Genomic DNA, 52,802 nt, shown 5'->3' on the forward strand with positions numbered 1-52,802 from the left:
CACCTTTCGAGGGATGGGGCGGCAATTCCTGCCGCCCGTTAATTTATGTTTATCAATGATCTAACGGAAATCTCGCGACGACGCGGGCGCCTGGCTTGCACGCTTAGCCGTACTCGTATACAAGCATGCAAGACGGGAATCGGATTTGGGAGGACGCATCCGGTCATGCTCGAAAGAAGCTCAACCACCATTTCGGTGCTGGCGCCGAACGATCTCGTCGTTCGGTCCGGGGACAGGCTTGTCGAGCCGGGTCCGGGCGAGGTCTCGATCCGCGTCCGCCGCGCCGGCATCTGCGGTTCCGACATCCACATCCTGCACGGCTCGAACCCGTTCGCCGTCTATCCGCGCATCATCGGCCATGAGTTCGCCGGCACGATCGAGGCGCTCGGCGAGGGCGTGTCGGGCTTGGCGATCGGCGATCCCGTCGTGGCCGACCCCGTTGTCGCCTGCGGCCATTGCTATCCCTGCCGCATCGGGCGGTCGAACGTCTGCGCGCATCTCCAGGTGATCGGCGTGCATCGCGACGGCGGGTTCCGTTCGGTCGCCGTCGTGCCGGCCGCGAATGCCGTCAAGGTCTCGTCCGCGATCGGTCTCGATGTCGCCGCTCTCGCCGAGCCGCTCGCGGTTGCCGCCAACGTCCTCTCCCGGACGGCCGCCACCGCCGAGGACGTGATCCTCGTCTACGGCGCGGGCACCGTCGGCGTGACCGTGCTTCAGGTCGCCAAGATGCGCGGCGCGCGCTGCATCGTCGTCGATATCGACGGGGACCGGCTGGAGCGCGCCAAGACCTTCGGCGCCGACCTCGTCATCAATTCGCGCGAGCGCTCCGTCCCCGAGGCCGTCGCCGGCGAGCTGGACGGCCTCGGCCCGTCCGTCGTCATCGACGGCGCCGGCGTTCCGGCGCTTCTGGAAGAGGCCTGCCGCGTCGCCGCACCCGCCGGCCGCATCGGCCTGCTCGGCTTCTCGCCGGGGCCCTGCAATGTCAGCCAGCAGGAGATCGTGCGCAAGGAGCTGACCCTCGTCGGCTCGCGCCTCAACCGGCGGTTCATTCCCGAGGTCATCGGCTGGCTGGAAAGCGGCGCTCTGAAGCCCGAGGCCATGATCACGCAGACCTTTGCCGCGACCGACGCGAAGGCGGCCTTCGCCTTCGTGGAGGAGCATCCCGAGCAAGTTCTGAAGGTGCAGCTCGCCTTCGACGCCTGATCCTTCCCCGGAAGGATGAGATGAAGTCCGGCCCCGCGGGGCCCGGCTTCCCCTGATTGTTCGAGACGGCGACGAAGCCGGACCCGGGGTCGCCGAAGGCGCGGCCGCCGGACCCTTGCCCGCGCCCGCCGCTCGGCACCGGAAACGAGACGCCGCGGTGAAGACCCGGCTCTCTCGCAAGACCGCTTCGGCCGGGCCGGAGCGCAACGTTCACTTTGTCATCGTCACTTTGGGAGGAAGATCATGTCCATCAAGCGCACGGTTCTCGGAATTCTCGGCGGCCTCGCCATCGCCGTATCCATGGCGACGCCGACGCTCGCCGAAAACGGCGCGGTCCTGCAGGACGTCCTGTCGCGCGGCACGCTTCGCGTCGCCGTTCTCGGCAGCCTGCCGCCCTACAGCAAGGTCGGCCCGAGCGGCGAGCCCGAGGGCTACGACATCGAGATCGCCAAGAAGCTGGCGGCGGCGCTGAAGGTCGAGCCGGAATTCGTCATCACCGACATTCCGAGCCGCGTGACCTCGCTGCAGACCGGCAAGGTCGACGTCGCCATCGCCGATTTCACGCGCAACGTGGAGCGCTCCACCTCGGTAGGCTTCTCCAACCCCTACGTCGTGACGAACATGCGTCTCCTTCTGCCGCAGGAGAGCCCGCACCAGACGATCGAGGCGGCGAACGAGGCGGGCATCCGCGTCGCCATCTCCCGCGGCGGCACGGCCGAGCGCGCGGTTCCCGCCCGCATGCCCAATGCCCAGATCGTTCGCTTCAACACGCAGGCCGACGAGCTGAGCGCGCTCCTGTCCGGCCAGGTGGATGCCATCGCCGAGGACGAGTTCTACAACCAGAAGGCCATTGCCGATAATGCCGGCAAGCTGCGCCAGGCCGAGGGCTCGCTCGCCCGCGCCGAGATCGCCATCGGCGTTCCGGCCGGCGACGCCGACTGGCTGCGCGTCGTCAACCTCTTCGTCGATCAGCTGAACGCCAGCGGCGACAACGCCAAGCTCTTCCAGGAGTGGTTCGGCATCGAGCAGCCCTCGCTCCAGGCCCGCTACTAACCCGTTCCTCCCGCGATCAGACCGCACGGGCGGCTGCGGCCGCCCCTGCTCTCCGGAGGATCGGTCTCATGTATACGTTCCAGTTTCGCAGCATCTACGAATACATTCCCCTTCTTTGGGAAGCCGCGCGGATCACGCTGTCCCTGTCGGTGACGGCGATCGTCCTCAGTCTCGCTCTCGGCTGCATTCTGGCCGTGATGCGTCGCAGCGCGAACCCCTTCGCTCGCGGGATCTCGCTGGCCTATATCGAGGTGATGCGGAACACGCCGCTCCTCGTGATCCTCTACCTCGTCTATTTCGGCCTTCCCGCGACGGGGCTGCGCCTGTCGTCCTACACCGCTGCCTTGATCGGGCTGACGCTGAACAGCGCGGGATACATGGCCGAGATCGTGCGCTCCGGCCTCGTGGCCGTCGCCAAGGGACAGTTCGAATCGGCGCGCGCCCAAGGGTTCACGCCGGTCCAGCTCTACCGGCACATCGTGATGCCGCAGGTGTTCCGCACGATCTACATCTCGCTCGGAAACCAGTTCATCTCCGTGATCCTCGCCTCCTCGCTCGCATCGACCATCGCGGTGGAGGACGTGGCGTCCTGGATGCAGACCACCGGTTCCATTTCCTTCCGCTTCTTCGAGACGTTCCTGATCGCCGCCCTCGTCTATCTGGTCCTCTGCCAGATCGTGAACCTCCTGCGGCTGGGTGTCGGGTACTGGCTCTTCGCAGATCAAAGGGCCCGTCGATGATCGAGACCTGGCTTCCCTATCTACCGCTCTTCCTCAAGGCGGCGGGCCTCACCATCTGGCTGTCCTGGCTCGCCCTGATGATCGGCGCGGTCGCCGGCACGCTGGTCGCCTTCGGCCGCATGTCCAAGTGGTGGCCCTTGCGCCTCCTGTCGCTCGTCTTCACCGAACTCTTCCGGTCGATCCCGATCCTGATCGTCCTCTTCTTCGCCTATTTCGGCCTGCCGCTCGTCGCCGGCTTCGACGTCTCGACTTTCCTCGCCGCGACGCTCGCCCTCTCTCTCCATGCCACCGCGACGATGTCGGAGGTCATTCGGGCCGGCATCGCCAGCGTCGGCAAGGGCCAGTGGGAATCGGCCAGGGCCTCCGGCATGACCTATGCCCAGACCATGCGCCACGTGGTCGGCCCCCAGGCCCTCCAGGTGATCCTGCCGCCCTCGGTCGGCGTCTACATCACGACCATCAAGGAATCCTCGCTCGCCTCGATCATCGGCTATGTCGAACTGACCAAGACGGGCCTTCTCATCCGCGAAAGTGAAGGCGGCGGCTTCGTGCCTCTCCTGATCCTCGCGTTCCTCTACTTCCTCATCAATTACGGCATCTCGCTCGTGGGGGCCTATTTCGAGCGGCGCACCAGCGTCTCGACGAAGCTGATGATTGCAGGAGCAGGTCAATGACCCAGCCGATCCTCCAGTTCGACAAGATCACCAAGCGCTACGGCCAGCGAACGATCTTCAACGAGATTTCCCTGGACGTGCGCCCCGGCGAGATCATCTGCTTCATCGGCCCGTCCGGCACCGGCAAGTCCACCCTGCTGCGCTGCGTCAACGGCCTGGAGAGCATCCAGGGCGGCGAGATCCGGTTCGAGAACAAGCCGGTCCTGGCCGCCGACCGGAGCATCATCGACGTGCGCCGGCGCATCGGGATGATCTTCCAGAGCTTCAATCTCTATCCGCACATGACGGCGCTGGAGAACGTGGTCCTGGCCTCGGTCGTCGTCCACAAGGAGAAGCGCAAGGTGGCGGAGGAGCGGGCCCGCGCCCTCTTCGAGAAGGTCCGCCTGACCCATCGCATCAACGCCTATCCGGCCGAGCTGTCCGGCGGCGAGCAGCAGCGCGTGGCGATCGCCCGCGCCCTCTGCGCCGAGCCGCACATCCTCCTCTTCGACGAGCCGACCTCGGCCCTCGACCCGGAGACCGTCGGCGAGGTTCTGACCGTCATGCGCGATCTGGCGCAGGAGGGGCGCACCATGCTCCTCGTCACGCACGAGATTCGCTTTGCGGCGGATGTCGGAACGCGCATGATCTTCATGGACGGCGGCAAGATCGTCGAGGACGCCCCGCCTCGCGAGATGATCGCCAACCCCAAGAGCGAGCGGGCACGCCAGTTCCTCAGCACGATCACCGCCGGAGCGCACTGACCGTCATGTCCATGCCGACGCCCCTCAGCCAGACCAGAATGGGCGTGAAGGAGCTTCACGATTCGCTCTACATGCGAATTCTGACGGGCAAGCTGAGGCCGGGGGCGGTGCTCTCGGAAAGCCGGGTGGCCAAGGAGGCCGGCGTCAGCCGGACGCCGGTGCGGCAGGTCTTCCAGAAGCTCGCGGATGCGGGCTTCCTGATCATCATTCCGCAGGTCGGAACCTATGTCGCGCCGATCTCGATGGGCTCGGTGCGCGACGCCCAGTTCGTCCGGGAAAGCCTGGAATGCAGCGCGGTGGCACGGGCGGCCTCCTCGACGCGCAGCGACAAGGAACAGCTTCTCCATCCTCTTCTGGAGGAGCAGCAGCGGTTGATCAGGAGGAAGGACCATGTCGGCTTCTTCCTCTCCGACGAGACGATGCATCGGCGGCTGATGGAGATCGCCGGTCATCCCCATGTCTGGGACGTGATCGCGTCGGCCAAGGTCTCGCTCGACCGGCTCCGCTACATTTCCCTGGAGCGCTCGGTCTGGCTGGACATGATCTTCCGCCAGCACGAGGACCTCGTGGGGCGGGTCGTCGGCGGCGATCCGACCGGCGCGGTCGAGGTGATGCAGGCCCATCTGCGCACCGCCTTCGCCGCGGTCGACCAGATCGCGGCCGACAATGCCGACTTCTTCGTGGAAGCGCCGGACGCCGACATCGCGCCCTGAAGGCCGCGGATCGAGCACCGAGCCGGATACCCTTATCGAAAAGGATCGAGAGCATGAGACATGCGTGGCGCTGGTTCGGCCCCGTCGACAAAGTGAGCGTTCTCGACGCCGCCCAGGCCGGTGCCGAGGCGATCGTCAGCTCCCTGCATCACGTGCCGACCGGCACGGCATGGACCGCCGACGAGATCGCCAGGCGGCAGGACGAGGTGAGGGCCGGCGGGCTGGAATGGGAGCTGGTCGAGAGCATCCCGATCTCCGAGGAGATCAAGACCATGACCGGCGACTGGAAGGCCCATGTCGAGGCCTGGAAGGAAAGCCTGCGGCAGCTGGCCGGCGCCGGCATCCACACGGTCTGCTACAATTTCATGCCCGTGCTCGACTGGACGCGCACCGACCTGCGCTGGTCCACCCCGCGCAAGGCCAAGACGATGCGCTTCGACTTTCCCGATTTCGTCGCCTTCGACCTCTTCCTGCTCGAGCGGGCGAACGCGGCGGCGGACTATCCGGCAGAGCTCGTTGAGGAGGCCGAGCGCCGCTTCCGGGACATGATGGACGATAAGAAGGCCGCCCTGTCGCGCAATGTCGGCTTCGGCCTGCCCGGTTCCGCCGACGGCTACACGATCGACAGCCTGCGGGCCGCCCTGTCGCGCTACGCCGCGATCGACGCCGACCGCCTGCGCTCGCATCTCTTCGCTTTCCTCAACGAGGTTGTGCCGGTGGCCGAAAGCCTCGACATGCGGCTCTGCGCGCATGGCGACGATCCGCCATGGCCGCTGCTCGGCCTGCCGCGCATCCTGTCGACCGAGGCCGACTACACCGCGATGCTGGAGGCGGTCGACAGCCCGGCCAACGGCGTGACCTTCTGCACCGGCTCGCTCGGCGCGCGTCCCGACAACGATCTGCCGGCAATGGCGAAGCGTCTCGCCCCGCGCATCCACTTCGCCCATCTGCGCAACGTGAAGCGCGAGACCGGCAGCTATCCCTGCTCCTTCTTCGAGGACAACCATCTCGACGGCGACACGGACATGGTGGCCGTCGTGGCCGCGATCGTCGCCGAGGAGAAGCAGCGGGCGAAGGACGGCCGGGCGGACCGGCAGATCTTCATGCGGCCGGACCATGGCCAGGAGATCCTCGACGATCTCTCCCGCAACGCCCAGCCCGGCTATCCCGCCATCGGACGGCTGAAGGGCCTCGCCGAGCTGCGCGGCATCGAGCGCACGCTGACGCACGCCGTGCACGGAATGGCCTGACGGAAAGCCTTCGTCCGGGCCGCAAGGCTCGAACATCCGCGCGGGGCACCGGTCCCGCGCGGGGAGGGGCCGAGGGGGCGGCTAGCGCGCCAGCCATCTCGCGATCATCCGCGTGGCCCGGCTCCAGGGCGCTCCCAGCCGCTCGAAGACGTTGATCGCGCCGACCTTGTAGACCGCGCGGGCATGGCTGAAGCGCCGGAAGCCGTCGCGTCCGTGATAGGCGCCCATGCCGCTCGGCCCCAGGCCGCCGAAGGGCAGGCCGTCCTGCGCGATGTGGAGCAGCGTGCCGTTCAGCGTGACCCCGCCGGACGTCGCGCCGCCGAGCACGCGCGCATGCGTCGCCGCGTCGTGGCTGTAGCAGTAGAGCGCCAAGGGGCGCTCGCGCGCGGCGACGAAGGCGATGGCCTCGTCCAGCGTGCGATAGCCGACGACCGGCAGGACCGGACCGAAGATCTCCTCGCGCATCAGAAGGCTGTCGGCGCCGGGATCGAGCACGACGGTCGGCGCGATCCGCGCCGGATCCCGGGCCGCGTCGCCATGGACGACGATCTCGGCTCCGCCCGCGCGAGCCTCCTCGATGGCGGCGCACAGGCGATCGCGATGCCGCTCGGAGATGATCGCGGTGTAGTCCCCGTTGCCGGCGATGGTCCTGTATCGAAGCTGCGTCGCATCGATCACCGCTTGGGCGAAGCGCCTCGCATCCGCCTGCGGCACCAGCACGTAGTCCGGCGCGATGCAGGTCTGGCCGGCATTGACGAACTTGCCGAAGGCGATGGAGGCCGCCGCCTTGGCGAGCGGATAGTCGGGCGCGAGGATGACGGGCGACTTTCCGCCGAGTTCCAGCGTCACGGGCGTCAGGTGATCGGCAGCCGCGCGCATGACCTCGCGGCCGACCGACGTCGATCCCGTGAAGAGAAGGTGGTCGAAGGGCAGAGCCGCCACAGCGCGCGCGACGTCGACCCCGCCCGTCGCCACCGTCACCCGATCCGCCGGGAAGTGTTCGGCGATCAGCCGGGCGAGCAGATCGGAGAAGCGCGGCGTCAGCTCCGAGGGCTTCAGCATCGCGCGGTTGCCCGCGGCCAGCGCGTCGCCGAGCGGCGCGATCGACAGGAGCAGCGGGTAGTTCCAGGGCGCGATGATGCCGACCACCCCCAGGGGCTCGTAGCGCACCCAGGCGCGCGCGGGCTGGAACACGAGATCGACCGGACGGCGCTCGTCCTGCATCCAGCGCCGCAGGTTGCGCTGGGCGTGTCGGATGCCGCGCATTGCCGGCACCAGTTCGAGCAGCTGCGTCTCGTCGTGCGAGCGGCCGCCGAAGTCCTCGTCGATCGCGGCGCGGATGGCCTTCGCATGGCCGTTCACCATCCGGGCCAGCGTTTCGAGCGCCTCGACGCGGGCGGAGGCGTCGGGGGCGGGAGTGGAGCGCGATGCCGCACGCAGCCGGTCGAACGCGGCCCGAAGATCGTCGTCTCTCATAGCGCGCTCCGTCCGAGAATGAGATCGGCCGCCTTCTCGCCGATCATCGCCGAAGGCGCCTGCGTGTTTCCGCTGACCAGCGCCGGCATGATCGAGGCGTCCGCGACGCGCAGGCCCTCCACCCCGCGCACCGTGAGGTCGGGCGCGACCACCGAGCGCGTGTCGCTGCCCATCCGGCAGGTGCCGACCGGGTGATAGATCGTGTCGGAATGGTCGCGGATCAGCTCGGCCAAGGCCGCATCGCTCGGGTTCGGCCTGGCATAGAGGTAGCGGCCGCCATAGCGGGCGAGCGGTTCCGCCTCCAGGATGCGATGCACCGCCCGAGCGCCCTTCAGAAGCACGTCTCGGTCGGCCGGCGCGGAGAGGAAGCGCGGGTCGATCAGCGGCGGGGCCGCCGGATCGGGCGAGCCCAGCCGCACCTCGCCCCGGCTTTCCGGGCGCAGGACGCAGACATGCAGCGAAATGCCCCGCACCATATGCGGGCGGCGGCAGTGGTCGTCGACGAGCGCCGTGCAGAAATGGAACTGCAGGTCCGGCCGCGCCGCTTGCGGATCGCTCTTCACGAAGCCGCCGGCCTCGGCGACATTGCTGGTCAGCATGCCATGGCCCTTGCGCCACGCGGGATAGGACGCGACGCCGCGCAGCAGCGTATCCAGGCCGAGCCCGACGAGGCCGGGGCCCTTCATCCGCTGCAGCCCGGTATAGTCGAGATGGTCCTGAAGGTTGCGGCCGACGTCGGGTGCCTCGACGTGAAGCGAAATGCCGTGTTCGGCGAGGTGCCCGGCCGGTCCGATGCCGGACAGCATCAGCAAGTGCGGCGAGGCGATCGAGCCCGCCGAGAGGATCACCTCGCGCCGCGCCCGGATGTCGCGCCGTCCGTCACGGCCGACGACCACGACGCCGCTGGCCCGCCGCCCCGCGAAGGTCACCCGCTCCGTGCGCAGATGGCTCGCGATGGTCAGGTTGGGCCAGGACTGCGCCTCGCCCAGATAGGCCGAGCCTGCATCCAGGCGCGCGCCGTGCCGCTGGAACACCTGATACAGGCCGACGCCCTCCTGGGTCGCGCCGTTGAAATCCCCGTTCGGCGGATAGCCCGCCTGTCGCGCCGCCTCGACGAAGGCCCGCGAGACGGGGCTGGGGGAGGCGAGGTCCGACACCGCCATCGGTCCGCTGCCGCCGTGCCACGCGTCGGCGCCGCGCTGGTTGCTTTCCGAGCGGCGGAAGAGGGGCAGGACGTCCTCCCAGCTCCAGCCGGCGCAGCCGCCGGCCGCCCATCCGTCGTAGTCCTCGGGCTGTCCGCGAATGTAGATCATCGCATTGATGAGGCTGGAGCCGCCGACCCCGCGCCCCCGCGGCACGTAGCCCCGGCGGCCGCCGAGCTCCGGCTGCGGCACGGTGCCCAGCGCATAATTGTAGGGCGACTTCAATGCGACGAGAGCCGCGAGGCCGGCCGGGAGGATCGACAGCATGGAGGGCTTGGGACGGCCGGCCTCGATCAGGAGAACCGACGGCTTCTCCCGCGAAGCCGCCAGCCGCGCCGCCAGCGCACAGCCGGCGGGGCCGGCACCCACGATGACGTAGTCGGCTTCCTGCATGTCATCGTCCCCCCTGCGGGGACGATGAGGATAGTTGAGGATGTCGTCAAGTTTTCATCCTTGGCGAAGACCGCCGATCCCGCCGACGATCAGACGGGTCATCAGCGCGGCCAGCGCCGAGATGTCGGTGTCGCGGCGTGCATCGAGCCGAAGCAGGGTCTCGATCCCGATCGAAACGATCAGGCTGGCGACGAGCGAGATCTCGTCGTCGTCGAGCGACAGCCCCGGCATGCCGCGCGCCACGTCGTCTCGAATGTCGGCGAGAAGGTCGCTCGTGCCGTCGCCGCCGTAGAGGCTGGTGCGGATGTGATGCTGGTTCCGGGCGAGGAACGACAGGGCGTCCTCGATGCCGAGAATGTGGTCCAGAAGGTCCTCGTAGGACAGTCTCAGCATGGTTTCGAGGTCGTCGGCCCGCGCCCGCGCGGCCGACGTGACCGACCGCACCTCGGCGGTCCGGTCCGCCAGCAGCTCGTCGAAGACCGCCTGCTTCGTTCGGTAATGATTGTAGAAGCTGCCGGTGGACGATCCGCTCTCCGCGACGATGTCCGTGATCGTCGAGCCGTCCAGACCCTGTCGCGCGAAGACGGTCCAGGCGCCGTCCTTGATGCGCCGGCGCATCTGCTCCGAGGTCTCTTCGCGCTTTCTGGAGGGCTTGTACTTGCGGGATGCCACCATGCCGTCCGAACAATCCTGTGATGCGCGTCGCGCCGGGAACGGCGTGTCAGCGAGCCTCGTCCGGCTCGACGGCGAGCACCGCGGCCAGGAGACCCGGGAACTTTCCGTCGATATCCCGGCGCCGCAGCTCGTTCATATGGGCCGGGCCGTCCGTGCGCGTGCGCACCAGGCCCGCCTCGCGCAACACGCGGAAATGATGCGACATGCTCGATTTCGGCCGCCCCCCGTCGAGAGCCGAGCAGGTGGCCTCGCCCTCGGCCGCGAGCTGGCGGACGACGCAGAGGCGCACGGGGTCGCTCAGCGCGTAGAGCACCTGACTGAGAGCGACCTCTTCGATCGTCGGATGAGGAATGGAGCGCATGGGGAAGGGATAGCACAGGCTTGTGGGCGTCTCAATGTTCGACTATTACCGAACTATCGTACCATCCTCGTGGAGCCGTCGACGGCTCTTCCAAAATCCCAGTCAGGAACCGCCCATGCCCGCCTTGTTTACCCCCTACACGCTGAAGGACGTCACCTTGCGAAACCGCATCGTGGTTTCGCCGATGTGCCAGTATTCGGCCGACGACGGCGTCATCAACGAGTGGCACCTGGTCCATCTCGCGGGACTGGCGCGCGGCGGGGCGAGCCTCGTGATCGCCGAGGCGACCGCCGTCTCGCCGGAGGGCCGGATCACGCCGGGCGACGCCGGCATCTGGACCGACGAGCAGGGCCATGCCTGGAAGCCGGTCGTGGCGGCCATCAAGGCGGCGGGCGCGGTTCCCGGCATCCAGATCGGCCATGCCGGCCGCAAGGCCAGCGCCAATCGGCCATGGGAAGGCGACGACCACATCGCCGCCGATGACCCGCGTGGCTGGGAGACGATCGCGCCGTCCGCCATCGCCTTCGGCGGCGGTCTGCCCAAGGTGCCGCGCGCCATGACGCTCGCCGAGATCGAGCGGGTGAAGGCCGACTTCGTGGCCGCGGCCCGCCGCGCGCGTGCTGCCGGCTTCGAATGGCTGGAACTGCACTTCGCCCACGGCTATCTCGCCCAGTCCTTCTTCTCGACCTGGTCGAACAAGCGCGAGGACGCCTACGGTTCCGATTTCGAGGGCCGGGCCCGCTTCCTCGTGGAGACGCTGCAGGCGGTCCGGGCGGTCTGGCCGGAGAACCTGCCTCTGGCCGCGCGCTTCGGCGTCACCGAATTCGACGGCTCGAACGATCTCGAAGAGGGGATCGAGATGGTTCGCCGCTTCAAGGCGGCCGGCCTCGACTTCATCGACGTCAGCATCGGCTTCTCGACATCGACGGCAAACATCCCGTGGGGCCCGGCCTTCATGGCGCCCGTCGCCGAGCGCGTCCGCCGGGAGACAGGACTGCCCGCCACGACGAGCTGGTTCATCAGCGAGGCCGCCGAGGCCGAGGCCCTGATCGCCGACGACAAGGTCGATCTCGTCTCCCTCGGACGCCCCCTCCTGGCCGATCCGCACTGGCCCTACCGCGCGGCCAAAGAGCTCGGCGTCGACAAGGCCGCCTGGACCCTTCCCGCGCCCTACGCCCACTGGCTCGAGCGTTACCGCACGTCCTGAAGCCGCAAAGAACGGAAGGCGGCCGGACCCCGGCCGCCTTCCGCTTTCGAACGTCCGGCGCGCCCGACCGAGTCGGGCAACAAGACGATGCGGTCCGTCCGTGCGAGATCGGATGAAGCGTAGCTTCACACGCCACCGGTTCTGCTGCCCGTGTGACGGCCCATCATCGGCGACGGCACGATCCCCGAATGCTTTGGGCAGTCGCCTGTCCAACGACGATCAAGCCGCGCCACGTCGACGAGGGTCAGACGAAACGCCATGCAGTCGACGCGATCGGACGGGGACGGAGTGGTTCGGGGTCTGCGGAGAAACGTCGAACCCACGCGACGGATCGGCCGGCGGCGCCGCGAAGGAGAGATGGTGCGGCGGAGCGAAGCGACGTCGAACCCGCGCCTTGGGTTGGCGGGCGGCAAGGCGCAAATAAAAATGGTGCGGGTGGTCGGAATCGAACCGACACTCCTTGCGGAACCGGATTTTGAGTCCGGCGCGTCTACCAGTTCCACCACACCCGCATCGCCCGGACATCGCGCGAACGGCCGGGGCCGGGGCGATGGAGGCGGCCCTCTCATGCCACGGGGGAGCGCTTCGGTCCAGAGGTTTCCCGCCGCGGGAGGGTCGTCTCGGCGGTAGCCCCGGCGCCGGCAAAGGGCGAGGGCGGCCGTGTCGGCCGCGTGCCTTCCCGCTGGTCCGGGGGGATGCTAGAGGCTGGCGGAGGCTCCGGGAGACGGGGCGGCGTTGGAAGGATGGGGCGAGATGGCGGGTGAGGTCTCTGTCAGTGGGCCGGCGGGGCTGCGCCAGACGCTCGGCGCGGCGATCCTCATCGTCGGCTCGGCCGGCACGGTCGGCACCGCGCTGCTCTTCGAGCATGTCGGGGGCTATATCCCCTGCGCCCTCTGCCTTCAGGAGCGCGTTCCCTACTATGTCTCGATCGGCCTCGCCTTGGCCGCGCTCGTCTCGGCCAAGGCGCGCGCGCCGGCGATCCTGACGCGGCTGCTTCTCGTCGCCATCGGCGCCGTCATGCTCTACGGCCTCTATCTCGCGGTCTATCATGCCGGCGTCGAGTGGCATTTCTGGGCGGGTCCGACCGATTGCGCGCTGGCCGGCGGTGCCGACCTCGGCGGCGATCTGCTCGCTACGATCGACCGAGTCCAGCCGCCCGCCTGCGATCAGGCGGCCGGGCGGTTCCTCGGCCTGTCCTTCGCGGGCTGGAACGTACTGGCCTCCGCGCTCTTCGCCTTCGTTGCGCTGCGCACGGGCCTCGGTCCGGCCGACCGCTTTGCCGGCAAGGCATCGCTCCGCCGATAAGCCAAGCGAGCCGGCAGGGGCTCCGGAGGAGGCGAGGGCGCTGCCCCTCTGCCGTCCTTCGATGGCCGTTGCCGCTTCGAAGCCCGATGATCGTTTCGCAAGCCCGGACGACGGAGGCTGCAAGGTCGCAGCGTGGCTGACAGGCCTTCCGCTCCGGTAGGCTTGAAAAGCCGCAGAAAAACGCTCCCGCCTCGGCCCGAGCGGTTCGGTCTATTCCGGGTCCAGCTCGGAATCCCAGTAGAGATAGTCGAGCCAGCTTTCGTGCAGGAAGTTCGGCGGGAAGAGCCGGCCGTTGTTGTGGAGGTCGTGCACGGTCGGCTGGTAAGGCATCTGGTGCGGCAGCATGCCTGCATCCTTCGGCATCAGCCCGCCCTTCTTCAGGTTGCAGGGCGAGCAGGCCGCAACGACGTTCTCCCAGGTCGTGAGGCCGCCGCGCGAGCGCGGGATGACGTGGTCGAAGGTCAGCTCGTTCGGCGAGCCGCAATACTGGCACTGGAAGCGGTCGCGGAGGAAGACGTTGAAGCGCGTGAAGGCGGGATGGCGCGCCGGCTTCACATAGGCTTTCAGGCAGACGACCGAGGGAAGCTGCATATTGAAGGTTGGACTGCGGACGGTCTGTTCGTATTCGGCCAGGATCGTCACCCGGTCGAGGAACACGGCCTTGATTGCATCCTGCCAGCCCCAGAGCGAAAGCGGGTAATAGCTGAGAGGACGGAAATCCGCGTTGAGGACCAGCGCCGGCGGCAAATGCTGGGCGACCGCGATCGTCAAAGTACCCGACTCCTTTACGAACCGTGACTGCACTCTCTACGCAGAGACTATCGTGTCCTATCGTGTCGCCTTTGTGAAGCCTGCCTTTTCCGCGACGGCATGCCGCTGCGGCGCCTTGCCCGTGGCCGTCTCGGCGGGGCCGTCCGCAGGCGCCGCGTCGCGTCTCGTAAGGGTGGCATAGAAGGCCCAGAAGAGCCTCGCGGCGATCGAGCGATGGGGCGCCCAGGCGCCGGCAAGGCGCATCGTCTCCCGCGCGCTCGGCCTGTCCGCGCGCCCGAGCACATGGCCGACCGCGACCTGCAGGGCGAGATCTCCCGCGGGGAAGATGTCGGGATGGCCGAGCGAGAAGAGAAGGAAGCATTCGGCCGTCCAGGGGCCGATGCCCGGCAGTTGCACGAGCGCCGCGATCGCCTCGTCCGGCGGCGCCCGCGAGAGCGCGTCCATATCGAGCGCGCCGGAGGCCGCCGCCGCGCCGATCGCCAGGAGCGTGCGCTCCTTGGCGCGGGAAAGGCCGGCCGCGCGCATCTCGGCATCGCCGAGCGACAGGATCGCGGCGGGATCGTCGAGGTCGGCCAGCGCCGAGAGCCGGCCGAGAATCGCCGTCGCGCTGGCGCGCGACACCTGCTGCCCGATCATCGTGCCGATCAGCCCGCGAAGACCCGGCGGCGAGACGCGAAGGGGGAGGGCGCCCGCCCGTTCCGCGACGGGGTGGAGGCTTGGATCGATCGCGAGGAGCGCGGCAAGTTCGCGGGCGATGTCCGCCTCGGTCCTGATCATCGGCGGGCATGCTCCCTGCGGCCCTTTGCGCCGGGCCCCGGCTCGGGCAAGCATGGCGCGATGACATCGCGCGATCCACCCGTTTTCCGCTTCGCCCCCAGCCCGAACGGCGAGCTGCATCTCGGCCATGCCCTCTCCGCCCTCACCAACCATGCGATGGCGCGCGCGAGCGGCGGCCGATTCCTGCTGCGGCTGGAGGATATCGATCCCGAGCGCTGCCGGCCCGAGCTCGAGCGCGGCATTCTCGCCGATCTCGCCTTTCTCGGTATCGAATGGGACGGCGAGCCGCGCCGGCAGTCGGAGCATTTCGACCGGTATCGCGAAGCGCTCGACCGTCTTGAGCAGGAGGGGCTGGTCTATCCGGCCTTTCTGTCGCGCGGCGAGATCCGAGCCCGGGCGGAGCGCGCGGAAGCCGAGACCGGCCGGCGCTGGCCCCGCGATCCCGACGGCGCGCCGCTCTATCCCGGAGACGACCGCGCGCTTTCCACGAGCGAGCGTGCCGCCCGCATCGCGGCGGGCGACGCCCATGTCGTTCGCCTCGACATGGCGGCGGCCCTGTCCCGCGCGGGTCCGCTGGGCTTCACCGAGACCGGGGCCGGGCCGGCCGGCGAGACGGGGCGCCTTGCCGCCGATCCCGGCGCCTGGGGCGACGTGGTCCTGGCGCGCAAGGGCTTGCCGACGAGCTACCACCTCGCCGTCACCGTGGACGATGCGCTGCAGGGCGTGACCCATGTCGTTCGCGGGCAGGACCTCTTCGCGGCGACCTCGGTGCACCGCCTGCTCCAGGCGCTGCTCGGCCTGCCCGAGCCGGTCTACCACCACCATCGGCTCGTGCTGGGCGATGACGGGCGCAAGCTCTCCAAGAGCCGAGGCGACGTCTCGCTCCGCGCACTTCGGGAGGCCGGCGAGACCGCCGAAAGCATCCGCGCGCGCCTCGGCTTTTCGCCCGGCCCGCATGAGACTAGCCGAGGAAGGCCAGCCAGAAGCTGAGCGATGCGATGGCGAGGAGCGTCGAGACGAGGATGACGGTGGCGGCCAGCCGCTCGCCCGACTGGAAATGCGTGGCGAGCAGGAAGGCGTTGATGCCGGCGGGGCAGGCCGCGGTGATCACCGCCGCCTTCAGCCAGACCGGCGGCAGGATCGCGACGCCGAGCCCGTAGACGATCGCCGGCATCAGGAGAAGCGAGAGGAGCGAGACGAGCGTCGAGCTCGAAAGATCGCCCCGGATGCCGTAGCGCGTCAGCGACATGCCCATGGCGAAGAGCGAGACCGGCCCGGCCGTCCCGCCGAGAAGGTGCACGGCCTCGTCGAGATCGGTCGGCAGGGAGAGGCCGGACAGGCGGAGCGCGAGGCCGGCGAGAATGCCGACGACGATCGCGTTGCGCGACAGGTTCCGCCCGACCGCGCGGAGCGTCCGCGCGAGGCTGGCCGGCTCGGGAGCGGTGTCGGCGGCGACAAGGTCCTTGGCGGCGGCGCGCTCCATCATCAGCGTCGCCGCCACCATCATCGAAGGCAGGTGGACGGAAATGATGAGGAACAGCGCCTCCAGCCCCTCCGGCCCGTAGGCGCGGTCGACGGCCGGGATGGCGACGAAGACCGTGTTGGAGAAGCTCGCGGAAATGCCGGCGATGACGGCGGTGCGCCGATCGGTGGAAAAGAGGCGCCGGACGAGAAGGGAGGAGACCGCCCAGGTGGCCGCGACCGCGACGAAATAGGCGAACCAGAGAAAAAGCGGGTTCGCCCCGGCGAAGGCGGCCGTCGCCATGGTGCGAAAGAGGAGGGCGGGCACCGCGATGACGAAGACGAACTTGGCGAGCGCGTCGCCGACGGACACCGCGAGCAACCCCGTGCGGGCGGCGAGGAAGCCGGCGCCGATCAGCGCGAAGATGGGAACGACGACGTTGAGAATGGTCTGCATGATGCGTCCGCGCCGCCGGTCTCGTCGCGGCGGATCGGCTGCGCATCGCTTCGGGCCCCGCCACTGTCCTGCCTCGGCCGGCGCTTGGCAAGGCCGTTTCCTTTGCCCCTGCCCGGCTGCTATGGCCGGGCGGGAGGGCCGACGCGGCCGCTCCGAGAAAGTCCCGAGCCGATGCAGCGCCTTCTCCCCGCCTTTCCCGCCCTCTTCGTTCTTCTCTGGTCCACCGGCTTCATCGGGGCGCGCTACGCCATGCCCCATGCCGAGCCCTTCACCTTTCTCGTGCTCCGCTTCGCCGCGGCGCTGGTCCTGCTGGCGCCCGTCGCGCTTCTCGCCGGCCTGCCGCGCCCCGGCCTGAAGCCGGCTCTGCACGCGATGATCGCGGGCGGGCTGATCCACGGCCTCTATCTCGGCGGCGTCTTCTTCGCGGTGCGCCACGGATTGTCCGCCGGCCTTGCCGCGTTGATCGCCGGCCTTCAGCCGCTGGTGACGACGCTGCTCGCCGCGCGCATCCTTCACGAGACGATCCGCCCGCGCCACTGGCTGGGCCTTGCGCTCGGGCTCGCCGGCGTCGGGCTGGTGATCCTGCCCAAGCTCGATCTCGATCCCTCGCTCGGCTGGATCACGCTTGGTCCCGCCGTCCTCGCGATGATCTCCATCTCCGTCGGCACGGTCTGGCAGAAGCGCTTCGTCGGCGGGCTGGATCTGCGCACGGGCACGGCGCTTCAATATGTCGGCGCGCTCGTTCCCGTGACGATCGGCTCTTTCCTTTTCGAAACGCAGGCGATCGACTGGACGGCCGAGTTCGTCTTCGCGCTGCTCTGGCTGACCCTGGTCCTGTCGATCGGCGCGATCTTTCTCCTGCTTTTCCTCATCCGGGAGGGCGCGGTCTCGAAAGTGTCCTCGTTGATGTATCTCGTGCCGGGCGTCACCGCCGTCATGGCCTTCCTGCTCTTCGGCGAGCGGCTCGCGCCGGTGCAACTCTGCGGCCTCGCGCTCGCCGGCATCGGGGTCGCGGCGGCAACCCACGCCCGCGCGCCGAAGGAGGCCCCGCCGCTCGGCTGAGGCTGAACCGCGCGGCCGCCTCGCTCACCCCGGCCCCCGCGTCGCGGGGCTACTTGGCTGGAGACCCCCGCGTCGCGGGGCCGCCTCGCTCGCCCGGCCCCCGCGTCGCGGGGCCGCCTCGCTCAATGCCGCCGCGCGGTCTATATGAGGTCCAACCAGCGCCCACCGGAAAGCCGCGTCATGTCCAGCGTCCTCAGCATCCTCGCCTTCGGCGTGATGATCGCCGTCGCCATCGTGCTCCTGATGGGACTGTTCAACATGCTGCGGGGCGGGCCCGGCAACACCTCGCAGAAGCTGATGCGCGCCCGCGTCATGCTCCAGGCGATCGCCGTCCTCGTCATGGTCGGCGCTCTCTGGTTCGCCCGATAGCTCCTGGAAGGCCTGATAGCTCGCGGAAGGCCCCGTAGTTCCTGGAAGGATGTCCCGACATGGTCAAGCTGAACCGCATCTACACCCGCACCGGCGACGACGGCACGACCGGTCTCGGCAGCGGACCGCGCCGGCTGAAGTCCGATCTCAGGCTCGAGGCGATCGGCACGGTGGACGAGCTGAACGCCTCGATCGGACTGGCTCGGCTCCACGCCAATGCCGCGCTCGACGGGATGCTCTCCACCATCCAGAACGATCTCTTCGACCTCGGCGCCGATCTCGCGACGCCCGAGACCGGCGAGCCCTTGCCCTATGAGCGCCTCGCCATCGTGGGCTCGCAGGTCGAGCGCCTGGAGCGCGAGATCGACGCGATGAACGCCGAGCTGGAGCCCTTGAAGAGCTTCATCCTGCCGGCGGGCTCGGCGGCATCGGCCCATCTCCATCTCGCCCGCACGATCTGCCGGCGCGCCGAGCGCTGCATGGTGGCGCTCGCCCGGATCGAGGGCGAGGTCGTCGGCGGACCCGCGCTTCTCTACGCGAATCGTTTGTCCGACCATCTATTCGTCGCGGCCCGCGTCGCCAACGAAATGGGCCGGTCCGACGTGCTTTGGGTTCCGGGCGCCAGCCGCTGACGCAACGTCAGTGCGCCGGGAGCGGGAAGAGCCCGGTCTTGTGGCAAATGCGGCTTCCCTTCGTCGTCTCTAGACTTGAAAGATGCGGGGCGACCCGTCAGAACCCTTCGTCGAAGCGTCCGCCGATATGGGGGCGGCCCGATCCTGCCGGGCCACGTTGACGGCGGTCGGGTGCAAAGGGGAGATGCTGCCATGAAGGTTCTCGTCTGCGTGAAGCGCGTCGTGGACTACAACGTCAAGATCCGCGTCAAGCCGGACGGTTCGGGCGTCGATCTTGCCAATGTGAAGATGTCGATGAACCCCTTCGACGAGATCGCCGTCGAAGAGGCGATCCGGCTGAAGGAAAAGGGCATCGCGACCGAGATCGTTGCCGTCTCCATCGGCCCGCAGCAGGCCCAGGAAACGCTTCGCACCGCGCTCGCCATGGGCGCCGACCGCGCGATCCTGGTGAAGGCCGAGGGCGTGGTCGAGCCGCTCGCCGTCGCCAAGATCCTGAAGGGCATCGCCGAAGCCGAGGCGCCCGGCCTCGTGATCCTCGGCAAGCAGGCCATCGACGACGACTGCAACCAGACCGGCCAGATGCTGGCGGCGTTGCTCGGCTGGGCGCAGGGCACCTTCGCCAACAAGGTCGAGCTCTCCGCCGACAAGGTCGTGGTGACGCGCGAGGTCGATGGCGGCCTGCAGACGGTGGAGCTGAAGCTTCCGGCGGTCGTGACGACCGACCTTCGCCTCAACGAGCCGCGCTATGCCTCCCTGCCCAACATCATGAAGGCCAAGAAGAAGCCGCTCGAGGAGAAGTCGCCCGCCGATTACGGCGTCGACGTCGCCCCGCGTCTCACCGTCCTGAAGACCGTCGAGCCCGCCAAGCGCGGCGCCGGCGTCAAGGTCGCCTCGGTGGACGAGCTGATCGGCAAGCTGAAGAGCGAGGCGGGCGTCCTCTGATCCCTGCCGATCCTCCGGAGATGTCCGGCGGCCGCCTCGCGCGAGCGACATGCGGCGGCCGGGCTCTCTTGCGGGGATCGATCCGGATCGGACGAGGCAGGACCCATTTCGAGACGAGAGGACCATTTCGATGACGACGCTTCTGATCGCCGAACATGACAAGGGCGCGCTCTCCGAGCAGACCGCCAAGGCGCTGACCGCCGCCGCCGCTCTCGGCGGCGCGGTGCATGTGCTGGTCGCCGGCACCAACGCATCCGCCGCAGCGGCCGAGGCCGCCAAGCTTTCCGGCGTCGAGAAGGTTCTCGTCGCGGATGGCGGACCCACCGCCAACGGCCTCGCCGAACCGCTGGCCGATCTCATCGTCAAGCTTTCGGGCAGCTACGATGCGATCGTCGGCCCGTCCACGACGACGGTGAAGAACGTGCTGCCGCGCGTCGCCGCGCTCCTCGACGTGATGCAGATCTCCGACGTCACCGGCGTCGAGGGCGCCGATACGTTCGAGCGGCCGATCTATGCCGGCAACGCGATCCAGACGGTGAAGTCCGCCGACAAGGTCAAGGTCGTGACCGTTCGCACCGCCTCCTTCAAGGCGACCGGGGCCGGTGCCGCTGCAGCGCCCGTCGAGACGGTCGAGGCGGCCGGCGATCCCGGCGTCTCCACCTTCGTCGAGGACAAGCTCGCCGTCTCCGAGCGCCCGGATCTCACCAGCGCCAAGATCGTTCTCTCCGGCGGCCGCGCGCTCGGCTCCAAGGAGAAGTTCGAGGAGGTCATCCTGCCGCTTGCCGACAAGCTCGGCGCCGCCGTCGGCGCCTCCCGCGCGGCGGTGGATGCGGGCTATGCCCCCAACGACTGGCAGGTCGGCCAGACCGGCAAGGTCGTGGCGCCCGACCTCTACATCGCGGCCGGCATTTCCGGCGCGATCCAGCATCTGGCCGGCATGAAGGATTCGAGGGTCATCGTCGCGATCAACAAGGACGAGGAAGCCCCGATCTTCCAGGTCGCCGACTACGGCCTCGTCGGCGACATCTTCCAGATCCTGCCGGAAATGGCGTCCAAGCTCTGACATCGACCGCCCCGGCCTTCGGCATGCCCAAGGCCGGGGCGGTCGTGAGATAAGACAGGGCGGATCGAAGCGCTTCGGCCGCCTCGCCGGGCGGGCAACCGCACATCCGGGCACACCGCGCCACGAACTTCGAACGTCTCTCAGAATTGAGTCCATTCCTTCCGTGGAAACGGTCTATGCTGCACCTGCAAACGGTGCGGCGCGGTGGCGGGACGAATGGCAGACGAGATGCGCAAGATTGGAATCGTGGGCGCCGGGCAGATGGGCCCGGGCATCGCGCATGTCGTCGCCCTGTCGGGCTACGACGTGACGCTTTACGACCTCACCCCGGATCGCGCCGTTCGCGGCGTCGAGAAGGCGGTTCTGACCCTCGACCGGCAGGCCGCGTCCGGCAAGATCACCGAGACGGAGAAGACCGACGCGATCGGGCGCATCCGCGCCGCGCAGACGGTTTCCGATCTGTCGGACATGGATCTCGTCGTCGAGGCCGCGACGGAGGACGAGACGGTCAAGCGCAAGATCTACGCGACCGTCTGCCCGGTCCTGAAGCCCTCCGCGATCCTCTCCACCAACACGTCCTCGATCTCGATCACGCGGCTCGCCTCCGCCACCGACCGGCCCGACCGCTTCATCGGCATCCACTTCATGAACCCCGTCCCGGTCATGAAGCTCGTCGAGCTGGTGCGCGGCATCGCCACGGGCGATCCGACCTTCGAGACCTCCAAGGCCTTCGTCGCGTCCCTCGACAAGACCGTCACCGTCTCCGAGGACTTCCCGGCCTTCATCGTCAATCGCATTCTCCTGCCGATGATCAACGAGGCGATCTATACGCTCTACGAGGGCGTCGGATCGGTGGAGTCGATCGACATGGCCATGCGGCTCGGCGCGAACCATCCGATGGGGCCGCTCCAGCTGGCCGATTTCATCGGCCTCGACACCTGCCTCTCCATCATGCAGGTGCTGCATGACGGGCTCGCCGATTCCAAGTATCGGCCCTGTCCGCTCCTGGTGAAATATGTCGAGGCCGGCTGGCTCGGCCGCAAGACGCAGCGCGGCTTCTACGACTATCGTGGCGAGACGCCCGTCCCGACGCGCTGATCGCAGGCGCAGAGCCGATGCGCCGATGGGCCGCCGGAGATCGGGAGGTCGGATCGGGCCGCCTTAACGCGGGTTCAAGACTGTCGAGTTAGGTTCGGCGCGTCCGCTCGATCCCTGCCGACGGTGCCCTGTTTCATGATCGCTCGCATCAGATCGCTCCGATCCGCCATGGCCGCGATGTCGCGGACGGAGCGGTATGCCCTCGCGCTGGCTCTCGGCCTTTTCTGTTTCTGGGCAGGGTCCATCGGCCCGATCGAGGCGGCCGGGCGGCTCGACGATCTCCGTCCCTCGCTGATGCTCGATCACGGCGCCTTCGCCGCCGCCGCCGCGCCCGTCTCCTCTACCCTCGCGCCAGGAGGGGGCGCCGCGGACCTTCCCTGGTTCCTGGCGCCGCTCAATCCCCGCAACGCCCTCCTCGCGGTCCACCTCGTCGGCCTCTCCATCGGCTTCGGCGGCGCCTTGATTCTCGACGCCTGGCTTTTGTCCTGGATGGTGCGCGGGCGGCAGTCGCAGTCGGTCGGAACGGCCTTCGAGCTGATCGGTGCGGTCGTCTCGATCGGCCTTCTGCTGCTTTGGATTTCGGGCCTCGGCTTCCTGATCCTCTATTCTTTGACCGACCCCGCCAAGCTCGCCAACCCCAAGCTCTGGGGCAAGATCGGCATCGTCTCGATCCTGACCTTAAACGGCTTCGCCCTGCATCGCTGGGTCATGCCGATGACGCTGAAGGATGTGCACCAGCCGCTCTTCAGCGGGGCGACGCTTCAGGCGCGCCTGATCGGCCTGGCCTCCGGTTCGGTCTCGGCGGCGTCCTGGGTCTCGGCCTTTCTCCTCGGCCTGCTGAAGGAGCTGAACGGGCGGATCGGCGTGCTCGACATCGTCCACTGCTGGACGGCGCTTCTGCTCCTCGCCTTTCTCGGCGCCAATCTCCTGCTTCTCGCCAGGGCCGGCTTCCGAACGGTCGTCCCGGCGCACCATCCGTCCGGCCTTCAGCCAAGCTGAGCGGCGCCGGGCGCTTTTCGGCCGAGTGGTGCTGCCGGGCCGCCACGGTCGCGAAGAACCGCCGCCGCTGTCAGCCGCGCGCGGCGTTCTCTTGAGAGACACCAGAGGCCCCTGACATCGCGGGCCGCCCCGTCGCCGAAGGGCGGCGGAGCGTCAGGGCGTGCGGAGCAGCCGCTCCAGGTATTCGCGCTCCTGCTGAGGCGAGAGCTGGTTGCCGAGGCGGCTGCGGATCGAATCGAGAATGCGCCGGGCGCGCTGCGTGTCGATCTCGTCGGGCACGTCCACGTCCTGGCCGAAATCGGGGCCTTGCGTGGCGCGCTGTCGGCCCAGCGGGTCGCGGCCGGAGCGCTGCTGGCCGCGGCCGTAGCCTTCGCCCATCTGGCCCTGGCCGGGCTGCTGGCCCTGGCCCTGCTGCATGGCCTGCTGCATCTGGCTCATCATGTCCTTGGCGCCGCGGCGCAGCGCTTCCATGGCCTTGCCCTGCTCGCCGACCGCGCCGCCGTCGTCGCCCTCGCCGAGCGCCCCTTCCGCACGACCCATGGCCTTGCCGGCTTCCCCGAAGCCCTCGCCGGGCTCGATGCCCATGCCCTTCATGCCGTCCTGCATCTCGCCGAGCTCCTTCTGGAGCTGCGCCTGCTGGTCCTTGAGCGACTTCAGCGCCTCCTTCAGCTGCTCGGCCGTCATCGGCTCGCCCTTGTCGCCGGGCTGGCCCGGCTGGCCCTCTTCGCCCGGCTGGCGGGGGCGGCGCTGCTGCTCTTCGACCTGCTTGCGGCCGAGATCGAAGGTCTTGTCCTTCAGCTCCTGCTGTCGGCGCAGCAGTTCGCCGAGCTTGTCCATCTGCTGCTGCATGGCGTTTTCTTCGCCGCTCTGCCCCTGCTGGCCCGGCTGCTGCTGCATGGCCTGCATATTGTCCATCATGGACTGCAGCTCTGAGAGAAGCTGCTGGGCGGCGTCCTTGGAGCCGGACTTGGCGAGGTCCTCGATGCGGTCGAGCATCTTGTCGAGATCCTGGGGGCGGATTTCCTGCGCGTTCGACATCTGGTTCTGCGACAAGGGCGGGCGGTCCTTCATCGCCTCGGCCATGGCCTGCATATACGCCTGCATGGCCTCGCGAAGCTCGGCCATCAGCTTGTCGATCTCCTCCTGGCTCGCCCCGTTTTCCAGAGCTTCCGACAGCTTTTCGCGGGCGTCGCGCAGGTTCTTCTCGGCGGCGGAAAGGTTTCCGTCCTCGATGCCGAGCGCGATCTGCCAGAGGAAATCGACCGCCTCGCGCAGCGTGTCGTCATTGGCGGCCGTGGCGATGCGCGTGCGCGCGGCGCGCAGCGCCAGATAGTCGCTGGACCGGGCGATGAATTCGGGATGGCTCACCGTCACCGCGTCGATCATGCCGACGACGCGCTTGGCCGCATTGGCATCGAGCGCCAGGATGCGCCGCTGCTCGATCACGGCGCGCGCCAGCGGGTTGGAGAAGCGGCGGGCCGGCAGCGTCAGGAGCTTGGGCTCGGAGACGCCGGTCTGCCCGGCATCGTCATGGGCGACGAGCGTCATCGCGACCTTGGCGCCCGCATAGGGGCTCTCGGTGATGTTCGCCGAGGTCCGGCCCTTCCCCTCGCCCTTGGCCCGGCGGGGCATGGCGAGAGCGATCTCGGGCGCCGCTACGAGGGGCCGGGCGCCGGGCGCGGCCTCCTCCTTGACGACGAGTTCGACCTCGCCGCGCCGCACGCCGTAATCGTCGTTCACCGTATAGGCGAGTTCCATCGCGCCGTTGCGCGCGGTCGCCGGCTCCGCCGCGAAGGCGATGGAGGGCGCCGTGTCCGGCACGACGTCGAAGCGCCAGCCGCCGAGCCGCGTGAAGGCGCCGGAGAGTTCGGCCGAGCCGCTCTGTGCGAGCTTCACCTCGTAGGACCCGGCGCCGGGTGCCGGGTTCTCGGCGCCATCGGGAGCGGCGTTTGCCGGGGTCGCGACCGGCACGGGAGGCTTGGCGTCGTTCGCGGCCTCGGGCAGGGGGCCGGGCGCGATCGTCGCGGGCTCGCCGCCATCGGGCGTGAAGGTAAGCGCGGCATTGGCGCCGTCGGAGACGCGGATGGAGAGGACGCTGCCGGCGGGCACGCGAAGGGAGGCGGCCTCCTCGGCGCCCTCGGCCTTCGTGCCGGTGAGGAAGACGGGCGGCTGGCCCGTATAGGTCGGCGGCGTCACCCAGGCATCGACGCGCGCGCCCGGCAGGATGGGCCCCGGCGTCGCGGCGAAGGCGTCGTCGATCTGTCCGCCGCGCGAGCCGTAGGAAAAGGCGAAGGCCGTGACGAGAACGAGGGCGACGACGGCGCGAAGCGCGAACGGATCGAAGCGCTCGGGCTCCGTGCGCGGCGTTCCCGCCGAAAGATCGCGCAGGCGAGCCGCCATCCGCGCCTGATGCTCGCGCCAGAGGGCGAGGGCGAAGGGATCGTCGGAGGTCGGGCGCTCGATCTGCGTGGCGAGCGGCTGGTGGTCGAGCCGGCTTTTGGCCTCGATCCGCCGGTCCACCGCCTCGGCGGACGGCAGCCGAAGGCCGCGCGACCGCCAGACCACGAAGAGCACGGCGGCGGCGACGAGGCCGAGAAGCGCGAAACGCAGGAGCGCGGGCGCGGCGGCGAAGAGCCCGAACCAGGAGAGGATGAGATAGACCGCCGCCACGAGGCCGAGGCCGAGCAGGAGCGGATAGGCCCGCTCGATCAGGATCGCCCCGTAGGCGCGCCGGCGCGTCGAGGAGAGGCTGGCGGGAACGGCGGACGGGCGCTTTGCCGATGCGGGGCCTTGCTGCCCGGCCGAGCGGATCGGTCCGGTCTCCTCGTTCATCGCGCGCCCTAGCCTTTTTCCTCGTCGAATGAGGAGCCTAGCAGTTTTTGCGGCGAAGGCGAGGCGGTGACGGCGACGTGATGCTTTGCCTCAACCCGCGACGGGCGCCAGCCAGGGCGGCAGGCGGTCGAGCGCGATCAGCTCCTCGACGGTCTGCCGGGGGCGCACGGCGAAGAAGGCGTCCCCGTTGACGAGCACTTCCGGCACGAGCGGGCGCGTGTTGTAGGTTCCCGCCTGGACCGCGCCATAGGCGCCGGCCGTGCCGAACACGACGAGGTCGCCGGCCTGCATCGCGGGGATCTCGCGATCCTTCGCCATGTAGTCGCCGCTCTCACAGACGGGGCCGACGATGTCGGCGACGATGTGGGCTTCGCCGGCCTGCGGCTCGGCGACGGGGATGACCTCGTGCCAGGCCTCGTAGAGCGTCGGGCGGATGAGATCGTTCATCGCGGCATCGACGATGACGAAGGTCTTGTCGCCTGTGTCCTTCACGTAGACGACCTTCGACACGAGCACGCCGGCATTGGCGACGATCAGCCGCCCCGGCTCGAAGATCACCTTGCAGCCGAGCCCGACGACATGGCGCTTGACGATCGCGGCATAGGCTTGCGGGTCCGGCGGCGTCTCGTCGGCGGCGCGATAGGGCACGCCGAGACCGCCGCCGAGATCGATATGGGTGATCCGGTGCCCATCCGCGCGCAAGTCGCCGACGAGGGCGACGAGCCGCGCGATGGCGAGGTCGAAGGGCTCCAGCTCCGTGATCTGGCTGCCGATATGCATGTCGATGCCGGCGACGAGAATGCCGGGAAGCTCGCGTGCCCGGCCGTAGACCTCGAACGCCCGATCGTAGGCGATGCCGAACTTGTCCGACTTCTTGCCGGTCGAGATCTTGGCATGGGTGCGCGCGTCGACGTCGGGATTGATGCGGAAGGAGACATGCGCGGTGCGGCCGAGTGCGCTCGCCCGCTCGGACAGGCGGTTGAGCTCGGGCTCGGACTCGATGTTGAAGCAGAAGATCCCGGCCTCGAGCGCCTGATCGATCTCCTCTTCCGTCTTGCCGACGCCGGAGAACATGATCTTTTCGGGCGGAATGCCGGCCTTGAGCGCGCGCTTCAGCTCGCCACCCGACACGACGTCGGCACCGGCGCCGAGATCGGCCAGCGTCTTCAGAACCGCCTGGTTGGAATTGGCCTTCATCGCGTAGCAGACGAGCGAGTCGATATCCTCGAAGGCCTGCGAGAAGACGCGGTAGTGCCGCGTCAGGGTCGCGGTGGAATAGCAGTAGAAGGGCGTTCCGACCTCCGCTGCGATGCGGCTGAGAGCGATGTCCTCGGCATGAAGAACGCCGTCGCGATACTCGAAATGGTTCATGGCGCTCGTCGGGGCGCTTGCCCCGGCTCCAGGCATGGCGGCGGCCGGGCCGCGCCGAGGGGATGGGATCAGTTCAGCAGGGGATCGAGCAGGAAGGTTTTCGTCTTCGCGTTCGGATTGCGGCTGACCTCCGCCGGCGAGACCGTCAGATCGTTCGTCGAGGACAGCCGCGACGCCCGCTGGAAGGTCTGCGTTCCCGTCAGCCGGGACTGGGCGGCCGGGGTGCCGGGATCGGCTTCCGAGCCGATCGGAACGGCGGCGCCGCTCGGCGAGACCGGCAGGTTCTTGCGGCCGCAGCCGGTCAGGGAGAGGCCAGCCGCCAGGAGAAGGAGGAGGCACGTTCCGCGCATCGTCGTCAAACCGCTGGTTCCCCCTGCCATCAAATACGTTCGGGCCGGAAGAAGTCCGGCAAAAAGGCTCGAGCGCCGCTCGGGCTGGTCTCCACCGACACCGGACTTCATCCGGCGTCGGTGGAGGCTGTCTTCGTCATAGCCGGTTCGGCATCCGAAATCATCTGCCGCAGCGCGGGAAGCCGCTCGCGCCATCCGGCGATCTCGCGGCGCACGTTCTCGGGCGCCGTGCCGCCGAAGCTCGTGCGCGAGCGCACGGAGGCGTCGATGCCGAGAACGTCGAAGACGGCGGCCGTGATGCCGGGATGCAGCGTCTGGAGATCGTCCAGCGAGAGCGCTTCCAGTCCGATCCGGCGCGTCTCGGCCATGGCGACGGCGCGGCCGGTGACGTGATGGGCCTCGCGGAAGGGCAAGCCGGCCTCGCGCACCAGCCAGTCGGCAAGGTCCGTCGCGGTGGAGAAGCCGTGGCCGGCGGCGCGGCGCATGGCCTCTGCGTCGATCGTCATGTCGCGAACCATGCCGGTCGTCGCGGCCAGCGCCAGCGCGAGGCTGTCGATCGCGTCGAAGACCTGTTCCTTGTCCTCCTGCATGTCCTTCGAATAGGCGAGCGGCAGGCCTTTCATCACGGTGAGGAGCGAGATCAGCGCGCCGTTGATGCGGCCCGTCTTGGCGCGCACGAGCTCGGCCGCGTCGGGATTGCGCTTCTGCGGCATGATCGAGGAGCCGGTCGAGAAGGCGTCGGACAGGCGCGCGAAGCCGAATTGCGGCGTCGACCAGATCACGATCTCCTCGGCCATGCGCGACAGGTGCACCGCCGCGATCGAGGCCATGGAGAGAAATTCGAGAGCGAAGTCGCGGTCGGACACCGAATCGATCGAGTTGCGCGTCGGCTCGCGGAAGCCGAGCGCCGCCGCCGTCTGGTGCCGGTCGATCGGAAAGCCCGTGCCGGCAAGGGCGGCCGCGCCGAGCGGAGACTCGTCCATCCGCCTCGCCGCGTCGATGCAGCGCGAGCGGTCGCGCGCAGCCATCTCGACATAGGCGAGGCAGTGATGGCCGAAGGTCACGGGCTGGGCGACCTGGAGATGGGTGAAACCGGGCATGACGGTCTCGGCATGTTCCTCGGCCCGGTCGAGCAGGGCTTCGATCAGCCGGTCGAGGGCGGCCGCGCAGTCCAGCGTCGCGCGTTTGACGTGCAGCCGGAAGTCGACCGCGACCTGATCGTTGCGCGAGCGCGCCGTGTGCAGCCGTCCCGCGGCCGGGCCGATCAGCTCGGCGAGCCGGGCCTCGACGTTCATATGGATGTCCTCGCGCTCCCGCGAGAAGGCGAAAGCGCCCGATTCGATCTCGGCGAGGACGAGGTCTAGCCCTTTCAGGATCTCCTCTGCATCCGCCGCCCCGATGATGCCGCGATCGGACAGCATTCGGGCATGGGCCTTGGACCCGGCGATGTCTTCGGCATAGAGACGCTTGTCGAAGTCGATCGACGCGTTGATCTCCTGCATGATCGCGTCGGGCTTCTTGGAGAAGCGGCCGCCCCACATCTCGTTGCCGCCGGCGGGCCTGTCGCTTGGGGTCTTGCCGCTCGTATCGTTCATGAAATCCACGAAGAGGTTCGTCGCCGATGTCCGTTGAAAGCCCGAGCCCATCGTCTCCCCCGCCGCGCCGCCGGCGCCGGGGTCTGTTCGGGATCGGCCTTGCCGCGCTGGCGCTCGGCGCGCTGTCGGGTGCCGGGGTCCTATACGTGATGGAGACGCGATCTGGCAACGAAGCGATGAGCGCCGCCGCCTGCGGCGAGGACGAGGCGGCCCGCGCCGCGCTCGATGCCGGCGCGCGGGGCGAGGTCGCCGCCGTCCAGCCGCTGGACACGCCCTTCGACGCCTCGTCGCTCGCCTTCAAGGACGGCGACGGCAAGCCGGCGACGCTCTCGGGCTTCGCCGGGCAGACGCTCCTCGTGAACCTCTGGGCGACCTGGTGCCTTCCCTGCCGGGCCGAGATGCCGGCGCTCGACACCCTCGAACGCGAGCGCGGCGACGAGGCTTTCGCGGTCGTGCCGATCAATGTCGATCTCGGCGAGGCGGAGAAGCCGAAGGCCTTCTACACGGAGACGGGGCTGACGAGCCTGCCCTTCTACCGCGACGAGACGATGGGGGTCTTCAACGATCTGAAGGCGCGGGGCCTTGCGCTCGGCCTGCCCGTCACCCTCCTCGTCGATCCCGCCGGCTGCGCCCGCGGCATCCTCAGCGGCCCCGCCGAATGGGCGAGCCCCGATGCGCTGAAGCTGATCGACGGGCTGAAGGGGCTCGGCGGCACGACGGGCTGAGCGGCGTGGCTGAGCGGTTTGATTGTCGTTCGTGCCGGCGCTACGCTGAGGTCTGTTCGATCCGATGAGGAGGCCGGCATGGGCTTGATGAGCATCGTCAGCGTCGAGGTTGAAGACGCCGTCCGCGAGGAGGCAACTGCCATCCTCGCGAAACGCGGTCTGACGGTGGCCGATGCCGTTCGCATCGTTCTCGAGCAGGTGGCGGTAGACCAGAACTTTACGAACGGTCTTGTGTCCGCCCGCGAGGAGCGTCGACACGCCTCGGCCAAGACATGGACCGACTTCTTCGACGCGCCGGGAATCGATTTTCCGGATCGGGAGCAGCCGGTCGAGAGCGTGCGGGAACCCTTCTAGTGACGGGCTACATGCTCGACACGAATGTCTGCATCCATCTCCTGCGAAATCGCACGGCTCCGCTTCGCAGGCGCTTCGAGGAAACGGCCGGCCTGCTGTCCATTTCGACGATCGTTCTTCACGAACTGAGGTTCGGAGCGGAGAAGTCGCAGCGGCCGGACGAGGGGCATGGCGAGATCGAAAAGCTGATCGAACGTCTGGATGTCCTGCCGTTCGACACGGCGGCAGCCGCCCATTCGGGACAGATCCGGGCTGCGCTTCAGCGTATCGGTCAAACGATCGGCACGTTGGATACGATGATTGCCGGCCATGCCCGGAGCCGTGAACTGGTTGTCGTGACGAACAATCTCGGCGAGTTCCGGCGCGTCGAGGGCCTGCGCTGCGAGGACTGGGTCGCCCCTCAGGCGTAGCGCAGCATCGGCGCGTCGCGCTCTGAAGCGGCGGGTGCCGTGTCGCGCAGAACGTCGCGCACGCGCTCGCGGATTTCGGACAGGCTGAACGGCTTGTCCACGACGCCGACGATGATGCGCATGAGGTCCTCGGCGGCTTCCTTCTGCTCGGCATAGCCGGTCATCAGGAGGATCGCGAGATCGGGCCAGCGGGCGGCGCTCGCATAGGCGAGCTCGATGCCGGTCATGGCGGGCATGCGGATGTCGGAGAGGAGGAGGTCGAAGTCGGGATCGGCCACGAGCCGCTCCAGCGCGACCTCGCCGTCCTCGACGGCGACGACCTCGTGGCCTTCCAGACGCAGGGCTCTCGCAACGAGGAGCCGCACGCCGTCGTCATCCTCCGCGATCAAGATCCTGGCCATGGCAGCGTCCCTTTCAGCCGGCCTACGGCGAGGGCGCCGTTCGAACCGGAACGGGTATGCCTAGCAAGCCCCCCTTGCCCGAGGCTTAACGCGGGGCCCGAGGCTTAACGCGGGGGGCTCATTCGTCGCCGATGACGTCCCCGACGAAGGGAAGCTCGCGAAAGGCGTGGCCGACATCCATGCCGTAGCCGACGACGAAGCGGTCCGGGCACTGGAAGCCGACATAGTCGGCCTCGATCTCGGCCTTGCGCCGCATGTGCTTGTCGAGAAGGACCGCGATCTCGACGCTCCGTGCCCCGCGCGACAGCATCAGGTCGCGGGCGAACTTGATCGTTCGGCCGGATTCAAGGATGTCGTCGATCATCAGGACGGATCGGCCGGCGACGTCGGTCTCGATGTCGCGCACGACGCGCACCTCGCCGCCCTGCGTGCCCGCGCCGTAGCTCGACAGCGAGATGAACTCGACCTCCGGCGCGACCTTTGCGCGATGCAGGGCGCGGATGAGGTCTGCGGCGAAGACGAAGGAGCCCTTCAGCACCGCGACGACGAGAAGATCCTCCCGGGCTCCGCCCGCGATCTCGACGGCGATGCGCTCGACCTCGGCCGAAATCTGCGCCTCGGTGAACAGCGTCTCGATGCGGCGGCCGCGAACCGTGATCATTCGGGATGCGTCTTTCCAGAGGAGGCGGGCGGCGCCACGAAGCCGACCTCGACGGCGCCCCGCGTGTCCTTAGCAACGGCGACCGTCGAATGGAAGCGCACGGAGCGCCCCGCGCCGAGCGTCGAGACGCCGGGCACGAGCGACTTCGAGCGATGGCCGCCATCGGGCTCGACGAGGGTGATGCGCACTGGCGCGATCGCCGCGACCGCGCCCGAGACGTTGCGGATGCGGGCATCCACCGTCAGAACGGCGCCGGCGCCGCGCGGCACGATCGAGGTGGCGATCTGGTCGATGACGAGCGGTGCGATGACGGGACCGCCAAGGCCCGGCGTCGCCTCGGCGGGCGCGATTGGCGCGGAGAGGACGAAGACGGGCAGCGACAGGAGGGCGACGATCGCGGCAAGGCCGGCGAGGCGGCGGTTTCGCCGCGCTCCGCCCGGACGCGCGGCGTCGGTGAAGATGTCGAGCCCGCGACGGGACGCGGCACCTTCTGCCCGTGCCTGCATGCCTCGCCGCGCATGCTGGAAGACGAGATCGGGGGATGACGACCGTTGATTGGCGGCCTTGTAGCGAAGGCGCGCGTCGAGCGCCTCGTCGACCTGCGGCCGCGGCTCGACCGGCACCTCGGGACGGGCCTCCGCGCCATCGCCGGCGACCGGCTCGGCCGCGCGGGCCCTGCGCGAAACGATCGTCGCCTCGCCGTCGATGACGAGGACGGGGCGCTGCCGACGGTGCTCGTGGGTGCCCGGCGAGATGGGAAACTGCGCTGCTGCTGCAGACATATCGAACCCGTCCTTCGCCTTGGCTGTGTTCATCGCCGCGTTCATGGCCATGTTCAGGAATGGGTAAGGTTTTATGGTTAACGAAGGGTTGAAGCGCCGCTTCGGGCGCGGCATGGCTCGGCCGGCGGCGTGAAAAGACCACAGTCGGGGGTCTGTAGAGACCGCGGCCCGGCGCCGTTTGCCGGGCGAGGCGTGGAAGGGCAGGGCGCTGGTTTGATCCGATTCGAGAATGTCGGTCTTCGCTACGACATGGGGCCGGAGGTTCTGCGCGATCTCACCTTCGAGATCCGCAAACAGTCGTTCCAATTCCTGACGGGCCCGTCCGGCGCCGGCAAGACCAGCCTCCTGCGCATGCTGTTCCTGGCGCTGCGGCCGACGCGCGGCGTCATCACCGTGCTCGGCCAGGACGTCTCCACGCTGACGCGGGCGGACCTGCCCTCGATCCGCCGGCGCATCGGCGTCGTCTTCCAGGATTTCCGCCTTCTCGACCACATGACGACCTACGAGAACGTCTCCTTGCCGCTGCGCGTGCGCGGCAAGGAGGAGGCGAGCTATCGCCAGGACGTGATCGACCTCATCAAATGGGTCGGCCTCGGCGAGCGCATGAACGCGCTCCCGGTCGTCCTGTCCGGCGGCGAGAAGCAGCGCGCGGCCATCGCGCGCGCGCTGATCGACCAGCCCGACATCCTTCTCGCGGACGAGCCGACCGGCAACGTGGATGCTCCGCTCGCCAAGCGCCTGCTGCGCCTCTTCATGGAGCTGAACCGCACGGGCACCGCCGTCATCATCGCCACGCACGACCTGTCGCTGATGGATCAGGTGGAGGCCCGGCGGCTCATCCTCTCGGAAGGGAGGCTCGACATCTATGATTGACACCCTGCGCCTTGCCGCCGCCAAGCGCCTGCCGAAGGCGCTGAAACGCACTGGCGAGACACGGCCGACGCCGATCGTGCCCCCCGGCAACGTCGCCGGCCGTGCCCTGATGACCGTGATCGCGATCATGACCTTTCTCGCCAGCCTGACGCTCGGCGCGGTCACGCTCGTGGCGGCCACCGCCTCGATCTGGGAGAGCCAGATCTCGCGCGAGGTCACGGTCCAGGTCCGTCCCGACGAGGGGCTCGACATGGCCGACGCGTTGGCCAAGGTCCGCCGGATCGCGCTGGCGACGCCGGGCGTCGCCGGTGCCGAGCCGATGGACGACGCGGCGACGGGGCGCCTTTTGGAGCCCTGGCTCGGCGAGGGGCTCGATCTCGACGAGTTGCCGGTGCCCCGCCTCGTGCTCGTCTCGATCGACGAGACCTCGCCGCCCGACTTCGCCGCGCTGCGCGGCGCCATCGTCGCCGCCGTGCCGCAGGCCAGCCTCGACGATCACCGCGCCTGGGTCTCGCGCCTCGTCTCCATGGCGAACGCGACCGTTCTCGTCGGCGTCGCCATCCTCTCGCTGGTCATGATCGCGACGGTCCTGACCGTCATCTTCGCGACGCGCGGCGCCATGTCCGGCAACCGGCACATCATCGAAGTGCTCCACTTCGTCGGCGCGCGTTCGAGCTTCATCGCGGGCGAGTTCCAGGGCCATTTCCTGAAGCTCGGCCTCTTCGGCGCCGCGGCCGGCGGCCTTGCCGCCCTCTTCGTCTTCGTCGCCATGGGCTGGTGGACGCGCTCCAACCAGGCGACGCCGGAGGCCGACCAGATCAGCGCGCTCTTCGGCTCCTTCGCGATCGGCTGGACCGGCTATGCCGGGGTCGTGGTCGTGGTGGCAACCGTGGGTGCGTTGACGGCGTTGACCTCTCGATGGACGGTGCTGAATCAGCTTTCGGCGATCGACATGATTTCGCCCGTCGAGATGTAGACGATATCGTTAAGACCTTGAGACGATCGTAGAGACACCATGAGCGCTGACCCCAGATGACGATGACACCCGCCTTTTCCTCCCTCGCCAAGGACGCCCCGACCGGGCGGACGGGGCGGGTGCGGGGCGAGCGGCGGATGCGCGGAAGGCGGCGGCGTCTCGTGATCGCGGCGGCTTTGGCGGCGGTCGTCTCGGGCGGCTATCTCTTCGGCGGTTTCGTGCGGTTCGCCCAGGAGGTCGCGGAGCTTTCGACGCCCGCGCGCGTCGAGCGGGCGGACGGGATCGTCGTCCTCACCGGCGGCGCCATGCGCCTCGATCAGGCGATCGGCCTTCTGAAGGAGGGTCGCGCCGAGCGGCTTCTCATCAGCGGCGTCAATCCGGAAACCGGCATCGCCGCCCTCTCGCGCCTGACCGGCACGGACCGCGCGCTCTTCGACTGCTGCGTCGATCTCGACTACGACGCGCTGAACACGATCGGCAATGCCGAGATGACCGGCCGCTGGGCGCGCTCGCGCGGCTTCGACGAGCTGATCCTCGTGACGTCGGACTATCACATGCCGCGCACGCTCATGACCTTCGACCGCTTCGCCCATGTCCCGGTCATCCGGCCCTATCCGGTGGCGCGGGCGGATCTGTGGACAGGCCATTCGGTGCCGAGCGGCCTCGGCCTCAAGGTGCTCGTCACCGAATACGCCAAGCTCCTGGCCGCCCGCGTGCGTCTCCTCGTGTCGGACGAGCCGCCGGAGGCCTCCATCACCGCCGATGTCCGGCGCGCCGCGACCCCGTCCTGACCGGCTCCCTGGCGGCCTGATCGGCGCGATGTGATCCCTCCGGTCTTTCACCCGGAGCCCGCATGGTGCAAATGTCCCCCCGTCGCGGCCCGTGCGTCGCTCTAGACATCCGTCAGGTTCGTTCCGAACCGGACGGGTATCTGGATTCCCTTGTTGTCGTTTGTCTTTTCGGGATAGCCGGTTCCCACCTATCCCTGACGAACTTTAGTGACCGGATTTCTCCCGCCTCATGACGACCATCCGATCCCTTGCCTTCAGCGTCCTCTTCTATGCCTTCATGGCGCTGTATCTCATCGTCTTCCTGCCGATCTTCGCCGTCTCGACCACCAGCTTCGCCTGGAGCATCACGCGGGTCTGGGCGCGGATGAGCCTCGGGCTCTTTCGCATCGTGGTGGGAACCCATGCCGAGTTCACGGGCAAGGCGAACATTCCGAAGACGGCGGCGATCATCGCGCCCAAGCACCAGTCCTACTGGGAGACGCTGGCCCTCGTGCCCGAGCTGGAGCGCCCGGCCTTCATCCTGAAGAAGGAGCTGATGCGCATTCCGCTCTTCGGCTGGTACGCGGCACGCCTCGGCATGATTCCGGTCGACCGCACGCGGCGCGGCGCGACGCTGGCCTCCATGCTGGACGGCGCGACCAAGGCCGCCGCCGAGGGGCGCCACATCGTGATCTTTCCCGAAGGCACCCGCACGGCACCCGGCGAGACGACGAGCTACAAGTCCGGCGCCTTCTTTCTCTACGACAAGCTCGGCCTGCCCGTCGTGCCGGCTGGGCTGAATTCCGGCCTCTACTGGCCGAAGAAGAAGGGGCCCTATCGCCCGGGCACCGTCCGCGTCGCCTTCCAGCCGGCCATCGAGCCGGGCCTCGACCGCACCGAGTTCACCGCGCGCCTCGAGGCCGCCATCGAAGGCAGCTCGACCGATCTGCTGCGGCAGGCCTATGCGCAGGCCGACGCGCCGCCCATGACGGCCGCGGTGCGCCTGAAGGTCGAAGGCATCGGCTGAGCGATCAGCTGCGGCCGGGCAGGCGCCGCACCATCTGCTCCAGCCAGCCGTCCTTCAGCCCGAGAGCCGAAATCTCCTGAAAGCAGGAGCGCACGTAGTCCACGTTCGCGCCGGATTGCCCATGCGCATGGGCCACGATCGCGGCGGCCTCGTCCACGGGCAGGCTGCCGGCATATTGCGTGTGGCCGCGATCGACGACGTAGGTGAGCGCCTGCACGCGCCGGCCGTCGTCCAGGCGCACGGGAAGCCGAAGCTCGCGATAGACGTTTGTCACCAGCTCGCGTTCGCGCAGATAGGCCGTCACGGCTTCGCCATGTTCGGCGGCGACGCGAAAGGCCATGCCGACGCAGGAGCCGCCGCGATCGAGGCCGAAGACGAGACCGGGGCGCTCCGGCGTCCCCCGATGCACGTAGGAGTGGATGCAGAGCGAGCGCCGATAGCCGCCGAGCCGGGCCTTCGCCCGCTCCTCGAAGGCAAAACCCGGCCGCCAGATCAGCGACGCATAGCCAAACACCCAGAGATCGTTCATGTCGGTCCGCCGGTCTTCTACGGTTCGCGGCAGGTCCCGTGCGGGATGCCGCGAACAAGGATGCCCCGTCGCCGCTCGATGATGAGCCGGCGCACAGAAAGGGCCGGCGCACAGAAAGGGAATGCCCATGTCCGCGTCAACCACCGACGAGCGCCGCCGCGGCCGGAATGCCTTCGTCTGGATCGCCGTCGTCGCGATTCTGCTCTTCGCCGCCCTGTCCGGGGCCTGGTTCTATCTGGCCGGAAAGCTCGACGCGGCGGTGTCCGACGGCCTGCGCCAGGCCGAAAGCCAGGGCGTCCTCGTCTCCTGCGACAACCGGGAGGTCTTCGGCTACCCGTTCCGGCTCGGCATCCGCTGCGGCGCGGTCGGGCTCGACGAGGCCGCGACCGGCACCAAGGCGACGGCGGGCGGGCTGCGCACGGCCGGACAGATCTATGATCCCACGCGCTTCGTCGCCGAGCTCGACGGCCCGCTCGTCGTGGACACCGCCGAGACGCCGCCGCTCGACCTGCGCTGGCGCCTCGCCCAGGCGAGCGCCCATCTCTGGACGCAAGGGCTCGACCGCTTCGCGCTCGTCGTCGAGGCGCCGGAGATCGCGCTCGCCGAGCCCGCCGCCGATCGTCGCCCCATCGCGCGCTCCGACCATATCGAGCTTCATCTGCGCCGCAACGGCGAGGCGCTGGACGTCGCCGTCTCCGACGCGAACATCCAGCTGCTGGAGCCGGCGCTCGCCGCCGTCCCGCGCTTCGACGTCGCGGCCGACGCGACGATCGATGGCGCGGCCGGATGGCTCGGCGGGGAGGCGGTCGGGGAGACGCTCGGTCAGGCCCTGGCAGGCCGCAACGGCACGATCCGCGCCCTGCGCATCGGCCTTGCCGGATCGGGCGCGTCGGCAGGCGCGGCGCCTGCGAGCGCGGCATCGTCCGCCGGCGTCCCGCCGGTCCTTGCCAGCGCGGAGGTCTCGGGGCCGTTCCAGATCGCGCCGGACGGGACGATCTCCGGCGACTTCCAGATCGCGCTCAGCGATCCCGCCGGCATCGCCGATCTCGTCGGCGCGCTGAACCCGCGCCTGGCCGGCACCGCCCGCACCATCGCCTCCGCCGTCGGCATCGCCGGCCGGCCGGTGGACGGGCGCACGGTCATCGACATCGCCGTGCGCGACGGCCGCGCCGCCCTCGGCTTCATCCCCCTCGGCTCGATCCCGCCCGTGCGGTAGGGCGGGGAGGCCCGGTGTTCAGCGGCCGTCAGCCTTCGGGATGCGTCTCGTTCCAGGCATCCTTGCGCACGGGCTGGCGGCCGAAATTGGCCTCCGCCGTATCCTGCCCCGCCTCGACGATGGAGCGGCGGATGGCGCGCGTGCGGGTGAAGAGGTCGAAGAGCGCGTCGCCGTCGCCCCAGCGGATGGCGCGTTGCAGCGAGGCGAGATCCTCCGAGAAGCGCGCCAGCATCTCCAGCACCGCCTCGCGGTTGTTGAGGAAGATGTCGCGCCACATGGTCGGGTCGGAGGCCGCGATCCGCGTGAAGTCGCGAAAGCCGGAGGCCGAGAACTTGATGACCTCCGAGCGCGTTACCGTCTCCAGATCCGCTGCGGTGCCGACGATGTTGTAGGCGATGAGGTGCGGAACGTGGCTGACGATGGCGAGGACGAGGTCGTGGTGCTCCGCCGTCATCGTCTCGACGCGCGCGCCGGCCGCCTCCCAGAGCGCGCCGAGCCGCGCCGTCGCGCCGGGATCGGTGCCCTCGATCGGCGTCAGGATCGTCCAGCGGTTCTCGAAGAGATCGAGAAAGCCCGCATCGGGGCCGGACTGCTCGGTGCCCGCGATCGGATGGGCCGGCACGAAATGGACGGAGGAGGGCAGGTGGGGCCGCATCGCCTCCACCACGGCCGCCTTGACCGAACCGACGTCGGAGACGATCGCGCCGGCCTTCAGCGCCGGGGCGATCTCCGCCGCGATCGCGCCGCAGGCGCCGACGGGCACGCAGAGGATGACCAGATCGGCGTCGCGCACCGCCTCCGCCGCGCTCGCATGGAAGCTGTGGCCGAGGCCGAGCTCCTCGGCCCGCGCCAGCGTCGCCGGGCTGCGGGTCGAGATGGCGATGTGGGAGGCGAGGTTCCGGTCGCGAAGATTGATGGCGATGGACGAGCCGATGAGGCCGATGCCGATCAGCGCGACGCGGGCGAAGAGCGGCTCGGTCATGCGCCGGCCTTGCTGCCCAGAAACGCCGTCAGCGCGGCGACGACGCCGCGGCAGGCCGCCTCCGACCCGACGGTGAGGCGCAGCGCATTGGGAAAGCCGTAGGACCCGACGCGGCGCAGGATGAAGCCGCGGCTGGTCAGATAGGCGTCGGCCTCCGCGGCGGTCCGGCCGGCCGTCTCGGGGAAATGCACGAGCAGGAAGTTCGCGACGCTCGGCGTCACCTCCAGCCCGAGCGCAGTAAGCTCGGTGGTGAGGAAGGCCAGCCACTCTTCATTGTGCCGGGCCGCGTTCTCGGCATGGGCGCGGTCGCGGATCGCCGCGGCGCCCGCCGCGATGGCGGGCGCGTTGAGGTTGAACGGTCCGCGGATGCGGTTCAGCGCGTCGACGATGGGCTCGGGCGCATAGATCCAGCCGATGCGAAGCGCAGCGAGACCGTGGATCTTCGAGAAGGTCCGCGTCATCACGACGTTCTGGTTGGCCGAGACGAGTTCGACGCCGGCGCTGTAGTCGTTCTTGGCGACATATTCGGCATAGGCCGCGTCGAGCACGAGGATGACGTTGGCGGGCAGGCCCGCATGGAGGCGCCGCACTTCGTCGTAGGAGAGGTAGGTGCCGGTCGGATTGTTGGGATTGGCGAGGAAGACGATCTTCGTCTTCGCCGTGACGAGCCGCAGGATCGCGTCGACATCGGCCCGCCGGTCGCGCTCGGGGGCGACGACGGGCGTCGCGCCGGCCGCGCGGATGTAGATGTCGTAGACGAGGAAGCCGTGCTCGGTGTGAATGGCCTCGTCGCCTTCGCCGAGATAGGCGGCAGAGAGAAGGCCGAGCAGCTCGTCGGAGCCGTTGCCGCAGAGAAGGTTCGCCGCGTTCAGCCCTTGTGTCTCGGCGATGGCGGCCTTCAGCGCGTTCGCCTGCCCGTCCGGGTAGAGCTCCAGCGAAGCGGCCGCCGCGATCATCGCCTCGCGCGCCTTCGGCGAGGGGCCGAGCGGCGTCTCGTTAGAGGAGAGCTTGTGGAGCGTCACGCCTTCCGGCGCGTGGCTCTTGCCCGGCACATAGGCCTCGATGTCGAGGACGCCCTTGTTCGGAACGGGCCGGTTCGACGCTCCTGCGCTCTCGAACGGTCGTGCGGCTTCGCTGGCCATCTGGTTTCCTCGGGGCTCGTCGTCTGAGGGTCGCGCGGCGTCGTCAGGCGCCCGTGCGCAAGGGTGCCGCATAGCCCCCGACCGCGCGGATGTCGAGGCCGGCCATGTCGGCGCGGCCGAGAAGCGCCCCTGCGTCGCGAACCGCGACGAGCCGCGCGAGCGTCCCGTTCGCGGCGCTTTCGGCCATCACGTCCGCATCGAGGCCGGCGAGGGCCGCCTCGATCGCCGCCGCCGGGCCTTCCAGCGAGAGGCAGGCGATCTCGAAGGGCACGGGGTCGGCGAGCGGCGGGGCGATGACGAGGGCCGGCACGTCCGCCTGCCGCCCGTCCGCCTGGAAGAAGGGGAGGCGGGCAACGACCTGGGCGCGGTCTAGGCCCCGCCACCAGGGGCCGCAGGTCTCGCCGAGAAGGACGACGCCGAGCCGGTCGTCGCCGCCGGCCTCCATCCAGGCGACGACGGCATCGGCTGTGCCGAGCACCGAGAGGGGCACCGAGAAGCCGAAGGTGAAGCGCGCGGCCTCCACCGCCTCCGTCCAGCCGCCGCCGCTGGAGACGGCGACCTCGAAGGGAGCCTGGAGCGCGGTGAAGGTCGAGATGATCTCGCGCCAGAGATGCTCGACGGCGGTGAGCGGCAGGTGCCCCTCGTGCCGCCCGGCGAGCCGCCGCATCATGTCGGCCTCGCGCCCGGGGCGGAAGGCCGCGCCGTTGCGGGCGGTGCCCTTCACCTCGATCAGCTCGTCGATCACGCTCGCGCGCTGCATCAGGAGCCGGTGCACCGACTCGTCGATGGCATCGATCTTGGCCCTGAGTTCCGCAAGCCTCGACGGGTCGCCAAGCGTCGCAGCCGTCATTCCAGCATTCCCCGTTTTCGAAGGTCGCACGCCTTCTATCGGGCGGCTCGCCAACTTGCAAAGCGGACGAGGGAGCAGCGAATGCTTGCTTTGAGGGTCCGAAGATGATGAGTGCCACCTTCGTTCGACGTCAAAGACAACCGATCGACTGCCATGACCCTCACCGTCGCCAGCCCGAGAGACGCAATCGAGGATGCCGCGGCCCGCGAGGCGCGCAATCCCTCCAGCCTCGTCGCCCATTTCGGCCCCGGCGAGCCGCTGCGGCTCGATGCCGGCCGCGATCTCTCGCCCTTCCAGATCGCCTATACGACGGCGGGCACGCTGAACGCCGACAAGTCGAACGCGATCTACGTCTGCCATGCTCTGACCGGCGACCAGTATTGCGCGAGCACCAATCCGGTGACGGGCAAGCCCGGCTGGTGGTCCTCGCTGATCGGGCCGGGCCTGCCGATCGACACGAACCGCTTCTTCGTCGTCTGCTCCAACGTCATCGGCGGCTGCATGGGCTCGACCGGCCCCGCCTCGATCGATCCCGAGACGGGCGAGCCTTATGCGCTGGACCTGCCGGTCCTGACCATCGGCGACATGGTGCGCGCGCAGGCCATGCTGATCGACCGCCTGGGCATCGACACGCTCTTCGCCGTCATCGGCGGTTCGATGGGCGGCATGCAGGTCCTGCAATGGACGGTGAGCTATCCGACCCGCGTCTTCGCCGCGCTGCCGATCGCGACCGGCGCGCGCCATTCCTCGCAGAACATCGCCTTCCACGAGGTCGGGCGTCAGGCCGTCATGGCCGATCCCGACTGGCGGGGCGGGCGCTACATCGCGGAGGGCACGCGGCCTCACAAGGGCCTCGCCGTCGCGCGCATGGCGGCGCATGTCACCTATCTCTCGGAAGCCGCGCTCCAGCGGAAGTTCGGCCGCAACCTCCAGGACCGGCAGACGCTCGGCTTCGGCTTCGACGCCGATTTCCAGATCGAGAGCTATCTGCGCTACCAGGGCATGACCTTCGTCGACCGGTTCGACGCGAACTCCTATCTCTACATGACCCGCGCGATGGACTATTTCGACATCGCCGAGCCCTTCGGCGGGCGCCTCGCCGAGGCCTTCCGGAACACCCGAACGCGCTTCTGCCTCGTCTCCTTCTCCTCCGACTGGCTCTTCCCGACCGAGGAGAACCGGGCGGTGGTCCACGCGCTGAACGCGGCGGCGGCCTCGGTCTCCTTCGTCGAGGTCGAGACCGATCGCGGCCACGACGCCTTCCTCCTGGAAGAGCCCAACTTTTTCGCGGCCATGGACGGTTTCATCCAGTCGGCCGCGCGGCTGAGGGGGCTCTGACATGGCCGTTCCAGGCGAATCCCTGCCGACGCCGGCCTCCCTAGCGGAGGCCGAGGCGGCGCAGCGCATCGATCTCCAGCTGATCGCGGACCTCGTCGCGCCGGGCAGCCGGGTTCTCGACGTCGGCTGCGGCGACGGCTCGCTGCTGCAGCTTCTGGAACAGCGGCGCGGCGTCGACGGGCGCGGCATCGAACTGTCGCAGATCGGCGTCAACGAATGCGTGGCGCGCGGCCTTTCCGTCATCCAGGGCGACGCGGACCGCGACCTCGTGCACTATCCCGACGACGCCTTCGACTACGTGATCCTGTCCCAGACCATCCAGGCGACGCGCAATCCCAAGATCGTGCTCGGCGAACTTCTGCGCATCGGGCAGCGGGCGATCGTGTCCTTCCCGAACTTCGGCCACTGGTCGATCCGCCTCGCGCTCGGCTTGAACGGCCGCATGCCCGTGACGCGCAACATCTCCTACGCCTGGTACGAGACGCCCAACATCCACTTCTGCACCATGCGCGACTTCGTGGAGCTCTCCACCGAGATCGGCGCGACGATCGAGACCGCCGTCGCGATCAACGCGACCGGCCAGAAGATGGGGATGAAGATGCCCTGGGCCTTCTGGAACCTCTTCGGCCAGCAGGGCGTGTTCGTCCTGAAGCGCTGACGCTTCAGCGGGTCTTGAACAGCACGAAGGCGACGAAGGCCCGGCGCTCCGCTTCGGGCGCTGCGGCGAAGGCGAGGATGGCGGCTTCGCAGTCGTCGATCGCCTCAATGGCGTCTGCCTGCGAGAATTGGACGTCCGGGTCGTAATCGGCAAGATGTCGTTTCGACTGAAAGCGCAAGATGACCGCGGCAATGTCGCGAAACGTTGTCGGGAGAGCCTCCATCGTCTTGCCGTTGAGGCAGGCGGAGCGAAGCGTTCCGTGGTCCAAGGCGCGATAGACCTGCTTCCAGGCGATCCGAGACGACGTGTCATCGCCTCGTGCAATCAAGCTATCGGCGCCGGCCTCGGCGACGGTGTGAAACAAGGCATAGTAGGCCGAGCTGATCGCTCGCCTGACATGTGCGTCCGGTGCCGATCCGCTCTCCGCCGCGATGAGAGATCGGGCTACAGCCAGAAGATCAAGCGGCCGCAGGATAGACTCCCCGAAATTCGGACACGGGAACGAAGGACAGGATCGGGTAGGCCGTCTCGCCGGATCGGCGAAACGCGTCGGCAACGCGTCCTCCAAACGGAAACGTCTTTGCGGCTCCGAGCGGCATCCGTCCATCACGAACGAGAATGGTCACCCAAACAACGGGATCACCGACGTGATCCTCGTCGGGACGGAAATCGACGCGTTCGACGACGTCACTCGTAAAGACATCGAGCGCGAGAGCTTTGACGGCCTCTTCCAAATCGCTCTTCTCGTTCATCGTGGTTCCTCGGCGCCCGTCGGTTCCACAGAGCCTATCGCAGGTATCCCGCTCGATATACCCTCACAGCCCCACCGCCTTCATCCCTGCCTCCGGGTAGCGCTCGCCCGCGACCGCGTCGCGCGTGAAGGCCGCTTCCAGTTCTTCGATGTCGGCGGCCGACAGGGTGAACTCTCCGCCGGCGACGTTCTCCTCCAGATAGGCGATGCGCTTGGTGCCGGGGATGGGGACGATGTCCTCGCCCTTCGACAGGACCCAGGCGAGCGCGACCTGTCCCGGCTTCACGCCGTTCTTGCCGGCGATCGCCTCGACGAGCGCGACGAGCTTCAGGTTGCGCTCGAAGTTCTCCTTGGCGAAGCGCGGCGAGCCCTTGCGGAAATCGCCCTCGGCAAGGTCTTCCGGCGTCTTGAAGCGCCCGGTCAGGAAGCCGCGTCCGAGCGGCGAATAGGGGACGAAGCCGATGCCAAGCTCGCGCACCACCGGCAGAAACTCCTCCTCCGGGTCGCGGCTCCAGAGGGAATACTCCGTCTGCAGGGCCGTGATCGGATGCTCCTTGTGCGCCCGGCGGATCGTCTCCGCGCCGGCCTCGGACAGGCCGAGATGATGAACCTTGCCGGCCCGCACGAGATCGCCCATCGCCCCGACCGTCTCTTCGATCGGCACGTTCGGATCGACGCGGTGCTGGTAGTAGAGGTCGATGATCTCGACGCCGAGGCGCTTTAGGCTCGCATCGCAGGCGCTCTTCACATAGTCCGGCCGGCCGCTGATGCCGAGGCGTTCGCCCTTCGGCCCGCGCACATTGCCGAACTTCGTGGCGAGCACGACCTCGTCGCGCCGTCCCTTGATGGCGCGGCCGACCAGTTCCTCGTTCCGCCCGACACCGTACATGTCGGCCGTGTCGAGGAACGAGACGCCGAGATCGAGAGCGCGGTGGATGACCGCCGCCGATTCCGCGTCGTCGCCGTCGCCGTAGAATTCCGACATGCCCATGCAGCCGAGACCGATCTGGGAGACGGCCAGTTTGCCGCCAAGAGTGCGCGTCTTCATCGTCGGAGCCTTTCGATGGGTGGATCGATGTCGAAGATAGGACGGGCGGGGCCGAACGTCAGGTCTCCGGCCCGGCGCGATGAACCCCGCTCGGCGGGGCGCGGTGCGCGCCGGCGCCCTGGGGCACGAGCACGGGCCGAACGATCCGGCGCCGCTCGCGGGCGGCGCTGGCGACGGGGAGCCCGCGATAGACGTGTTTCGTCGCGACGATGATGATGACGCCCGCAAACGCCGGCCAGATCCGCCGGCCGATCCGCTCCAGCGTCGGGGAGAGGCCGAAGAGCGAGCGGCGGCGGAAGGGCGGGAAGAGCAGCGCTTCCGACCAGGCGCAGGGCGTGAACATGGCCTCGCGCATCAGCCGCGAAAGCTGGCCGCGCGACCAGGGGCGGCCGGAGCCGAAGGGCGTGTGCTCGAATCTCGTCCAGACGCCGCGCCGATGCGGCACGACGACGACGATCGAGCCGCCGGGGGCCAGCACGCGCCAGGCCTCGGTCAGCATGTCGAGCGGGCTTTCCGCAAATTCCAGCGCGTGGACCATCAGCACGCGGTCGATCGAGGCGTCGCCGAGCGGCAGATCCTCGGCTCCCACCAGCGCCGTGCGCGAGGCCGCGCCGATCGGCCAGCCGACCGCTCCTTGCGTCGCCGGCATGAAGGCCAGCGCGCGCTCGCAATCGGCGGAGAAGCGGTCGAGATAGGGCAACGCATAGCCGAGCCCGAGGAGCCGCTCCTCGGAGATCGGCTGCCACAGCGGAATAAGCGCCGCCGCGATGGCGCGCTCGGCGGCCGTGCCGAGAGCGGAGCCATAGAACTCGCGAAGGTCCACGATGTCGGAATTCATGCTCAGGGGACTGCGATCTCCGATGGGGCCGCGGCGCGGTGCCCCAGTCTACCGCGCCGCACGCCGGCTGCGATAGGCCTTCCGCCGACCGATCGACGAGAGAGGATCGCAAAGGCCCTCCCATGCGCCGCTCGATGCCCTACCTCGAAGTGTCGCGACTTGGCTCGCCGTCCCAGCCATCGGAGGCCCCCGGAGTGCCCGATATCCAGATCCGCCAGTTCACCTGCCGAACCGACAATTTCGGCGTGCTCGTCCACGATCCGTCGAGCGGGGCGACGATCGCGATCGACGCGCCGGAGGAGGGGCCGATCCGCCGCGCCCTCGATGCCGAAGGCTGGCGTCTGACCCATATTCTGACGACCCACCACCATCCCGATCATGTCGAGGCGAACGAGGCGTTGAAGGCGGCCTTTGCCGTCGAGATCGTCGGGCCGGTGAAGGAGAAGGCGAAGATCCCCGGCATCGACCGCACCGTTTCGGGCGGCGACCGGTTCTCCATCGGCGCCATCGAGGTCGAGGTGATCGACACGCCCGGCCACACGCTGGGCGAGGTGTCCTACTACATGCCGGGCGCCAAGGCGCTGTTTGCGGCGGACGCGCTCTTTTCGCTCGGCTGCGGGCGCATCTTCGAGGGAACGCCCGCCATGCTTTGGGAGTCGCTCCAGCGGCTGCGGGCGCTGCCGGACGAGACCTTGCTCTATTGCGGCCACGAATACACGACGACCAACGCCCGCTTCGCCATCGACGTCGATCCCGGCAACACGGCGCTGCGAAACCGCGTCGAAGAGGTCGAACGCCTTCGGATCGCGGGCAAGGCGACGCTGCCTGTGGAGCTTGGCGGGGAGAAGCGGACGAACCCCTTCCTGCGCGCCGACGATCCTGATCTGATGGCCGAAATGGGCATGACGGGGGCCGAGCCCGCCGAGGTCTTCGCAGCCCTGCGTGAGAAAAGGAATGGATACTGATGAGCTCCGCCGCCCTTTCCATCGTCAAGCGTTTCGGCCTGAAGCCCCATCCGGAAGGCGGCTGGTATCGCGAGACCTTCCGCGACGAGGCGCTGGATGAAACCGGCCGCCCGCGGTCGACGGCGATCTACTACATGCTGGAAGCCGGCGAGACCTCCGAATGGCACCGCGTCACCGACGCCGCCGAGGTCTGGCACTGGTATGCCGGCGCGCCGCTCGTGATCACTTTGTCGCCGAACGGCCACGACGCCTCCGCCCATCGGCTGGGTCCGGACCTGTCCGGCAACGAGGAGCCGCAGATCGTCGTGCCCGCCGGCTGCTGGCAGACCGCGACGACGCTCGGCGCCTATACGCTGGTCGGCTGCACGGTCTCGCCGGGCTTCTGCTTCGAGAGCCTGGAAATGGCGCCGAAGGATTGGCGCCCGACGCCGAGAAAGGCATCCGCCGCAGGGTAGGCACAAGGGCGATCGGAAGATTGCGAGCCTCGCCATATGGCCATAGACTGAGCCCTTGTCGAAAGGTCGACCGATGAAGGAAGGAGACGCCATGCGGGATGTATCGGTTCATCTGTCCGACACGGTCGGCGATGGCGTCTCCCGTCTTGCTACAGCGATCGGACGTTCGCCGGACTGGGTGATCGAGCGGGCGCTGACGGCTTATCTTGCAGGCGAGGGGGCCGATCTCCTCGCCGCCGCCAAGGGCGATTCCGAATTTGCCGAAGGTGAAGCCGAGGATTTCGACGACGTTCTCGCCGATCTCGCTGCCATCGTTCACGGAAAGGCGGCTTGAAGCGGGTTCGGCTTTCCAGCTCGGCTTCAGCCTATCTGAGACGCGAGGCCGCGTATCTTAGGCGTCACGCTCCTGCGTCTGCCGACGCATTTCTCATTCGGATGCAGTCGGCTCGGGATCGTCTCTCGGAGTTCCCCGAAAGTGGTCCTCCAAGCGATGGGAACGAGAGCGCGGGTTTTCGACAGTTGGTCGTCGGCGATTATGTCTTCGCCTATCGCATCGTCGGAGACGAGGTTCGAATCCTGTTCATCCGGCATGGTCGCCAAGATCGTCGGCCACCCGAGCGAACGGCTTAATTGTGGCCGCTCCGCCCCATCAGCCTGCGAAACACCGGCAGAGCCGCCAGCGTCGCGCCGGCGGTGATCAGCGCGGCGGCGCCGAGGATGGGGGCGCTGAAGGCGGCCTCGCCGGCAAGGATCAGGACGAGCGTGGAGAGAAGCGGCGCGGCATAGCTGGCGGCGCCGAGAAGCTGGATGTCGCCGTGCTTCACGCCATGGTCCCAGACGTAGAAGGCGGCGCCGACCGGCAGGAGGCCGAGCAGGGCGACCGCACCCCATTGCGAGGCGCCTACCGGCCAGACCGTTTCCTCGATCGCCAGATGCACGAGCGCCGAGAGAACGGCCGTCGCCGCGCAGAATCCGGCGACGATCTCGCTCGGCACCTCGCCGAAGCGGCGCGAGAGCAGCGAATAGCCCGACCAGAAGACGGCGCAGAGCGCGGCGAGGCCATAGCCCAGCAGATGCTCCTGCGAGAAGCCGACGCCGCCCGTGCTGCGCGCGACGATGATCAGCGCGGCGCCGGAGAGGCCGAGGGCCGCGCCCGCCAGATGGAACCAGCGCAGCCGCTCGCCCGGCAGGAGCGCCGAGCCGAGCACGATGAGCAGAGGCCAGAGATAGGCGATGAGGCTCGCCTCGGCGGCCGGCGCAGCGCGCAGCGCGGCGAAGTAGAGCGCATGATAGCCGAAGAGCCCGCCGATCCCGAGCAGCCAGACCGCCGGCCTCTGGCGGAACAGGCCGGCCACCGGTCCCCGCCGCCGCCGGAACGCCAGCCAGACGAGGCCGACGAGCGTGCCGATCGCGAAGGTCATCGCGTTCATCTGGAAGGGCGGAACGGCGCCGCTTCGCGCGGTCAACAGGGCGAGAAGCGACCACATGAGGATCGCGGAGAAGCCGAGGAGGGTGGCCAAGACGGAGCGCCGATCGAGCGGAGAGAAAACCACTCGCCCTATAGGGCCGCCGCGTGCGCCCGGTCAAACCGCGAAAGCCCGGCTCCTTCCGGCGCGTCTCAGTTCTTGGCGAAGCTCGAGGCCCTCAGCGTCAGCGGACCGATCTCGGTCGGGATCTTGGCGTAGACCGGCGCGAAGATGCCGGTCGCGCCGATCGGCGCGAACCAGAGCTCGATCGTCTGCGCCTGGATGAACTTCACCCCCTTCGACGTCGCGCGATAGCCGCTGACCGGCTTGACGCGCACGTTGCAGGCGATCGCATCGCCCTCGAACCCGTCTGTGGAGAAGGCGCGCGTGCCGTTCGGCGAGAGCTGGAGATCGAGCCGCGACCAGCCGTCGAAGAAGGGCAGGGTGCGCGAGCAGACGGCGTCCGGCGTCGCCTTGGCCTTGATCATCAGCCCGCTCAGGGGATCGACCACGGCGCGAAGCTCCGAGGGCTTCACCGGCACGTAGTCCGCCTTGCGCCGCGTGACCTTCGGCGCGACCTCGGCGGTCTCGACGCGGCCGGAGCGGAAGGCGACGGTGCTGGAATAGGAGCGCTTGTCGCTCGTGTAGGAGAGGCCGTAGCTTTCGGCGAAGATGCTGTCGCCGCGGATGCGCCCGGCGACGCGGCTCGAGCCCGCCGTCTTGGAGACGATGTCGGCAAGGCCGGTCGAGGCGAGCGTGCCCTCGATGGAGAATCGGCTGCCGTCGATGGTCGTGTCGAAGGAGGCGCGGCCGACGGGCAGCCCGATCAGCGAGACGCTGTATTGCGAGGACATGGCCTGCGCGGAGGCGCCGGCGATGGAGATCGGGCCGGTGGCGAGGGTCGTGGCGAGGACGAGACCGCCGAGCGCCGGCTTCCAGAAGGTCATGAGCAGCTTTCCGCCGAAGAGAGGCGCCGGAGAATCGCTCCGGCGAGGAAGCAATCTAGCAGCGAATGGGGCCGAAATCCGTTGTCGGGCAGGCCTTCGGTCGCGGTGGCGATCACACACGGTTGACCTTGCGGGGTGCGCGGACTATAGAGCGGACCGATTTCCGATCATGCCTCGTGGATGCTGATCGCCCGGCTGACAGCCGGTGGCGCTCTGCGGTGGCCGTTCATAACGAAAAGGGTGTCTCATGTCGCGCGTCTGCGAATTGACCGGCAAGGCCGTCCAGTACGGCAACAATGTCAGCCACGCCAACAACAAGACCCGTCGCCGGTTCCTGCCGAACCTGTCGAACGTCACGCTGATCTCCGACGCCCTCGGCCAGCGCTTCCGCATTCGCGTCTCGGCTGCCGGCCTTCGCTCGGTCGAGCATCGCGGCGGTCTCGACGCCTTCCTGCTCAAGGCCGACGAGGCCGAGCTGTCGCAGCGCGCCCGTCTTCTGAAGCGTCAGATCGCCAAGAAGGTCTCCGCCGAGGTCGCGGCCTAAGCTACGGCTTGGATCATACGTCAAAATTGATTGAGGCCGGGGACATCCGTTCCCGGTTTTTCTGGTTCCATCACCCAGGTTAAAAAAATGAACTTGCGTCTGCTTGCGCTGCCGGTGGCCGCGATGACCTTGATCGTCGTCGCTTCCAATGTCCTCGTGCAGTTTCCCGTCGCCGGCTCGATCGGGAGTGTCGCCCTCGGCGATATCCTGACCTGGGGCGCCTTCACCTATCCCTTCGCCTTTCTGGTCACGGATCTGACGAACCGCCGCTTCGGCCCGGTTCTCGCCCGGCGCGTGGTCTATGCGGGCTTCGCGGTGGCCATCCTGGCCTCGCTCGTCGCGCCGCCGCTGCTGTTCAGGCTCGGGCTTCTGGAGTTCGCCGCGACCGGCGAGCGCCTGCTGCGCATCGCGCTCGCCTCCGGCGCGGCCTTCCTCGCCGCGCAGCTCTTCGACATCCTCGTCTTCAACCGGCTGCGCATGCAGTCCTGGTGGCGCGCGCCGGCCTTCGCCTCGCTGGCGGGCTCGGTCGTCGATACGATCACCTTTTTCACCATCGCCTTCGCGCCGGCCTTCGCCTTCATCGGGCCGAACGACGACTTCTCCCTTCAGGTCGCTCCGCTTCTCGGCGCCTTCTCGGCGGAAGCGCCGCGCTGGATCTCCTGGGCCATCGGCGATTTCGGCGTGAAGCTCGTCATCGCGGTCGTGGCGCTGGTGCCTTATCGCGTCCTGATGAACCGCCTGATGCCCTATCGCCCCGGCGTGTCGATCGCCTGATCGAGGCTTGCGGCGACCGGCGGAGCGGCTAAGCTCCGCCCATGTCCATCGATATCGAAGCCCCGATTCCCATCCTGCGCATCTTCGATCTGCCGAAGATGCGGGAGTTCTATCTGGATTATCTCGGCTTCTCGGTCGATTGGGAGCATCGCTTCGAGCCGGCCCTGCCGCTCTATCTCCAGATCAGCCGCGGCAGGGCCCGGCTGCATCTCTCCGAGCACCATGGCGACGGAACGCCCGGAACCGCTCTTTTCGTCCCCTGCAAAGGCATCGAAGCGCTGGCGGCGGACCTGAGCGCCAAAGCCTACGGCTACGCGCGGCCCGCCATCGAGCATGCGCCCTGGAAGGCGCGCACCCTGACCGTCACCGATCCCTTCGGCAATCGCCTGATCTTCAACGAACCGGACTGACCGCCTGCGTCTTCAGTCCGACGGCGCTTGCGCCGTCTGGTCCGTCAGGCGGAACTCCAGGAAGAGGTTGCGCTGGAAGAAGGAGCCGTTGTTGTCGGAGACGAGGGTGAGGTAGGTCGAACCGTCCGCGCCGACGGAGGCGTCGAGGCCTTCCATATTGTCGATCTCCTGCGAGAGATCCGCGTCGATCAGCACCGGCCCGTCGACGAGGGCGCCCGGACGAATGCTACCCCCCTCGATCCGTCGCAGGCGCATACCGACCCGGCCGAAGCCCTCGTAGCGGCGTTCGAGCAGGACGAGGTCGCCATCCGGCAGGAAGGCACCGTCGGTGACGTGCCAGGGCCCGTCCCGCTTCACCTTGAAGACGCCGCCGCCCGCCCCGAGGATCGCGGCGAAGAGATCGCCGTTCTCGTCGAGGGACTGTTCGGTGATGACGACGATGCGCCCGTCGCGCGGCGAGACGGCGATCGTCTCCATGCCGGCATTGGAGCGCAGCTCCTTGCGCGGGATCGGGGCCGGGATGGTGCGCGGGCGTTCGTTCGCGACGTCGGCGAGGCGGGCGGGCCGCGCGAAGCTCTCGATGCGCGGCGTGCGCTCGTAGGAGACGAGCACGCGGTCGCCTGTGATCGCCAGCCCTTCGGCGTCGGCATCGCCCTTCTTCTTCACGCGCGGCATGCCGTTGACGCCGAGAATCGGCGAGAGCGCCGCCTCGTCGATGCCGATCGGCCGCCCGGCCTCGTCGCGCCGGATCGTCCCGGAAAACCAGTAGCCGGTGTCGGTGACGGCCAGGAACTCAGACCGGTCCTTCGTCAGGCGGATCGAGGAGACGCCCATGAGGCGCGGATCGGACGAGGCGTAGGAAAAGCCGCCGACATAGTCGAGCGATCCGAACCGCTGCACGTCCTTGCGGACGTCGAAGCGCGGCAGAAGCGAGGCCCGCACGACCGGCTCGCCCTCGGCGCTGACGGCCGCACTGCCGGACACGCCGACCGCGGCCGCGAGCGCGACGCCGAGTGCCGCCAGCCGCGGCAGGCGGCGCAGCGAGCCCCACGCTGCCATCAGCGGCCGGCCCCGGCCGTCCGGCGGCGGCCCGTCCGCCGCGCGGGGGCGTAGCCCTGGTCCTCGAAGAGGTCGGCGAGCTGCTCGGTCATGGCGCCCGCCAGTTCCTCCGCATCGACGATCGTGACGGCGCGGCGGTAGTAGCGCGTGACGTCGTGTCCGATGCCGATGGCCAGTAGCTCGACCGGGGAGCGGGTCTCGATCTCCTCGATCACCATGCGCAGGTGCTTTTCGAGATAGTTGCCGGGATTGACCGAGAGCGTGGAATCGTCGACCGGCGCGCCGTCCGAGATCATCATCAGAATGCGCCGCTGCTCGGGCCGGGCGAGGAGGCGGTTGTGCGCCCAGATCAGCGCCTCTCCGTCGATGTTCTCCTTGAGGAGGCCCTCGCGCATCATCAGGCCGAGATTGCGCCGGGCGCGGCGCCAGGGCGCATCCGCCGACTTGTAGACGATGTGGCGCAGGTCGTTGAGCCGGCCGGGCTTCTGCGGCTTGCCCGCCTTCAGCCAGGCCTCGCGGGCCTGCCCGCCCTTCCAGGCGCGCGTGGTGAAGCCGAGCACCTCGACCTTCACGCCGCAGCGCTCCAGCGTCCGCGCCAGGATGTCCGCGCAGGTCGCGGCGACCGTGATCGGACGGCCGCGCATGGAGCCGGAATTGTCGATGAGCAGCGTCACGATCGTGTCGCGGAAGGCGGTGTCGCGCTCCTGCTTGTAGGAGAGGGGCTGCATCGGATCGGTCACGAGGCGGGTGAGCCGCGCCGAATCGAGATAGCCCTCTTCCAGGTCGAAGTCCCAGGAGCGGTTCTGCTGCGCCATCAGCTTGCGCTGCAGACGGTTGGCGAGGCGCCCGACGACGCTGTGCAGCGTCGTCAGCTGCTTGTCGAGAAAGGCGCGCAGGCGGTCGAGCTCGGCCTCGTCGCACAGCTCCTCCGCGCCCACCATCTCGTCGAAGGCGGTGGAGAAGACGCGGTAGTCCTTGTCGGGATCGTGGTTCGACAGCGCCTGGTTCGGGCGTCGCGATTCGCCGGGCGTCTCGGAATCCTGCGAATCGTCGTCCACGGGATCGTCGGCCGTGACC

At 68.6% G+C, this 52,802-nt stretch carries 60 protein-coding genes and 1 tRNA gene (1 of these 61 cut by a window edge); 34 read left to right on the forward strand and 27 right to left on the reverse strand.

All coding sequences use genetic code 11. From position 1 onward, the window contains the following. The first annotated feature begins 165 nt into the window (after window positions 1-165). From ASG62_RS20250 to uxuA, 7 genes are all read left to right on the forward strand, one after another. Entirely contained in the window at window positions 166-1,203 is a 1,038-nt protein-coding gene (locus ASG62_RS20250; RefSeq protein WP_056696505.1) for a Zn-dependent oxidoreductase, read from the forward strand. Between the two features lie 243 nt (window positions 1,204-1,446). Next, window positions 1,447-2,256, forward strand: coding sequence for a transporter substrate-binding domain-containing protein (locus ASG62_RS20255; protein ID WP_056696503.1), 810 nt, complete (start codon window positions 1,447-1,449; stop codon window positions 2,254-2,256). A 68-nt stretch (window positions 2,257-2,324) separates the two neighbouring features. Then, complete coding sequence (locus tag ASG62_RS20260; protein ID WP_056696500.1) at window positions 2,325-2,996, forward strand: amino acid ABC transporter permease; 672 nt, start codon at window positions 2,325-2,327, stop codon at window positions 2,994-2,996. After that, a complete protein-coding gene (locus ASG62_RS20265) occupies window positions 2,993-3,670 on the forward strand; it encodes an amino acid ABC transporter permease (protein ID WP_056696499.1) in 678 nt (225 codons plus the stop codon). Before ASG62_RS20260 ends, ASG62_RS20265 begins: the two co-directional genes overlap by 4 nt. Then, on the forward strand, window positions 3,667-4,413 hold the full coding sequence (locus tag ASG62_RS20270; RefSeq protein ID WP_056696497.1) for an amino acid ABC transporter ATP-binding protein: 747 nt from the start codon (window positions 3,667-3,669) through the stop codon (window positions 4,411-4,413). Before ASG62_RS20265 ends, ASG62_RS20270 begins: the two co-directional genes overlap by 4 nt. A gap of 11 nt (window positions 4,414-4,424) precedes the next feature. Continuing rightward, the gene (locus ASG62_RS20275; protein ID WP_056696798.1) at window positions 4,425-5,126 is read left to right on the forward strand and encodes a GntR family transcriptional regulator; all 702 of its coding nucleotides are present in this window, start codon (window positions 4,425-4,427) and stop codon (window positions 5,124-5,126) included. Window positions 5,127-5,179: 53 nt separating this feature from the next. Then, entirely contained in the window at window positions 5,180-6,376 is a 1,197-nt protein-coding gene (uxuA, locus tag ASG62_RS20280) for a mannonate dehydratase (RefSeq protein ID WP_056696495.1), read from the forward strand. 81 nt (window positions 6,377-6,457) lie between these two features. On the opposite strand, the gene ASG62_RS20285 is transcribed toward uxuA, so the two are convergent. The 4 genes from ASG62_RS20285 to ASG62_RS20300 are packed head-to-tail and all read right to left on the reverse strand — an operon-like array spanning window position 6,458 to window position 10,483. Further along, window positions 6,458-7,852 carry a coniferyl aldehyde dehydrogenase gene (locus tag ASG62_RS20285; protein ID WP_056696493.1) on the reverse strand — a complete coding sequence of 465 codons (1,395 nt, stop codon included), beginning with the start codon at window positions 7,850-7,852 and terminating at the stop codon, window positions 6,458-6,460. Then, complete coding sequence (locus ASG62_RS20290) at window positions 7,849-9,447, reverse strand: GMC family oxidoreductase (RefSeq protein ID WP_056696491.1); 1,599 nt, start codon at window positions 9,445-9,447, stop codon at window positions 7,849-7,851. Before ASG62_RS20290 ends, ASG62_RS20285 begins: the two co-directional genes overlap by 4 nt. Before the next feature lie 54 nt (window positions 9,448-9,501). Continuing rightward, on the reverse strand, window positions 9,502-10,122 hold the full coding sequence (locus ASG62_RS20295) for a TetR/AcrR family transcriptional regulator (RefSeq protein ID WP_056696489.1): 621 nt from the start codon (window positions 10,120-10,122) through the stop codon (window positions 9,502-9,504). A gap of 46 nt (window positions 10,123-10,168) precedes the next feature. After that, on the reverse strand, window positions 10,169-10,483 hold the full coding sequence (locus tag ASG62_RS20300) for an ArsR/SmtB family transcription factor (RefSeq protein ID WP_056696486.1): 315 nt from the start codon (window positions 10,481-10,483) through the stop codon (window positions 10,169-10,171). Between the two features lie 115 nt (window positions 10,484-10,598). On the opposite strand from ASG62_RS20300, the gene ASG62_RS20305 reads away from it, so the two are divergent. Further along, the gene (locus ASG62_RS20305; RefSeq protein WP_056696484.1) at window positions 10,599-11,690 is read left to right on the forward strand and encodes an NADH:flavin oxidoreductase/NADH oxidase; all 1,092 of its coding nucleotides are present in this window, start codon (window positions 10,599-10,601) and stop codon (window positions 11,688-11,690) included. 427 nt (window positions 11,691-12,117) lie between these two features. Here the strand turns inward: ASG62_RS20305 and ASG62_RS20310 are convergent. Beyond that, window positions 12,118-12,202: transfer RNA gene (locus tag ASG62_RS20310), tRNA-Leu, on the reverse strand. Window positions 12,203-12,443: 241 nt separating this feature from the next. Between ASG62_RS20310 and ASG62_RS20315 the strand changes: the two genes are divergently transcribed. After that, window positions 12,444-12,995 carry a disulfide bond formation protein B gene (locus ASG62_RS20315; RefSeq protein WP_056696482.1) on the forward strand — a complete coding sequence of 184 codons (552 nt, stop codon included), beginning with the start codon at window positions 12,444-12,446 and terminating at the stop codon, window positions 12,993-12,995. Window positions 12,996-13,205: 210 nt separating this feature from the next. On the opposite strand, the gene ASG62_RS20320 is transcribed toward ASG62_RS20315, so the two are convergent. Together ASG62_RS20320 and ASG62_RS20325 are read right to left on the reverse strand one after the other, a co-directional pair. Beyond that, entirely contained in the window at window positions 13,206-13,766 is a 561-nt protein-coding gene (locus ASG62_RS20320; protein WP_056696481.1) for an HNH endonuclease, read from the reverse strand. A gap of 57 nt (window positions 13,767-13,823) precedes the next feature. Next, window positions 13,824-14,543, reverse strand: a complete 720-nt coding sequence (locus ASG62_RS20325) for a DNA-3-methyladenine glycosylase family protein (RefSeq protein WP_082537337.1) — start codon at window positions 14,541-14,543, stop codon at window positions 13,824-13,826. Window positions 14,544-14,603: 60 nt separating this feature from the next. On the opposite strand from ASG62_RS20325, the gene gluQRS reads away from it, so the two are divergent. Beyond that, window positions 14,604-15,533: a tRNA glutamyl-Q(34) synthetase GluQRS gene (gluQRS, locus tag ASG62_RS20330; RefSeq protein ID WP_056696479.1), complete on the forward strand. Its 930-nt coding sequence runs from the start codon at window positions 14,604-14,606 to the stop codon at window positions 15,531-15,533. Here gluQRS and ASG62_RS20335 read toward each other — a convergent pair. Continuing rightward, entirely contained in the window at window positions 15,505-16,461 is a 957-nt protein-coding gene (locus ASG62_RS20335) for an AEC family transporter (protein ID WP_056696477.1), read from the reverse strand. The two genes, gluQRS and ASG62_RS20335, sit on opposite strands and share 29 nt — an antisense overlap. 171 nt (window positions 16,462-16,632) lie before the next feature. Here ASG62_RS20335 and ASG62_RS20340 point away from each other — a divergent pair, with 171 nt between their 5' ends. The 7 genes from ASG62_RS20340 (at window position 16,633) to ASG62_RS20370 (ending at window position 22,626) form a co-directional block, all read left to right on the forward strand. After that, a complete protein-coding gene (locus tag ASG62_RS20340) occupies window positions 16,633-17,523 on the forward strand; it encodes a DMT family transporter (protein ID WP_056696475.1) in 891 nt (296 codons plus the stop codon). A gap of 180 nt (window positions 17,524-17,703) precedes the next feature. After that, window positions 17,704-17,892 (forward strand): twin transmembrane helix small protein, encoded by a 189-nt coding sequence (locus ASG62_RS20345; protein ID WP_056696473.1) that lies wholly within the window; start codon window positions 17,704-17,706, stop codon window positions 17,890-17,892. Window positions 17,893-17,951: 59 nt separating this feature from the next. Next, window positions 17,952-18,524 (forward strand): cob(I)yrinic acid a,c-diamide adenosyltransferase, encoded by a 573-nt coding sequence (locus ASG62_RS20350; RefSeq protein WP_056696472.1) that lies wholly within the window; start codon window positions 17,952-17,954, stop codon window positions 18,522-18,524. Between the two features lie 192 nt (window positions 18,525-18,716). Then, window positions 18,717-19,466, forward strand: a complete 750-nt coding sequence (locus ASG62_RS20355; protein ID WP_056696470.1) for an electron transfer flavoprotein subunit beta/FixA family protein — start codon at window positions 18,717-18,719, stop codon at window positions 19,464-19,466. 130 nt (window positions 19,467-19,596) lie between these two features. After that, entirely contained in the window at window positions 19,597-20,529 is a 933-nt protein-coding gene (locus ASG62_RS20360; protein ID WP_056696468.1) for an electron transfer flavoprotein subunit alpha/FixB family protein, read from the forward strand. A gap of 216 nt (window positions 20,530-20,745) precedes the next feature. Continuing rightward, window positions 20,746-21,627: a 3-hydroxybutyryl-CoA dehydrogenase gene (locus ASG62_RS20365; RefSeq protein ID WP_056696465.1), complete on the forward strand. Its 882-nt coding sequence runs from the start codon at window positions 20,746-20,748 to the stop codon at window positions 21,625-21,627. A 135-nt stretch (window positions 21,628-21,762) separates the two neighbouring features. Next, on the forward strand, window positions 21,763-22,626 hold the full coding sequence (locus ASG62_RS20370) for a hypothetical protein (RefSeq protein WP_056696463.1): 864 nt from the start codon (window positions 21,763-21,765) through the stop codon (window positions 22,624-22,626). A gap of 153 nt (window positions 22,627-22,779) precedes the next feature. On the opposite strand, the gene ASG62_RS20375 is transcribed toward ASG62_RS20370, so the two are convergent. From ASG62_RS20375 to argH, 4 genes are all read right to left on the reverse strand, one after another. Further along, the gene (locus ASG62_RS20375; protein WP_056696461.1) at window positions 22,780-25,458 is read right to left on the reverse strand and encodes a TIGR02302 family protein; all 2,679 of its coding nucleotides are present in this window, start codon (window positions 25,456-25,458) and stop codon (window positions 22,780-22,782) included. 90 nt (window positions 25,459-25,548) lie between these two features. Further along, the gene (gene lysA, locus ASG62_RS20380; RefSeq protein ID WP_056696459.1) at window positions 25,549-26,829 is read right to left on the reverse strand and encodes a diaminopimelate decarboxylase; all 1,281 of its coding nucleotides are present in this window, start codon (window positions 26,827-26,829) and stop codon (window positions 25,549-25,551) included. A 68-nt stretch (window positions 26,830-26,897) separates the two neighbouring features. After that, window positions 26,898-27,188 carry a hypothetical protein gene (locus ASG62_RS20385; RefSeq protein ID WP_056696457.1) on the reverse strand — a complete coding sequence of 97 codons (291 nt, stop codon included), beginning with the start codon at window positions 27,186-27,188 and terminating at the stop codon, window positions 26,898-26,900. 98 nt (window positions 27,189-27,286) lie between these two features. Beyond that, window positions 27,287-28,774 carry an argininosuccinate lyase gene (argH, locus tag ASG62_RS20390; protein WP_082537361.1) on the reverse strand — a complete coding sequence of 496 codons (1,488 nt, stop codon included), beginning with the start codon at window positions 28,772-28,774 and terminating at the stop codon, window positions 27,287-27,289. A gap of 26 nt (window positions 28,775-28,800) precedes the next feature. On the opposite strand from argH, the gene tlpA reads away from it, so the two are divergent. The 3 genes from tlpA (at window position 28,801) to vapC (ending at window position 30,263) form a co-directional block, all read left to right on the forward strand. Beyond that, window positions 28,801-29,499, forward strand: a complete 699-nt coding sequence (gene tlpA / locus ASG62_RS20395; protein WP_056696455.1) for a thiol:disulfide interchange protein TlpA — start codon at window positions 28,801-28,803, stop codon at window positions 29,497-29,499. A gap of 78 nt (window positions 29,500-29,577) precedes the next feature. Beyond that, the gene (locus ASG62_RS20400) at window positions 29,578-29,853 is read left to right on the forward strand and encodes a type II toxin-antitoxin system RelB/DinJ family antitoxin (protein ID WP_056696453.1); all 276 of its coding nucleotides are present in this window, start codon (window positions 29,578-29,580) and stop codon (window positions 29,851-29,853) included. An 11-nt stretch (window positions 29,854-29,864) separates the two neighbouring features. After that, window positions 29,865-30,263 (forward strand): type II toxin-antitoxin system tRNA(fMet)-specific endonuclease VapC, encoded by a 399-nt coding sequence (vapC, locus tag ASG62_RS20405; protein WP_056696797.1) that lies wholly within the window; start codon window positions 29,865-29,867, stop codon window positions 30,261-30,263. On the opposite strand, the gene ASG62_RS20410 is transcribed toward vapC, so the two are convergent. The 3 genes from ASG62_RS20410 to ASG62_RS20420 all read right to left on the reverse strand — a co-directional run bounded on the left by ASG62_RS20410 (window position 30,254) and on the right by ASG62_RS20420 (window position 32,107). After that, the gene (locus ASG62_RS20410; protein ID WP_056696450.1) at window positions 30,254-30,664 is read right to left on the reverse strand and encodes a response regulator; all 411 of its coding nucleotides are present in this window, start codon (window positions 30,662-30,664) and stop codon (window positions 30,254-30,256) included. The genes vapC and ASG62_RS20410 overlap by 10 nt on opposite strands. 118 nt (window positions 30,665-30,782) lie before the next feature. After that, entirely contained in the window at window positions 30,783-31,325 is a 543-nt protein-coding gene (hpt, locus tag ASG62_RS20415) for a hypoxanthine phosphoribosyltransferase (protein ID WP_056696448.1), read from the reverse strand. Then, window positions 31,322-32,107 carry a hypothetical protein gene (locus tag ASG62_RS20420; RefSeq protein ID WP_156382272.1) on the reverse strand — a complete coding sequence of 262 codons (786 nt, stop codon included), beginning with the start codon at window positions 32,105-32,107 and terminating at the stop codon, window positions 31,322-31,324. Before ASG62_RS20420 ends, hpt begins: the two co-directional genes overlap by 4 nt. Window positions 32,108-32,320: 213 nt before the next feature. Here ASG62_RS20420 and ftsE point away from each other — a divergent pair, with 213 nt between their 5' ends. The 4 genes from ftsE to ASG62_RS20440 all read left to right on the forward strand — a co-directional run bounded on the left by ftsE (window position 32,321) and on the right by ASG62_RS20440 (window position 35,753). After that, complete coding sequence (ftsE, locus tag ASG62_RS20425; protein ID WP_056696444.1) at window positions 32,321-32,980, forward strand: cell division ATP-binding protein FtsE; 660 nt, start codon at window positions 32,321-32,323, stop codon at window positions 32,978-32,980. Then, window positions 32,973-33,956 (forward strand): cell division protein FtsX, encoded by a 984-nt coding sequence (locus ASG62_RS20430; protein WP_056696442.1) that lies wholly within the window; start codon window positions 32,973-32,975, stop codon window positions 33,954-33,956. Before ftsE ends, ASG62_RS20430 begins: the two co-directional genes overlap by 8 nt. A gap of 56 nt (window positions 33,957-34,012) precedes the next feature. Then, entirely contained in the window at window positions 34,013-34,747 is a 735-nt protein-coding gene (locus ASG62_RS20435; RefSeq protein WP_056696441.1) for a YdcF family protein, read from the forward strand. A 229-nt stretch (window positions 34,748-34,976) separates the two neighbouring features. Continuing rightward, complete coding sequence (locus ASG62_RS20440) at window positions 34,977-35,753, forward strand: lysophospholipid acyltransferase family protein (protein ID WP_056696439.1); 777 nt, start codon at window positions 34,977-34,979, stop codon at window positions 35,751-35,753. A gap of 4 nt (window positions 35,754-35,757) precedes the next feature. Here the strand turns inward: ASG62_RS20440 and ASG62_RS20445 are convergent, their stop codons facing one another. Next, complete coding sequence (locus ASG62_RS20445; RefSeq protein ID WP_056696437.1) at window positions 35,758-36,282, reverse strand: gamma-glutamylcyclotransferase; 525 nt, start codon at window positions 36,280-36,282, stop codon at window positions 35,758-35,760. 127 nt (window positions 36,283-36,409) lie between these two features. On the opposite strand from ASG62_RS20445, the gene ASG62_RS20450 reads away from it, so the two are divergent. Then, window positions 36,410-37,498: a DUF2125 domain-containing protein gene (locus ASG62_RS20450; RefSeq protein WP_056696434.1), complete on the forward strand. Its 1,089-nt coding sequence runs from the start codon at window positions 36,410-36,412 to the stop codon at window positions 37,496-37,498. A gap of 28 nt (window positions 37,499-37,526) precedes the next feature. Here ASG62_RS20450 and ASG62_RS20455 read toward each other — a convergent pair whose 3' ends face one another. Genes ASG62_RS20455 through pheA form a run of 3 tightly spaced genes read right to left on the reverse strand, consistent with a single transcriptional unit; the run spans window position 37,527 to window position 40,472 of the window. Then, window positions 37,527-38,480: a prephenate/arogenate dehydrogenase family protein gene (locus ASG62_RS20455; RefSeq protein WP_056696432.1), complete on the reverse strand. Its 954-nt coding sequence runs from the start codon at window positions 38,478-38,480 to the stop codon at window positions 37,527-37,529. Then, the gene (gene hisC / locus ASG62_RS20460; RefSeq protein ID WP_056696430.1) at window positions 38,477-39,622 is read right to left on the reverse strand and encodes a histidinol-phosphate transaminase; all 1,146 of its coding nucleotides are present in this window, start codon (window positions 39,620-39,622) and stop codon (window positions 38,477-38,479) included. Before hisC ends, ASG62_RS20455 begins: the two co-directional genes overlap by 4 nt. Window positions 39,623-39,665: 43 nt before the next feature. Continuing rightward, the gene (gene pheA / locus ASG62_RS20465) at window positions 39,666-40,472 is read right to left on the reverse strand and encodes a chorismate mutase (protein WP_056696428.1); all 807 of its coding nucleotides are present in this window, start codon (window positions 40,470-40,472) and stop codon (window positions 39,666-39,668) included. Between the two features lie 153 nt (window positions 40,473-40,625). On the opposite strand from pheA, the gene metX reads away from it, so the two are divergent. Together metX and metW are read left to right on the forward strand one after the other, a co-directional pair. After that, window positions 40,626-41,810, forward strand: a complete 1,185-nt coding sequence (gene metX / locus ASG62_RS20470) for a homoserine O-acetyltransferase MetX (RefSeq protein ID WP_056696426.1) — start codon at window positions 40,626-40,628, stop codon at window positions 41,808-41,810. Between the two features lies 1 nt (window position 41,811). Next, window positions 41,812-42,468 (forward strand): methionine biosynthesis protein MetW, encoded by a 657-nt coding sequence (gene metW / locus ASG62_RS20475; RefSeq protein ID WP_056696425.1) that lies wholly within the window; start codon window positions 41,812-41,814, stop codon window positions 42,466-42,468. A 4-nt stretch (window positions 42,469-42,472) separates the two neighbouring features. Here the strand turns inward: metW and ASG62_RS27070 are convergent, their stop codons facing one another. The 4 genes from ASG62_RS27070 to ASG62_RS20495 form a co-directional block, all read right to left on the reverse strand. Then, on the reverse strand, window positions 42,473-43,024 hold the full coding sequence (locus tag ASG62_RS27070) for a hypothetical protein (protein WP_156385358.1): 552 nt from the start codon (window positions 43,022-43,024) through the stop codon (window positions 42,473-42,475). Continuing rightward, the gene (locus tag ASG62_RS20485) at window positions 42,927-43,220 is read right to left on the reverse strand and encodes a hypothetical protein (protein WP_056696421.1); all 294 of its coding nucleotides are present in this window, start codon (window positions 43,218-43,220) and stop codon (window positions 42,927-42,929) included. The genes ASG62_RS27070 and ASG62_RS20485 overlap by 98 nt, the downstream gene beginning before the upstream one ends. A gap of 63 nt (window positions 43,221-43,283) precedes the next feature. Next, entirely contained in the window at window positions 43,284-44,267 is a 984-nt protein-coding gene (locus tag ASG62_RS20490) for an aldo/keto reductase (RefSeq protein ID WP_056696419.1), read from the reverse strand. 58 nt (window positions 44,268-44,325) lie between these two features. After that, entirely contained in the window at window positions 44,326-45,105 is a 780-nt protein-coding gene (locus tag ASG62_RS20495) for a class I SAM-dependent methyltransferase (RefSeq protein WP_056696417.1), read from the reverse strand. A gap of 194 nt (window positions 45,106-45,299) precedes the next feature. Here ASG62_RS20495 and gloB point away from each other — a divergent pair, with 194 nt between their 5' ends. The 4 genes from gloB (at window position 45,300) to ASG62_RS28135 (ending at window position 47,155) form a co-directional block, all read left to right on the forward strand. Next, entirely contained in the window at window positions 45,300-46,070 is a 771-nt protein-coding gene (gene gloB / locus ASG62_RS20500) for a hydroxyacylglutathione hydrolase (RefSeq protein WP_056696415.1), read from the forward strand. Continuing rightward, complete coding sequence (locus ASG62_RS20505; protein ID WP_056696413.1) at window positions 46,070-46,525, forward strand: cupin domain-containing protein; 456 nt, start codon at window positions 46,070-46,072, stop codon at window positions 46,523-46,525. Before gloB ends, ASG62_RS20505 begins: the two co-directional genes overlap by 1 nt. Before the next feature lie 91 nt (window positions 46,526-46,616). After that, a complete protein-coding gene (locus ASG62_RS20510) occupies window positions 46,617-46,859 on the forward strand; it encodes a CopG family transcriptional regulator (RefSeq protein WP_156382274.1) in 243 nt (80 codons plus the stop codon). Continuing rightward, window positions 46,856-47,155, forward strand: a complete 300-nt coding sequence (locus tag ASG62_RS28135) for a type II toxin-antitoxin system RelE/ParE family toxin (RefSeq protein WP_082537335.1) — start codon at window positions 46,856-46,858, stop codon at window positions 47,153-47,155. The genes ASG62_RS20510 and ASG62_RS28135 overlap by 4 nt, the downstream gene beginning before the upstream one ends. On the opposite strand, the gene ASG62_RS20520 is transcribed toward ASG62_RS28135, so the two are convergent. Further along, window positions 47,152-48,045 carry a DMT family transporter gene (locus tag ASG62_RS20520; protein ID WP_082537334.1) on the reverse strand — a complete coding sequence of 298 codons (894 nt, stop codon included), beginning with the start codon at window positions 48,043-48,045 and terminating at the stop codon, window positions 47,152-47,154. The genes ASG62_RS28135 and ASG62_RS20520 overlap by 4 nt on opposite strands. Window positions 48,046-48,143: 98 nt before the next feature. Continuing rightward, window positions 48,144-48,938 carry a DUF3108 domain-containing protein gene (locus ASG62_RS20525; RefSeq protein ID WP_056696406.1) on the reverse strand — a complete coding sequence of 265 codons (795 nt, stop codon included), beginning with the start codon at window positions 48,936-48,938 and terminating at the stop codon, window positions 48,144-48,146. A gap of 247 nt (window positions 48,939-49,185) precedes the next feature. On the opposite strand from ASG62_RS20525, the gene rpmB reads away from it, so the two are divergent. From rpmB to ASG62_RS20540, 3 genes are all read left to right on the forward strand, one after another. After that, entirely contained in the window at window positions 49,186-49,482 is a 297-nt protein-coding gene (gene rpmB / locus ASG62_RS20530; protein ID WP_056696402.1) for a 50S ribosomal protein L28, read from the forward strand. 87 nt (window positions 49,483-49,569) lie between these two features. Next, the gene (locus ASG62_RS20535) at window positions 49,570-50,256 is read left to right on the forward strand and encodes a queuosine precursor transporter (protein WP_056696400.1); all 687 of its coding nucleotides are present in this window, start codon (window positions 49,570-49,572) and stop codon (window positions 50,254-50,256) included. Between the two features lie 41 nt (window positions 50,257-50,297). Continuing rightward, window positions 50,298-50,666, forward strand: a complete 369-nt coding sequence (locus ASG62_RS20540) for a glyoxalase superfamily protein (RefSeq protein WP_056696399.1) — start codon at window positions 50,298-50,300, stop codon at window positions 50,664-50,666. A 12-nt stretch (window positions 50,667-50,678) separates the two neighbouring features. Here ASG62_RS20540 and ASG62_RS20545 read toward each other — a convergent pair whose 3' ends face one another. Continuing rightward, a complete protein-coding gene (locus ASG62_RS20545; protein WP_056696396.1) occupies window positions 50,679-51,725 on the reverse strand; it encodes an esterase-like activity of phytase family protein in 1,047 nt (348 codons plus the stop codon). Then, on the reverse strand, window positions 51,725-52,802 hold the 3' portion of the coding sequence (gene cobT / locus ASG62_RS20550) for a cobaltochelatase subunit CobT (RefSeq protein ID WP_056696393.1). It continues 836 nt past the right edge of the window; 1,078 of the gene's 1,914 nt are visible here — the last part of the coding sequence; its start codon lies beyond the right edge, outside the window; the stop codon is at window positions 51,725-51,727. The genes ASG62_RS20545 and cobT overlap by 1 nt, the downstream gene beginning before the upstream one ends.

It is taken from the genome of Aureimonas sp. Leaf427, from assembly GCF_001425485.1.
Lineage (GTDB): Bacteria > Pseudomonadota > Alphaproteobacteria > Rhizobiales > Rhizobiaceae > Plantimonas.

Excerpts from the sequence above, each read along its gene's own strand:
- ASG62_RS20250 (WP_056696505.1), top strand. The coding sequence starts at position 166 with ATGCTCGAAAGAAGCTCAACCACCATTTCGGTGCTGGCGCCGAACGAT.
- ASG62_RS20255 (WP_056696503.1), top strand. The coding sequence starts at position 1,447 with ATGTCCATCAAGCGCACGGTTCTCGGAATTCTCGGCGGCCTCGCCATC.
- ASG62_RS20260 (WP_056696500.1), top strand. The coding sequence starts at position 2,325 with ATGTATACGTTCCAGTTTCGCAGCATCTACGAATACATTCCCCTTCTT.
- ASG62_RS20265 (WP_056696499.1), top strand. The coding sequence starts at position 2,993 with ATGATCGAGACCTGGCTTCCCTATCTACCGCTCTTCCTCAAGGCGGCG.
- ASG62_RS20270 (WP_056696497.1), top strand. The coding sequence starts at position 3,667 with ATGACCCAGCCGATCCTCCAGTTCGACAAGATCACCAAGCGCTACGGC.
- ASG62_RS20275 (WP_056696798.1), top strand. The coding sequence starts at position 4,425 with ATGCCGACGCCCCTCAGCCAGACCAGAATGGGCGTGAAGGAGCTTCAC.
- uxuA (WP_056696495.1), top strand. The coding sequence starts at position 5,180 with ATGAGACATGCGTGGCGCTGGTTCGGCCCCGTCGACAAAGTGAGCGTT.
- ASG62_RS20285 (WP_056696493.1), bottom strand. The coding sequence starts at position 7,852 with ATGAGAGACGACGATCTTCGGGCCGCGTTCGACCGGCTGCGTGCGGCA.
- ASG62_RS20290 (WP_056696491.1), bottom strand. The coding sequence starts at position 9,447 with ATGCAGGAAGCCGACTACGTCATCGTGGGTGCCGGCCCCGCCGGCTGT.
- ASG62_RS20295 (WP_056696489.1), bottom strand. The coding sequence starts at position 10,122 with ATGGTGGCATCCCGCAAGTACAAGCCCTCCAGAAAGCGCGAAGAGACC.
- ASG62_RS20300 (WP_056696486.1), bottom strand. The coding sequence starts at position 10,483 with ATGCGCTCCATTCCTCATCCGACGATCGAAGAGGTCGCTCTCAGTCAG.
- ASG62_RS20305 (WP_056696484.1), top strand. The coding sequence starts at position 10,599 with ATGCCCGCCTTGTTTACCCCCTACACGCTGAAGGACGTCACCTTGCGA.
- ASG62_RS20315 (WP_056696482.1), top strand. The coding sequence starts at position 12,444 with ATGGCGGGTGAGGTCTCTGTCAGTGGGCCGGCGGGGCTGCGCCAGACG.
- ASG62_RS20325 (WP_082537337.1), bottom strand. The coding sequence starts at position 14,543 with ATGATCAGGACCGAGGCGGACATCGCCCGCGAACTTGCCGCGCTCCTC.
- gluQRS (WP_056696479.1), top strand. The coding sequence starts at position 14,604 with ATGACATCGCGCGATCCACCCGTTTTCCGCTTCGCCCCCAGCCCGAAC.
- ASG62_RS20335 (WP_056696477.1), bottom strand. The coding sequence starts at position 16,461 with ATGCAGACCATTCTCAACGTCGTCGTTCCCATCTTCGCGCTGATCGGC.
- ASG62_RS20340 (WP_056696475.1), top strand. The coding sequence starts at position 16,633 with ATGCAGCGCCTTCTCCCCGCCTTTCCCGCCCTCTTCGTTCTTCTCTGG.
- ASG62_RS20345 (WP_056696473.1), top strand. The coding sequence starts at position 17,704 with ATGTCCAGCGTCCTCAGCATCCTCGCCTTCGGCGTGATGATCGCCGTC.
- ASG62_RS20350 (WP_056696472.1), top strand. The coding sequence starts at position 17,952 with ATGGTCAAGCTGAACCGCATCTACACCCGCACCGGCGACGACGGCACG.
- ASG62_RS20355 (WP_056696470.1), top strand. The coding sequence starts at position 18,717 with ATGAAGGTTCTCGTCTGCGTGAAGCGCGTCGTGGACTACAACGTCAAG.
- ASG62_RS20360 (WP_056696468.1), top strand. The coding sequence starts at position 19,597 with ATGACGACGCTTCTGATCGCCGAACATGACAAGGGCGCGCTCTCCGAG.
- ASG62_RS20365 (WP_056696465.1), top strand. The coding sequence starts at position 20,746 with ATGGCAGACGAGATGCGCAAGATTGGAATCGTGGGCGCCGGGCAGATG.
- ASG62_RS20370 (WP_056696463.1), top strand. The coding sequence starts at position 21,763 with ATGATCGCTCGCATCAGATCGCTCCGATCCGCCATGGCCGCGATGTCG.
- ASG62_RS20375 (WP_056696461.1), bottom strand. The coding sequence starts at position 25,458 with ATGAACGAGGAGACCGGACCGATCCGCTCGGCCGGGCAGCAAGGCCCC.
- lysA (WP_056696459.1), bottom strand. The coding sequence starts at position 26,829 with ATGAACCATTTCGAGTATCGCGACGGCGTTCTTCATGCCGAGGACATC.
- argH (WP_082537361.1), bottom strand. The coding sequence starts at position 28,774 with ATGAACGATACGAGCGGCAAGACCCCAAGCGACAGGCCCGCCGGCGGC.
- tlpA (WP_056696455.1), top strand. The coding sequence starts at position 28,801 with ATGTCCGTTGAAAGCCCGAGCCCATCGTCTCCCCCGCCGCGCCGCCGG.
- ASG62_RS20400 (WP_056696453.1), top strand. The coding sequence starts at position 29,578 with ATGGGCTTGATGAGCATCGTCAGCGTCGAGGTTGAAGACGCCGTCCGC.
- vapC (WP_056696797.1), top strand. The coding sequence starts at position 29,865 with ATGCTCGACACGAATGTCTGCATCCATCTCCTGCGAAATCGCACGGCT.
- ASG62_RS20410 (WP_056696450.1), bottom strand. The coding sequence starts at position 30,664 with ATGGCCAGGATCTTGATCGCGGAGGATGACGACGGCGTGCGGCTCCTC.
- hpt (WP_056696448.1), bottom strand. The coding sequence starts at position 31,325 with ATGATCACGGTTCGCGGCCGCCGCATCGAGACGCTGTTCACCGAGGCG.
- ASG62_RS20420 (WP_156382272.1), bottom strand. The coding sequence starts at position 32,107 with ATGTCTGCAGCAGCAGCGCAGTTTCCCATCTCGCCGGGCACCCACGAG.
- ASG62_RS20430 (WP_056696442.1), top strand. The coding sequence starts at position 32,973 with ATGATTGACACCCTGCGCCTTGCCGCCGCCAAGCGCCTGCCGAAGGCG.
- ASG62_RS20435 (WP_056696441.1), top strand. The coding sequence starts at position 34,013 with ATGACGATGACACCCGCCTTTTCCTCCCTCGCCAAGGACGCCCCGACC.
- ASG62_RS20440 (WP_056696439.1), top strand. The coding sequence starts at position 34,977 with ATGACGACCATCCGATCCCTTGCCTTCAGCGTCCTCTTCTATGCCTTC.
- ASG62_RS20445 (WP_056696437.1), bottom strand. The coding sequence starts at position 36,282 with ATGAACGATCTCTGGGTGTTTGGCTATGCGTCGCTGATCTGGCGGCCG.
- ASG62_RS20450 (WP_056696434.1), top strand. The coding sequence starts at position 36,410 with ATGTCCGCGTCAACCACCGACGAGCGCCGCCGCGGCCGGAATGCCTTC.
- ASG62_RS20455 (WP_056696432.1), bottom strand. The coding sequence starts at position 38,480 with ATGACCGAGCCGCTCTTCGCCCGCGTCGCGCTGATCGGCATCGGCCTC.
- hisC (WP_056696430.1), bottom strand. The coding sequence starts at position 39,622 with ATGGCCAGCGAAGCCGCACGACCGTTCGAGAGCGCAGGAGCGTCGAAC.
- pheA (WP_056696428.1), bottom strand. The coding sequence starts at position 40,472 with ATGACGGCTGCGACGCTTGGCGACCCGTCGAGGCTTGCGGAACTCAGG.
- metX (WP_056696426.1), top strand. The coding sequence starts at position 40,626 with ATGACCCTCACCGTCGCCAGCCCGAGAGACGCAATCGAGGATGCCGCG.
- metW (WP_056696425.1), top strand. The coding sequence starts at position 41,812 with ATGGCCGTTCCAGGCGAATCCCTGCCGACGCCGGCCTCCCTAGCGGAG.
- ASG62_RS20485 (WP_056696421.1), bottom strand. The coding sequence starts at position 43,220 with ATGAACGAGAAGAGCGATTTGGAAGAGGCCGTCAAAGCTCTCGCGCTC.
- ASG62_RS20490 (WP_056696419.1), bottom strand. The coding sequence starts at position 44,267 with ATGAAGACGCGCACTCTTGGCGGCAAACTGGCCGTCTCCCAGATCGGT.
- ASG62_RS20495 (WP_056696417.1), bottom strand. The coding sequence starts at position 45,105 with ATGAATTCCGACATCGTGGACCTTCGCGAGTTCTATGGCTCCGCTCTC.
- ASG62_RS20505 (WP_056696413.1), top strand. The coding sequence starts at position 46,070 with ATGAGCTCCGCCGCCCTTTCCATCGTCAAGCGTTTCGGCCTGAAGCCC.
- ASG62_RS20510 (WP_156382274.1), top strand. The coding sequence starts at position 46,617 with ATGCGGGATGTATCGGTTCATCTGTCCGACACGGTCGGCGATGGCGTC.
- ASG62_RS20525 (WP_056696406.1), bottom strand. The coding sequence starts at position 48,938 with ATGACCTTCTGGAAGCCGGCGCTCGGCGGTCTCGTCCTCGCCACGACC.
- rpmB (WP_056696402.1), top strand. The coding sequence starts at position 49,186 with ATGTCGCGCGTCTGCGAATTGACCGGCAAGGCCGTCCAGTACGGCAAC.
- ASG62_RS20535 (WP_056696400.1), top strand. The coding sequence starts at position 49,570 with ATGAACTTGCGTCTGCTTGCGCTGCCGGTGGCCGCGATGACCTTGATC.
- ASG62_RS20540 (WP_056696399.1), top strand. The coding sequence starts at position 50,298 with ATGTCCATCGATATCGAAGCCCCGATTCCCATCCTGCGCATCTTCGAT.
- ASG62_RS20545 (WP_056696396.1), bottom strand. The coding sequence starts at position 51,725 with ATGGCAGCGTGGGGCTCGCTGCGCCGCCTGCCGCGGCTGGCGGCACTC.